Origin of the sequence: Pseudomonas medicaginis (genome assembly GCF_965119365.1) — a bacterium.
Taxonomy (GTDB): Bacteria; Pseudomonadota; Gammaproteobacteria; order Pseudomonadales; family Pseudomonadaceae; genus Aquipseudomonas.
This window is the reverse complement of the sequence record NZ_OZ221631.1, coordinates 3,202,822-3,260,492: the sequence shown is the minus strand read 5'-3', so window position 1 is coordinate 3,260,492 and position 57,671 is coordinate 3,202,822. Positions and strand designations below refer to the sequence as shown.

At 60.6% G+C, this 57,671-nt stretch carries 45 protein-coding genes and 1 pseudogene (2 of these 46 only partly in view); 17 read left to right on the top strand and 29 right to left on the bottom strand.

The annotated features are described in order from the left end of the window. The 17 genes from ACMTA2_RS14515 to ACMTA2_RS14435 all read right to left on the bottom strand — a co-directional run. Nucleotides 1–426, bottom strand: partial view of an ornithine cyclodeaminase family protein gene (locus ACMTA2_RS14515; RefSeq protein WP_413795372.1) — the 5' portion only. 585 nt of this gene lie to the left of the window's left edge; only the first 426 of its 1,011 coding nucleotides appear in the window; the start codon lies at nt 424–426; the stop codon falls past the left edge of the window. Between the two features lie 99 nt (nt 427–525). Continuing rightward, nucleotides 526–1,476 carry a LysR family transcriptional regulator gene (locus ACMTA2_RS14510; protein WP_413795371.1) on the bottom strand — a complete coding sequence of 317 codons (951 nt, stop codon included), beginning with the start codon at nt 1,474–1,476 and terminating at the stop codon, nt 526–528. Continuing rightward, entirely contained in the window at nt 1,473–2,204 is a 732-nt protein-coding gene (locus ACMTA2_RS14505; protein WP_413795370.1) for a FadR/GntR family transcriptional regulator, read from the bottom strand. The genes ACMTA2_RS14510 and ACMTA2_RS14505 overlap by 4 nt, the downstream gene beginning before the upstream one ends. After that, a complete protein-coding gene (locus ACMTA2_RS14500; RefSeq protein ID WP_413795369.1) occupies nt 2,201–2,986 on the bottom strand; it encodes a cyclase family protein in 786 nt (261 codons plus the stop codon). The genes ACMTA2_RS14505 and ACMTA2_RS14500 overlap by 4 nt, the downstream gene beginning before the upstream one ends. After that, complete coding sequence (locus ACMTA2_RS14495; protein ID WP_413795368.1) at nt 2,973–3,980, bottom strand: NAD-dependent epimerase/dehydratase family protein; 1,008 nt, start codon at nt 3,978–3,980, stop codon at nt 2,973–2,975. The genes ACMTA2_RS14500 and ACMTA2_RS14495 overlap by 14 nt, the downstream gene beginning before the upstream one ends. Further along, on the bottom strand, nt 3,971–4,963 hold the full coding sequence (locus tag ACMTA2_RS14490) for a fumarylacetoacetate hydrolase family protein (protein ID WP_413795367.1): 993 nt from the start codon (nt 4,961–4,963) through the stop codon (nt 3,971–3,973). Before ACMTA2_RS14490 ends, ACMTA2_RS14495 begins: the two co-directional genes overlap by 10 nt. Beyond that, nucleotides 4,960–5,532 carry a cupin domain-containing protein gene (locus ACMTA2_RS14485; protein ID WP_413795366.1) on the bottom strand — a complete coding sequence of 191 codons (573 nt, stop codon included), beginning with the start codon at nt 5,530–5,532 and terminating at the stop codon, nt 4,960–4,962. Before ACMTA2_RS14485 ends, ACMTA2_RS14490 begins: the two co-directional genes overlap by 4 nt. Before the next feature lie 64 nt (nt 5,533–5,596). Beyond that, the gene (locus ACMTA2_RS14480) at nt 5,597–6,547 is read right to left on the bottom strand and encodes a PDR/VanB family oxidoreductase (protein WP_413795365.1); all 951 of its coding nucleotides are present in this window, start codon (nt 6,545–6,547) and stop codon (nt 5,597–5,599) included. After that, nucleotides 6,547–7,584 carry a Rieske 2Fe-2S domain-containing protein gene (locus ACMTA2_RS14475; RefSeq protein WP_413795364.1) on the bottom strand — a complete coding sequence of 346 codons (1,038 nt, stop codon included), beginning with the start codon at nt 7,582–7,584 and terminating at the stop codon, nt 6,547–6,549. The genes ACMTA2_RS14480 and ACMTA2_RS14475 overlap by 1 nt, the downstream gene beginning before the upstream one ends. 48 nt (nt 7,585–7,632) lie before the next feature. Then, nucleotides 7,633–8,835: an MFS transporter gene (locus ACMTA2_RS14470; protein ID WP_413795363.1), complete on the bottom strand. Its 1,203-nt coding sequence runs from the start codon at nt 8,833–8,835 to the stop codon at nt 7,633–7,635. 126 nt (nt 8,836–8,961) lie between these two features. Beyond that, nucleotides 8,962–11,490 (bottom strand): efflux RND transporter permease subunit, encoded by a 2,529-nt coding sequence (locus ACMTA2_RS14465; protein ID WP_413795362.1) that lies wholly within the window; start codon nt 11,488–11,490, stop codon nt 8,962–8,964. Nucleotides 11,491–11,494: 4 nt separating this feature from the next. Then, nucleotides 11,495–12,598, bottom strand: coding sequence for a WD40/YVTN/BNR-like repeat-containing protein (locus ACMTA2_RS14460; protein WP_413795361.1), 1,104 nt, complete (start codon nt 12,596–12,598; stop codon nt 11,495–11,497). Nucleotides 12,599–12,670: 72 nt separating this feature from the next. Next, nucleotides 12,671–14,035, bottom strand: coding sequence for a DUF1329 domain-containing protein (locus ACMTA2_RS14455; protein WP_413795360.1), 1,365 nt, complete (start codon nt 14,033–14,035; stop codon nt 12,671–12,673). Between the two features lie 12 nt (nt 14,036–14,047). Beyond that, nucleotides 14,048–15,727: a DUF1302 domain-containing protein gene (locus tag ACMTA2_RS14450; RefSeq protein ID WP_413795359.1), complete on the bottom strand. Its 1,680-nt coding sequence runs from the start codon at nt 15,725–15,727 to the stop codon at nt 14,048–14,050. A gap of 127 nt (nt 15,728–15,854) precedes the next feature. Further along, nucleotides 15,855–16,979: an FAD-dependent oxidoreductase gene (locus ACMTA2_RS14445; protein WP_413795358.1), complete on the bottom strand. Its 1,125-nt coding sequence runs from the start codon at nt 16,977–16,979 to the stop codon at nt 15,855–15,857. A 178-nt stretch (nt 16,980–17,157) separates the two neighbouring features. Next, complete coding sequence (locus ACMTA2_RS14440; RefSeq protein WP_413795357.1) at nt 17,158–17,520, bottom strand: Rieske (2Fe-2S) protein; 363 nt, start codon at nt 17,518–17,520, stop codon at nt 17,158–17,160. Between the two features lie 15 nt (nt 17,521–17,535). Beyond that, the gene (locus ACMTA2_RS14435; protein ID WP_413795356.1) at nt 17,536–18,474 is read right to left on the bottom strand and encodes a VOC family protein; all 939 of its coding nucleotides are present in this window, start codon (nt 18,472–18,474) and stop codon (nt 17,536–17,538) included. 327 nt (nt 18,475–18,801) lie between these two features. On the opposite strand from ACMTA2_RS14435, the gene ACMTA2_RS14430 reads away from it, so the two are divergent. Next, the gene (locus ACMTA2_RS14430) at nt 18,802–19,713 is read left to right on the top strand and encodes a LysR family transcriptional regulator (protein WP_053178948.1); all 912 of its coding nucleotides are present in this window, start codon (nt 18,802–18,804) and stop codon (nt 19,711–19,713) included. A gap of 24 nt (nt 19,714–19,737) precedes the next feature. On the opposite strand, the gene ACMTA2_RS14425 is transcribed toward ACMTA2_RS14430, so the two are convergent. Both ACMTA2_RS14425 and ACMTA2_RS14420 read right to left on the bottom strand, forming a co-directional pair. Further along, nucleotides 19,738–20,538 (bottom strand): methyl-accepting chemotaxis protein, encoded by an 801-nt coding sequence (locus tag ACMTA2_RS14425; RefSeq protein ID WP_413795657.1) that lies wholly within the window; start codon nt 20,536–20,538, stop codon nt 19,738–19,740. 57 nt (nt 20,539–20,595) lie between these two features. After that, nucleotides 20,596–20,892 (bottom strand): annotated as a pseudogene (locus tag ACMTA2_RS14420) (HAMP domain-containing protein); the annotation flags it as partial. 1,194 nt (nt 20,893–22,086) lie between these two features. On the opposite strand from ACMTA2_RS14420, the gene ACMTA2_RS14415 reads away from it, so the two are divergent. Next, on the top strand, nt 22,087–23,244 hold the full coding sequence (locus ACMTA2_RS14415; RefSeq protein ID WP_413795355.1) for an alpha/beta hydrolase family protein: 1,158 nt from the start codon (nt 22,087–22,089) through the stop codon (nt 23,242–23,244). A 110-nt stretch (nt 23,245–23,354) separates the two neighbouring features. On the opposite strand, the gene ACMTA2_RS14410 is transcribed toward ACMTA2_RS14415, so the two are convergent. The 3 genes from ACMTA2_RS14410 to ACMTA2_RS14400 all read right to left on the bottom strand — a co-directional run bounded on the left by ACMTA2_RS14410 (nt 23,355) and on the right by ACMTA2_RS14400 (nt 27,001). Continuing rightward, entirely contained in the window at nt 23,355–25,097 is a 1,743-nt protein-coding gene (locus ACMTA2_RS14410; RefSeq protein ID WP_413795354.1) for an OPT family oligopeptide transporter, read from the bottom strand. A 311-nt stretch (nt 25,098–25,408) separates the two neighbouring features. Continuing rightward, the gene (locus ACMTA2_RS14405; protein ID WP_413795353.1) at nt 25,409–25,816 is read right to left on the bottom strand and encodes a VOC family protein; all 408 of its coding nucleotides are present in this window, start codon (nt 25,814–25,816) and stop codon (nt 25,409–25,411) included. A gap of 165 nt (nt 25,817–25,981) precedes the next feature. Next, nucleotides 25,982–27,001 carry a substrate-binding domain-containing protein gene (locus ACMTA2_RS14400; protein ID WP_413795656.1) on the bottom strand — a complete coding sequence of 340 codons (1,020 nt, stop codon included), beginning with the start codon at nt 26,999–27,001 and terminating at the stop codon, nt 25,982–25,984. 377 nt (nt 27,002–27,378) lie between these two features. On the opposite strand from ACMTA2_RS14400, the gene ACMTA2_RS14395 reads away from it, so the two are divergent. From ACMTA2_RS14395 to ACMTA2_RS14335, 13 genes are all read left to right on the top strand, one after another. Next, complete coding sequence (locus ACMTA2_RS14395) at nt 27,379–27,771, top strand: ester cyclase (protein ID WP_413795352.1); 393 nt, start codon at nt 27,379–27,381, stop codon at nt 27,769–27,771. A 194-nt stretch (nt 27,772–27,965) separates the two neighbouring features. Beyond that, nucleotides 27,966–29,465 carry a glycolate oxidase subunit GlcD gene (gene glcD, locus ACMTA2_RS14390; RefSeq protein WP_413795351.1) on the top strand — a complete coding sequence of 500 codons (1,500 nt, stop codon included), beginning with the start codon at nt 27,966–27,968 and terminating at the stop codon, nt 29,463–29,465. After that, a complete protein-coding gene (gene glcE / locus ACMTA2_RS14385) occupies nt 29,465–30,529 on the top strand; it encodes a glycolate oxidase subunit GlcE (protein WP_413795350.1) in 1,065 nt (354 codons plus the stop codon). The genes glcD and glcE overlap by 1 nt, the downstream gene beginning before the upstream one ends. Nucleotides 30,530–30,532: 3 nt before the next feature. Next, nucleotides 30,533–31,771, top strand: a complete 1,239-nt coding sequence (glcF, locus tag ACMTA2_RS14380; protein WP_413795349.1) for a glycolate oxidase subunit GlcF — start codon at nt 30,533–30,535, stop codon at nt 31,769–31,771. 103 nt (nt 31,772–31,874) lie between these two features. After that, nucleotides 31,875–33,155 (top strand): MFS transporter, encoded by a 1,281-nt coding sequence (locus tag ACMTA2_RS14375; protein ID WP_413795655.1) that lies wholly within the window; start codon nt 31,875–31,877, stop codon nt 33,153–33,155. A 218-nt stretch (nt 33,156–33,373) separates the two neighbouring features. After that, nucleotides 33,374–35,056: a sensor domain-containing diguanylate cyclase gene (locus ACMTA2_RS14370; RefSeq protein WP_413795348.1), complete on the top strand. Its 1,683-nt coding sequence runs from the start codon at nt 33,374–33,376 to the stop codon at nt 35,054–35,056. A gap of 248 nt (nt 35,057–35,304) precedes the next feature. After that, a complete protein-coding gene (locus ACMTA2_RS14365) occupies nt 35,305–36,378 on the top strand; it encodes an HlyD family secretion protein (RefSeq protein WP_413795347.1) in 1,074 nt (357 codons plus the stop codon). After that, nucleotides 36,375–39,119: a ribosome-associated ATPase/putative transporter RbbA gene (rbbA, locus tag ACMTA2_RS14360; protein ID WP_413795346.1), complete on the top strand. Its 2,745-nt coding sequence runs from the start codon at nt 36,375–36,377 to the stop codon at nt 39,117–39,119. Before ACMTA2_RS14365 ends, rbbA begins: the two co-directional genes overlap by 4 nt. Nucleotides 39,120–39,121: 2 nt before the next feature. Beyond that, nucleotides 39,122–40,246 (top strand): ABC transporter permease, encoded by a 1,125-nt coding sequence (locus ACMTA2_RS14355; protein WP_413795345.1) that lies wholly within the window; start codon nt 39,122–39,124, stop codon nt 40,244–40,246. Between the two features lie 357 nt (nt 40,247–40,603). Further along, nucleotides 40,604–42,763: a methyl-accepting chemotaxis protein gene (locus tag ACMTA2_RS14350; protein ID WP_413795344.1), complete on the top strand. Its 2,160-nt coding sequence runs from the start codon at nt 40,604–40,606 to the stop codon at nt 42,761–42,763. A 232-nt stretch (nt 42,764–42,995) separates the two neighbouring features. Continuing rightward, nucleotides 42,996–43,745: a fumarate/nitrate reduction transcriptional regulator Fnr gene (gene fnr, locus ACMTA2_RS14345; RefSeq protein WP_413795343.1), complete on the top strand. Its 750-nt coding sequence runs from the start codon at nt 42,996–42,998 to the stop codon at nt 43,743–43,745. Nucleotides 43,746–44,091: 346 nt separating this feature from the next. Continuing rightward, a complete protein-coding gene (locus ACMTA2_RS14340; RefSeq protein ID WP_413795342.1) occupies nt 44,092–44,655 on the top strand; it encodes a GNAT family N-acetyltransferase in 564 nt (187 codons plus the stop codon). Between the two features lie 639 nt (nt 44,656–45,294). Further along, nucleotides 45,295–46,218: a universal stress protein gene (locus tag ACMTA2_RS14335; RefSeq protein WP_413795341.1), complete on the top strand. Its 924-nt coding sequence runs from the start codon at nt 45,295–45,297 to the stop codon at nt 46,216–46,218. Nucleotides 46,219–46,356: 138 nt separating this feature from the next. Here ACMTA2_RS14335 and ACMTA2_RS14330 read toward each other — a convergent pair whose 3' ends face one another. Both ACMTA2_RS14330 and ACMTA2_RS14325 read right to left on the bottom strand, forming a co-directional pair. Next, entirely contained in the window at nt 46,357–47,427 is a 1,071-nt protein-coding gene (locus tag ACMTA2_RS14330) for an HD domain-containing phosphohydrolase (RefSeq protein WP_413795340.1), read from the bottom strand. Next, the gene (locus tag ACMTA2_RS14325; RefSeq protein WP_413795339.1) at nt 47,412–50,312 is read right to left on the bottom strand and encodes a sensor histidine kinase; all 2,901 of its coding nucleotides are present in this window, start codon (nt 50,310–50,312) and stop codon (nt 47,412–47,414) included. The genes ACMTA2_RS14330 and ACMTA2_RS14325 overlap by 16 nt, the downstream gene beginning before the upstream one ends. Before the next feature lie 157 nt (nt 50,313–50,469). Here ACMTA2_RS14325 and ACMTA2_RS14320 point away from each other — a divergent pair, with 157 nt between their 5' ends. Then, entirely contained in the window at nt 50,470–53,541 is a 3,072-nt protein-coding gene (locus ACMTA2_RS14320; protein ID WP_413795338.1) for a sensor histidine kinase, read from the top strand. Further along, a complete protein-coding gene (locus ACMTA2_RS14315; RefSeq protein ID WP_092168985.1) occupies nt 53,541–54,170 on the top strand; it encodes a response regulator in 630 nt (209 codons plus the stop codon). The genes ACMTA2_RS14320 and ACMTA2_RS14315 overlap by 1 nt, the downstream gene beginning before the upstream one ends. 12 nt (nt 54,171–54,182) lie before the next feature. On the opposite strand, the gene ACMTA2_RS14310 is transcribed toward ACMTA2_RS14315, so the two are convergent. The 5 genes from ACMTA2_RS14310 to ACMTA2_RS14290 form a co-directional block, all read right to left on the bottom strand. Further along, nucleotides 54,183–55,259, bottom strand: a complete 1,077-nt coding sequence (locus tag ACMTA2_RS14310) for a protein-glutamate methylesterase/protein-glutamine glutaminase (protein WP_413795337.1) — start codon at nt 55,257–55,259, stop codon at nt 54,183–54,185. Next, nucleotides 55,256–55,768 carry a chemotaxis protein CheD gene (locus ACMTA2_RS14305; RefSeq protein ID WP_413795336.1) on the bottom strand — a complete coding sequence of 171 codons (513 nt, stop codon included), beginning with the start codon at nt 55,766–55,768 and terminating at the stop codon, nt 55,256–55,258. Before ACMTA2_RS14305 ends, ACMTA2_RS14310 begins: the two co-directional genes overlap by 4 nt. 1 nt (nt 55,769) lies before the next feature. Then, nucleotides 55,770–56,573 (bottom strand): CheR family methyltransferase, encoded by an 804-nt coding sequence (locus tag ACMTA2_RS14300; protein ID WP_413795335.1) that lies wholly within the window; start codon nt 56,571–56,573, stop codon nt 55,770–55,772. Next, nucleotides 56,570–57,094: a chemotaxis protein CheW gene (locus ACMTA2_RS14295; RefSeq protein ID WP_413795334.1), complete on the bottom strand. Its 525-nt coding sequence runs from the start codon at nt 57,092–57,094 to the stop codon at nt 56,570–56,572. The genes ACMTA2_RS14300 and ACMTA2_RS14295 overlap by 4 nt, the downstream gene beginning before the upstream one ends. 74 nt (nt 57,095–57,168) lie before the next feature. Further along, nucleotides 57,169–57,671, bottom strand: partial view of a chemotaxis protein CheW gene (locus ACMTA2_RS14290; protein WP_413795333.1) — the 3' portion only. The gene runs 10 nt beyond the window's last position; the window shows 503 of its 513 coding nt (coding positions 11–513); its start codon lies off the right edge, out of view; it ends in the stop codon at nt 57,169–57,171.

Here is a 57,671-nt window from a genome sequence, read left to right as displayed (position 1 = left end):
CTCAAACCCCGCACCAATCACACCCACCCGCAGCGCTCGCCGGGGCGCCAGCAAGTCGACTGCCAGCGCAGCGGTTGCAGCAGTCCGCAAGCCTGTCACTCGATTGCCATCGATCAGGGCACTGAGAGCCATGGTTTGCTGGTCGAACAATGCGATCAGGTAGCTGGCGCAGCGCGCCCGCATGGAGGCCGCGATCAACTTGCAGCCCATATGACCGCCCGCCGGGGGTACCGCGGTCAAACTGCGCAGCCAGATGCCATCGCCCCGCGCCATGGAACGAGGCGGCACCATGGCATCCGATGTGGGGCAGGCATACGCCTGGGCGAGCGCGGCAACGGCGGTGTTCCAATCGGCGAGCGAAGCAACATCGGCGTCGCTGAGAAAAAGCGTCGGGGCAATGACGTGGGGTTCATGGGTGTGATGCATGTCGCTAACCTCGCAGTCGGGTATCAATCATTGATTGACTGACACCCTACGAAGCGCGCACCCCAGCGGATACTGCTGGGAATCGAAAGCAGCTATCGCTCAAATCGATGGCATGGCCAGACCGCAGATCAACCGTCGCACTTCACGGGAGGCACGGGTCAAGGGGCGACGGGGCGACTCGACCAGCACGACGAAGCGCTCGAGAACCGGCTCGACGATGCGCGCTGACATCAGCCTTCGATCCAGTGACCCCGGTAGCACAGAAGCGATTGCATAGCCGCCGCCGGCTGCCGCGACTTCGTACTGCAGTTGGACGGAGTCGGCTTCGACGGCCACGCACAACTCCACGCCATGCTCGGCCGCCAGATGATCGAGTCTGGCCCTCAGCAGATGCGGTCGCCCAGGCACGACCAAGGGCAATCCCGATAATCTTTTCAATGCAATATCTGGGTTGCCGAACAGAGGATCGACAGCGGGCCCCACCACGTGCAGCGCCAGCCTGGCCAGCAGGTGGGCTTGCCCGATGCCGGCTTCACTCTCGCGCAGCACCAACGCCATATCCAGGCGACCATCGTGCAACTGCTCTTCGAGTTGAGCGCTCGCGCCCTCGATCAGGTGCAATCTCACGCCAGGCATCTGCGCGCGCGCGGCAGAAAAAAGCGTCCCCGCGAACCGCCGCACCGCAGAGGGCAACATGCCTACGACCACCTCGCCCACCGGTTTTCCACGCAGGTTGCGAATGTCATCGGCAAGGCCTTCAGCGTCCGCGAGAAGGCCCGATATACACGGCAACAACTGCTCCCCGAACTCGGTCAAGACCACCCCGCGCCCCGTACGATGAAACAGGCGCTCGCCACATTGCGACTCGAGCAAGGCAATATTGCGACTCACCATGGACTGCGGCATATCCAGCAACACGGCCGCTTTGCTCAGACTGCCAGCGGCCACGACACGTACGAACAAGGTCCAGCGAGGATCGATAATGGTCAGCGCCGTGGCGCCATGCTGCGGGGCCGCGTCCGGCCCGTGGGCACTCTGATTATTCGTCATGTCATCAGCTCTTGGCGGGCCTGGTGCAGGTATTCGCGACTGTCCTGAAGGTGCAGGCGCATCGCAGCGCGCGCCCATTCAGCGTCCTGATTGAAGATGGCCTGGTAAATCTGTTCGTGCTCGCTTTGCATGCGCTGTTCGTAGTGCAAAGGCTCATCGTGCGACAAACGCGCCGAATCCAGTCGACTGCGCGGGATGATGACCACCCCAAGGTTGAGCAGTGTATTGGCGATGTAGTGATTACCTGTCGCCCGGGCAATGCTCAAATGGAACTGGAAATCCAACGCAGCTCGATCATTGACGCTGACGGCTGGCTGGCCGAGCTGATCGAGCAACACCCGCAACCCAGCCAACTGATCCGGGCTACGTCGCTGCGCGGCGAGCACGGCGGCTTCGACCTCAAGACCGATCCGAAACTCCATGATCGCCAGCGAATCAGTGATGATGCCGACGGTCGCCGGGTCGATGAAGGTCCCCAGCGACAGGGCGCTGCCGCACACAAACGTCCCGATACCGTGGCGTGTCTCAACCATTCCAGCAGCCTGTAGCCGTGACATGGCCTCGCGCACCACGGTTCTGCTGACCCCATGTTCCAGCATGAGGGCCGACTCGGTGGGCAACTGTTCACCGCCCCGTAGCCGCCCTTCAAGGATGTGCCCTGACAGCAGCACCTCAAGCCCCTGGGAGAGGCTGCCGCTTTTTTTTCCACTGACCGCCGGCACGCTCACTCCTCGAAAATCGCTACGGCGCGGACGAAGCCGGCCGAGGCATGCCTGATCTTGTAGGGGAAGCAGGACACTTGGAAACCATGGGCCGGCAGGCATTCCAGGTTGGCCAGTTTCTCCATCTGGCCGTAACCGATGTCACGTCCGGCCTTATGTCCCTCCCAGATGATCGAGGCGTCGCCCGTGGCGGCGAAGCGTTCACGTGTATACCTGAACGGCGCATCCCAGCTCCAGGCATCGGTACCGACCACTCGCACACCGCGCTCCAGCAAATACAAGGTGGCTTCGCGGCCGATCCCGACCCCGGCATCCAGATACCCTGGCTGGCCAAACAGCGCACCGGCGCGAGTGTTGACCAGGACAATGTCCAACGGCTGGAGCTCGTGGTCGATGCGCGCCAGCTCAGCTTGCACTTCGGCGGCGCTGACCACATGGCCATCCGGTAAATGACGAAAATCCAGCTTCACGCCAGGTTGCAGGCACCAGTCCAATGGCAACTCGTCGATGCCAAAAGCCGGCTTGCCACCGTCCGTGGTCGAGGCGTAATGCCAAGGAGCGTCCATATGCGTACCACTGTGCGTCGTGATCTGCAGGCGCTCGGCCGCCCAGGATTCGTCGCCCGGCAGTTGCGCCTTGGACAGGCCGGGAAACATCGCGGCCATCTCCGGCCAGCCTTGCTGATGGTCCATGTAGTCGATTTTCGGCAGCAGCGGCGGCGGATCGGTGTAGGGGTTGTTGTCCAGCGTGACGGACAGGTCCACCAGACGGCGTTTAGTTGATTGCATGTTCGCTCACTCCAAGTGCCACCCGTCCACGTGCACGACGCGTCGGGGTAGCAGCGCTCAAACTGTTACGGATCAAGGCGCCGGCAGAGCCGTCATGGCGAAAGCCAAGGGCGCGGGCCATAGGGGTTTTCATGGCGGGGAAATTGCCGAACAAGGCTTGCAGTCCAGCGTCTGGTGCAAAGCTGATCAAAGCACGGCGCTCCTGGCCATAGGCAGCCGCCAGGGCATCGATGACTCGGGCAATGGACAGGTGTAACAACGGTAATTGCCAGACACGTGACTCGCCGAGCTCGGCGGCCGGCAGTTCGGCGGCCCGTAACAGGTTATCCACACAACACCGCACGGACATCCACCATGCCTGCGCCTGCGGCGAAACGGGGCAGCAATACGGCTGGCCTTCGGCGAAGGCGTGCAGCAGGTCGCTCATGAATGCCGAGCGCAGCCCGTTGGGTTCACGTGGACGGGCGACAATGCCGGGCAGGCGTACGGCTCGACCGTCCACCTCGCCTCGACGGGCAAGGTCGTTGAGTGCCATTTCCACCATCGCCTTGTGTGTGCCGTAACTCAACTGCGGACGCGGCACGGCACGCTCATCGACTCGCGCCGGCCAGTCACCGCCGTACACCGCCACGCTGCTGGCATACACCAGCACCGGCGCGCCAGGCTGCTCGCGCAACTGGTCAAGCAACTCCAGGCTTGCCAGCAGGTTGACCTGATAGCCCAGTGAATAATGCTGCTCGGCCGCGCCACCCGGGATGCTGACCAGGTGAAAAACCACATCGATGCCATCGGCCAGCGCGCGGCGCAATAACGCGGCGTCGGTCACACTGCCGCAATGCCGGCGCAGGCGCTTATCGTCAGCAAACCCCAGTAACTCTTTATCCAGCAGAATCAACGCACTGATCGACCGGCCTTGCAACTCATTGGTTTGGAGTAATCGCTCCACCAGCGCCCGGCCGACAAAACCATTGGCCCCGGTAATCATCACGCGCATGGTAGGTCTCCCCGCACGACATTCTGGTCTATCGCCCCGAAAACCGACTGCCCGTACTGATCAAAGACTTCCATGCGCACGCGATCACCGAAGCGCATGAAGGGTGTCTGTGGCGCGCCCTGCTCGATCATCTCCACGGCACGACGTTCGGCGATGCAGGCAGCGCCAACCGTGGGGTCGGCATTGGAGACGGTGCCGGAACCGATCAGGCAGCCCGCCCTGAGGCGCCGGGTCAATGCCGCGTGGGCAATCAACTGATGAAAGCCGAAATGCATGGCGCCGCCATGGGCATGGCCAAACCACTTGCCATTCCATTCCACCTTCAGCGGCAAGTGCACACGTCCATCGCGCCAGGCCTCGCCCAACTCATCGGGGGTGACCGCCACCGGGGCAAAACTGGACGAGGATTTGGCTTGGATGAAACCGAAGCCGGTCTTCATTTCACGGGGGGCGAGCGCACGCAGGCTGACATCGTTGACTTGCAGGATGAGTCGAATATGACTTGCAGCCTCTTCTGCCGAACAGCCCATGGGCACGTCATCGACCAATACGGCGTACTCGCCCTCGAAGTCGATGCCATGGGCTTCACTGGGTAGCAGGATGTCGTCGTGGGGCCCCAGGAAATCGTCACCACAGCCCTGATACATCAGCGGCGTGTGCTCGACGCCTTCGATGGGATCAAGCGCAAAAGCCTTTTGCATCCGCTCCCCATGGCTGAGGAAAGATGACGCGTCCAACCACTGCCAGGCACGTGGCAAGGGCGCGGCGGCTTGGTGCGGATCAAAGGCGAAGGCAGCGGTCAGCGTGCCTTCGTTCAATGCGTCATACCGCATGCGCAAAGCCGTTTCGACGCTTGGCCAATGTTCGATGGCGTCCTGCAGCGTCGCGGCAATATCGCTGGCATCCACCGCCCAGGCCAAGTCGCGCGAGACCACCAGCAAGCGACCATCGCGACTGTGATTATTGAGGGTACTGAGCTTCATGCTGATTCTCCTTGCAGCTCAGGGATGAAGCGGCCATCGAGCAGAACGAACAGCATGCGGGCCATCTGCTCGGTGCGATTGCTCCAGGCGTGATTGGTGCCTCGCTGCACGACGATGTCACCGCGTTTGAGATGCACTTCCTCGCCATCGAGCACCAGCCAGACCTCGCCCTCGGTGACCACGCCGTAATCGAGGGTTTCGGTGCGGTGCATCAGCTTGTGCCTGGAATCAGCCTGCCCCGTGCCAGCATGGGCCTGGCCAATTTCGGCGAAAGCCGCCGCGGCATCCTCGGCGCTGACCTGGTTCTGCACGCTGTCAGGCGGAATGTCCACCACGCGGATGACACTGCCCAGCGGTGCCGGACTCAACTGAAGCGGCTTGTTGGTGGGGTCGTCGCCGTTATCCAGCACGGCCGGGCTGGCACCGCTGTTCCAGATCTCATGGAAGACCGTGCCGGGTACTGCCTTGAGCGGGAAGCTGTTGGGCGTCGGTCCGCTGAGCGCGACCACCGCCTGGCCCTGGGCATCGTGCCCGGTGACCACGCGTTTGAAACCAGGAAGTTGTTGCATGTTCGACTCCTCAATCAGTTGGCGAAGCGCGGCAGCAGGTAAAGATCGATTCATGGGAAAAACCTTAAAGATCGAGCACCAGTCGGGCGCTCCTGGCACGCGAGCAACACGGCGTGAACCGGTCGTTGCGGGCTCGCTCGGCATCGGTCAAGAACATGTCGCGATGGTCCGGCTCGCCTTCCAGTACGCGCGTGAGGCAGGTGCCACAGATGCCCTGCTCGCAGGACAACGGAATATCGATCCCCGCCTCCAGCAGCACCTGGGCCACGCTGAGCGCGGCCGGCACCTGGAAACACTGTCCTGTGCTGGCCAGTTGCACCTCGAAGCCGTCCGCCTCACCCGACGGGACAGCGGCGGCAAAGTACTCACGGTGCAGCTGCGCCTCGCCCCAGCCCTGCGCACGGGCAGTGCCGAGCACGTGTTCCATGAAACCGTTAGGGCCGCAGACATACAGGTGACGATCACGGGTGGGCGCGGACAAGACCCGGACGCTGTCCAGGCGCTGGGCATCCTCGCCATCGTCCAGATGGATGTGCACGCGATCGGCGAACGTCGAATGGCGCAGGTACTCGATAAAGGCCATGCGCCCGGCCGTGCGGCCGCAATAGTGCAGCTCGAAAGGCGCGCCGATCCGCGCCAGGCGCTCGGCCATGCAGAGGATCGGCGTAATGCCGATACCGCCTGCGAACAGCACGCTGTACCCGGCCGCATGCTCCAGCGGGAACAGGTTGCGTGGCTCGCTGATCCGCAGCCGGCTGCCTTCGTGCACCTGTTCGTGCATGGCCTGCGAGCCGCCGCGAGACGCCGGGTCGAGCAACACGCCCAGCAGGTAGCGATGGCGTTCTTCAGGGTGATTGCACAGCGAGTACTGGCGCACCAGACCATTGGGCAGGTGCACGTCGATATGCGAGCCGGCGCTGAAAGCCGGCAGGATGGAATGCTCGGCCGGGGCCAGTTCAAAGCTGTAGATGCCTTCGGCTTCGAGGCGCTTGCGGGTCACGATGACATCGATCATCACTGGCTACCCATCGGCTGTTCAGCGGCGATCAACCGACGCAGGACACGTCGGCAACGCACAGCCCCTGCATCGACTGGCAGCAGCACCGGGTTGAGGCCAAGTAGCTCAACCTCGCCGATCTGGCGCTGTTGAGCCTCGACCATGGGCTTGTCTTCACCGGCGAAAATACCGATCAACATCTTCTGGACGAAGGCATTCAGCTGGGCATTGTCCTGCTCGAAACTGCGCGTGTTGGCAAAGAAGTAATGGGTATTGGTCGCGTCCTGCGGTGTCATCAGATGCAGGTTCCACGTGACGGGCCCCTCTTCCCTGGGGCGCCCGGGCGCAGTGGCGCCGCTGCCCAGCAGCATCAGGCCAGGCGCATGCCAGATGACCTCGGCCCAGACGTCTGCCCGGCTCGGATCTTCCAAGTGAGCGCCAAATGCCGGTGGAGGCACATCATCAGGCGCCCACCAACTGATGCGCACGCGATCGTTGGGCAACTCCTCGATGGTGGCGCGCGTGCGGGACAACGCTCCACCACCGAGCGTATCGGGGTGCAGGAAGTCAACGTGGCTCAAGTCCATGATGTTGTCGGCCAGCAGTTCGTAGTGCGCACGCGTAGGCAAATACCCATGGCCCTTGGCATCGATTGGTGCCTGCTCGAAGAAGGAAAAATCAGGGATCAGCGCATCGTTGGCCAAGCTCGGATCGCCAGGCCAGACCCAGATCGCGCCATGACGCTCAGCGACCGCGAACGCGCGAACACAGGCGGCCTTGGGGATACTTCCATCGCCATGGGGATTGTGCGTACATTGGCCACTGCCATCGAAACGCAAGCCGTGGTACGGACACTGGACACTGTCGCCGACAACCTTGCCCATGTGCAGCGGGGCAAAACGGTGCGGGCAACGATCGGCAAGCGCCCGGATCGCACCCTGGCTATCGCGAAAGAACACGATGGGTTGCTCGACGATGGTTCTGCCAAGCATCCCACCTTGCGCCAGCTCATCCGCCCATCCAGCGATGTACCAGGTGTTGAGCAAATAACTCATGATGTTCTCCTCGTTTTTCTTATTTTGATGAAACGTCGAATGGGCAGATCAGCGATCAGCGTCTGCGGCCACCGCAGCGGGAAAAGCTGACCCGCGACCACGCAACCGAATGCAGGCCAGGGCCACCAAGAGTTGAACGCCCGCGACGATTCCCAGTGCGGTTGGCAAAGCGCTGATCATTCCCCCGGTCATCGCCAGCACCACCAGCGGGCTGGCGAACTCACCAGCAAAGAACATCGCCGTGAAGCCGCCAGCGGCGCGGCCGCGCTGCTGGAAGTCGACCTGGCTCATGATCCAGGTGAGCAGGGTCGGCATCATCAGACCGATGCCCAGGCCGTTGATCAGGACGGCGATCACCACCAGCCCATGACTGTCGGCCACCGCCAGCAGAGCGCCACCGATACCGGCCGCGACGAAGGCCAGGAGCATCTGCCGGTGCGCAGGGACACCCCGCAACACACGGAAACTCAGCGCGCCGACCAGGACGCCAAACTGACTCGCGCCCATGGTCATGCCGATCTGCTGCGAGCCTTCGACATGCAGCAGGTTGAGCAGGTAACCGACTTGTACCGGCACGATGAACAGGCTCACGCCCGCCAGGAATGCCAGGGCATACAACGGTGCCAGGGGGCGCCAGGGGAATGCCTTGCCCGCCGCGGTTGTCGCGGTGACGACCTGCGCCCGCGGCTCCCACAACAACCAGACCATCAGCGGCAGAAACACCAGCCCCAGCCCATACAGGGCAAACGGCGTGCGCCAGCCGTGTTCGCCGAGCACACCCCCGACGGCAATGAAAATCGCCGCCGACAACGAGGTCGCAACCATTTGCAGGGCGAACATGCGCTCACGCCGCGCGCCGCTGTAGTAGTCGCCCATCATCGTGGTGCAACAGGTCATGATCGCCGCTTCGGCCACACCGATGCCGGCGCGGCTGATGACGATGACCTCCAGCGACTCCAGCCAGAGCGGCAACACCCCACAGACGGTGTAGAGAAACATCGCACCGATCAGCAACGGCTTGCGCCCCAGTCGGTCGGCGATAATCCCGGCCACGGGTGCCAACAGTGCAATCATCAGCGCCGGTAGCGTCAGGGCAATGGGCACCAGCACGGCCACACCCGGCGTGTCGGCGAAGTGCTCCTGCATACGCGGCAGTATGGGAGCCAGCAGCACCGCACCGAGCACTGGCAGGCAACTGCCGAGTAGCAGCAACAACGACTGTGGCAAACCTGCCTGGCGTTCAACGCTCATCACGCACCTCCGGTGGTTGGGTCGCGCAGAACGCCATGCCAAAGGCACTCAGGCCATCGATAAGGTCAAGCCATAGAGACTGCTGGAACAGCGATACACGAGGCATGGAAAAGTCCTTTCTTGTTGTTATGACGCGACGGGATTGGCGGCGGTTGTCGTTTGATGGTGTCCCGAAGTCAGGCGCAGCGAGTGCTTCACGCAGGCCCCTTCCTCGGCTACGGCCGGCATCAGCGGCAGGCTCGTCGGGTGGTTGCGTCTGGCCTCAGCCTGCCCTGTGCTGACACGTTTGCTCGGCAACAGGAAGTGAGCCAGGGCCGGCAACAGAACCAGCGCACCGACCATGTTCCAGACGAACATGAAGGCCAGCAGCACGCCCATGTCAGCCTGGAACTTGATGGGCGAAAACATCCAGGTGGCCACGCCGATCGCCAGGGTCACCCCCGTCAGCATCACCACCTTGCCGGTGGACAGCAGTGCCCGGTAATACGCCTGCGACAGGCTGGTGCCCTGGCGCATATGACCGAGCAGGATGCTCATCACATACAGCGCGTAGTCGACGCCGATGCCCACACCGAGGGCGATCACCGGCAAGGTCGCGACCTTGACGCCGATGTTCAGCCAGACCATCAGCGCCTCACAGAGGATCGACGTGAGCATCAGCGGGATCACCGCGCAAATCGTGGCGCGCCAGGAGCGGAAGGTGATCAGGCAGAGCAGGATCACGGCACCGTAGACCCAGAACAGCATTTCGCGGTTGGCCTGCTTGACCACGATGTTGGTCGCCGCCTCGATCCCGGCATTGCCAGCGGCCAGGAGGAACTGGACGTCGTCGGTATTGTTCGCCGCGGCGAATTGTTCGACGTGTTCCACCAGGCGGGTCAGGGTTTGCGCCTTGTGGTCGGAGAGGTAGACGTACAACGTCAGCAGGCTGCAGTCTTCGTTGTACAGGCCGCGCGGGGCGCCGGCGGTGACCATGTTGAGCATCGCCTGGTTGTTCTGCAGCTCATACCACTTGGGGCTGCCTTCGCTCAGGCCGACCAGCATGCGGCGGTTAAGCAGCGCCAGGGAGTTGGTCGAGTCGACACCCGGCAAGGTACGCAATTGCCAGTCGAGGGCATCGACCTTGTTCAGGATGTCATAGCGCGAACAGGCGCTGGCCGGTGTCTTGACCATGACCGCGAATAGATCGCTGCTGGCGCCGTAATGATGGGTCAGGAATGCATCATCCTGGTTGTAGCGCGAATCGGCTCGCAGCTCGGGCGCGCCCGCATCCAGGTCACCGACTTTCAATTGCAGGCTGACCACGAAACCGAGCGTCGCCAGCGCCAGGCTCAGGGCAATGCACAACGCCGCCCAGCGACGCTGGGTGAACAGGTCGAGGAAGCGCCAGAACCCATGGCGATGCTGGCCCGCTTGTTCGGCGTGCTCGCTTTTCAGACTCAGTCGCGCCGCGCTACTGCTGACCCCAACGTAGGAAAGCAATATCGGCAGCAGGATCAGATTGGTGAAAATCAATACAGCCACGCCGATACTGGCGATCATCGCCAGGTCCTGGATCACCTGGATCTGGATGATCATCAGCACAGCGAAGCCAACCGCATCACAGAGCAGCGCGGTAAGGCCGGCGAGAAACAGGCGCCGGAAGGTGAAGCGTGCCGCGACCACACGGTGCATGCCGCGCCCGATGTCCTGCATGATGCCGTTCATCTTCTGTGCGCCATGGCTCATGCCGATGGCAAACACCAGGAACGGCACCAGCACCGAATAGGGATCCAGTTGATAGTCCAGCAACGGCAGCAGGCCGAGCTGCCAGACCACCGCCACCAGCGAGCAAAACACAACCAATAGCGTGCTGCGTATGCAGCGGGTGTACCAATAGAGCACGACAGTGGTAATGAGGATTGCCACGGCGAAGAAGATCAGGATCTGTTGCAGGCCGGCGATCAGGTCACCGACTTTCTTGGCGAAGCCGGTGATGCGAATGTCGATACTATCGCTCTGGTATTGGCTGCGCAGCGACTCCAGTTGTTGCGACAGCCGGGTGTAGTCCAACGGCTGGCCATCGGGGGTGCGCTGCAGCAACGGTACCTGGATGATGCTAGAGGCCTGGTCGAACGCCACCAACTGGCCGATTTCGTTGGACAGTTGCACATTGCGCCGCAGTGCCGCCAGGCTCGCGGCGCCGCCATCGTAGTTATCCGGGATGACCGGCCCACCATCCAGGCCCGCTTCGGTCACCGCCACCCAGCGCGTGGCCGGTGTCCAGAGCGACTTCATGTACGCGCGGTCGACACCGGGCAGCAGGTAGATCTTGTCGCTCAGCGCCTGCAGGGTCTTGAGGTAGGCGCTGTCGTAGATGTCGCCCCGCTTGTTGACCACCGCGATGCGCACCGAGTTGCCCAGCCCGCTCAGTTCCTTCTGATGCTCAAGGTAGTTGGCGATATAGGGCTGATGGGTGGGGATCATTTTTTCGAAACTGGCGTTGAGCTCGACACGACTGGACTGCCAACCCAGCACCAGCGTGGTCGCCAGGCACAGCAGCAACACCCACAGGCGATGGTTGAACAAGGCTCGCTCGAGCACCGAACCGGAACGCGGATCAAAGTCTTCGAACGCATTCGCAGGGAGCTGGGAAAAATTACCAGGGGACGTCATAACCTCACTCCGAAGCGGCAGTGGATGGCTGCGCAAGACGCTGCAGCCCGGTGAAACCGGCAACGATCAAGCTGCCATCGGCGGCCTCGATCACACTTGAAACAGGTTTGCCCAAGGGCTCGCCCAGTGGCTGCAAGACCGCCCCGCTCTGCTCACCATTGAGAAACAGCGCCCCCCCCTGGTTGACCAGCAGCACTTGGCCACCGGCCAGGCGAGTGGCGTCGTTGAAAGAAATCGGCATAGGGACAGACAGGTGCTGGAAGCTTGCACCACCGTCATTGGAGATAAAGGCGTTGCCCCTCAGGCCGCCAACCAACAGGGCCCCATCGGCGCGGCTCTGCAAGGTGAAGAAACTGCCTTCATAGGGGCTTTCCAACTGGCTGAACGAAACCGCATCGTCATCCGAGCGCGCCAGGTAACCCTGCTCGCCAGCCAGGAACCAGCGCGTACCCTGATGACTGATGGCGTACAAGTGCATCCCGTTCGGGTTGGCGATGTGCCCCATCAGCGACTGCCACGTGGCGCCGCCGTCCGCGGTCCACAGCGCCAGGCCGTAGGCACCGACGATCAGCCCGTGTTGTGCGTCGATGAATTCGAGTGCCAGGAAGGGTTTGTCAGCGCCATCGGCAACAAGACGCTCGGCATTTTGTACACGTACCAATGCGTCATCCGGGTTGGCAGCGGTGGCCTGGTCAGCCTTGGCTGCGTCCAGCTCGAGCTGAGCCGCACGCGCACCATCGAGTTGCAACGTCCAGTGCTCACCGCCATCACGCGTGGCCAAGACCACGCCAGCGTGACCCACTGCCCAGCCATTGCGCGCATCGACAAACTGCACCGCCGTCAGGCTGACCGAAACCGGTACCTGGGCCTGACGCCAGCTTTGCCCGTTGTCATCGGAGAGCAGCACCAGGCCGCGCTCGCCCACGGCCACCAGGCGTGTGCCGGCCCGCGCCAGATCGATCAATACGCTCTTCTGCGCCGCCGGCACCGGCATGGCCGGGGTGCTCAACGGTGCGCCCACGGCAGTCGGCCCGGCCAGGCAATCGCTGGTGGCGAAGGGCAAATACAGGGCCAAGAGCACAGCGCCCGCCTGACTGATTCTGTTCATAACCTAACCTCGGAAAAACACTCGCACCCCAAGGGCAGACCGACAGGCCTGCCCTTCACGCTCAGCTCAGACTCAACGCACGCCGCGACCGGCCATCGCCGCTGGCGAGAACTCCGAGGCCTTGTAGCGATCGACCGCGCGATACTGATCCGGCAATCCGGCGTAGACGTTCTGGATAAACCACGCCCCCGAAGTCAGGTCGTAAAAACCGGCAGACAGTTGCACCAGGCCTGGCAGGTCGGGCAGTACGGAAGGCAGGGACCAGAGGGTCTTGGCCAGTTGACCGCTGGCGTCCCAACGGTCGCCGAGCAGGGCTTGCCAGGTGTCCTCGTCGAGGTAGTAACGACCTTTGGGCAACTGGTGACGCTTACCGGCGGCCAACGTCGACTCCACTACCCAGACGCGGTGCAACTCCCAACGCACGTAGTCAGGATTCAGATGGTGCTTGGCGAACAGGTCTTGCGGCTGGGCAGCGGTCTGCACCTTGTTGGTGTTGTAGGGAACATACATTTCCTGCTTGCCCACCAGTTTCCAGTCGAACCGGTCCGTACGCCCGCCCCACACGAACAATTCGTCGAAGGACATGACCCCGGCGGTGGACGGCGTCGGTGTATCGCAGCAGGCGTTGGGCAGCGTGCGCACGCGGCGCTGACCGGCCAGATAGACATGAGCCTGGGATTTTTCGCCGTTGATGTTCTCACGCCCCAGGATCTGCTCGCCGGCACGAATCGCCGGGCCGGTATTGACAAAGTGCACCTGCCAGTAGTCGCCCGAGTAGTTTTCAGGACCGCCCTCCTCGAAGTAGTAAGGCATCTCCTGGGTCAACAGGCCGTCGCTGGTCATCACCTGGTTGCCGTCGGCCGTCATCAGATAGTGGCGAAAATGCCCCGCCACCGAGGTGCCACGCCAGTTCAGCAGGTGGTTCCAGATGGCTTCGGTACCGTTCTGTGGAATCGGAAACGGGATCCCGCCATAGGCCCCGTCGGGGATCAGGCCGGCGCTGCTGTCGACCAGTTTGGCGCGGGTCGCATTCTTGAACGTGTTGTCATAGACCCACTGCGGCGCGGCTGCCGTGCGCCGGGTCGGATAGACATCGATGCGATAGGTATCCGGGAAACGCTTGAACAGCTCCTTGGTGCCGTCGCTGAGCTTGTCGGCGTACTTGGCCAGGTTCTGGGCGGTGATGCTGTACAAGGGTTTGTCCGCAGCAAACGGATCGCTGCGCTTGCCGCCCGGTTTATAGGCCGGATCGACCTTGGTGTAGCCGCCGTCCCAGGCTGGGATGCTGCCATCGGCATTGCCGGCTTTCTCGGCACCGAAGGGCGTCAGGGTCTTGCCCAGCTCAGCCGCTTGTTCAGCGCTGGCGGCCAGGGCCATCGGCGCGGCAGCGGCCAGCAAGGTCAAGCACAAGGCCTTTAGAGTGAACTGAATGGTCATGCGCAAATCCTCTTAGAACGTGGTCTTGACGGAGAAAGCCAGGTAATCCCGATCCTTCAGCGACTGCTTGTAGTTGAACTGGTTGGCGGCGTTGAGGTTGGTGTCCTCGGGACCATAGAAGTGGGTGTAGGTCAGTCCCACCGTCACTTGGTCCAGGTAGGTGGCGGAGACGCCGATGTTCATGTCCCCGCCTCTGTCGGGACCAAACCCGTTGATCACCGCCGACTTGCCCATGGGGAAGTAGCTGATGCCCAGCGGCACGCTGATATCGACGCCTGGGAAAAACTGGCGATAGGTGGGCGTGTACACCAACTTCAAGCCCAGGCCGTCATCGGTGGCGTTAGGATCGAGGGCGGCGCGGTTCCTGGTCACGGCCAGAAGGCGGTTCCAGGCGATCTCTCCTACCAGGCTGGCCTCCTTGGAGACGAAGGAAGGGCCCAGCGATGCCAGGACATTGAGGTTGACGTGGGCCGTCCGGCCGACGGCGTACAAGGCGTCATCGTTGTTGTCCGCCTCGACGCCCGGCAAAACGGTCTGGGCGTTGGACATCAGCGGCATGTTCCAGCGCATCGATGCCTCGCCGGCAAAACTGTACTCATCCACGGAGGTCGCGAAACTGGCGCCCAGGACACGGATGTCTTCCGGGTAAACCCAAGAGTATTCGCCGACTTGCCCGGTACTGAAGTTCGGCCCGGTGGCATTCGGCTTCAAGTACAGCGTTGGGGTTTTCTCGTGATATTGGAGTGCGTACAGGCCGTAATCCGTCGTCCCGGTGTTGTACTTGAGCTGCAGGCCGCCCTGGCCGGAGCTCCTGGCTTTCTTGTCCTTGCCATGGAAAAACGCTGCCGGGCTGTTGGCATTGCCGCCAAGGAAATCCGGGAACGGCCCGCCAGTGATCAGCCGTTCATTGCCGTCGCCGATGGTATCGCTGATGGAGAAATAGCTGCCGGCGCCCGGCAAGCGGGTGGCCTCCCACTCCAGTTGGTAGAAGGCGCCCAATGACACATCGTCGGTCAGTTGATACGCGGTCGAGAGCTGATTGACCGGTCGGGTGATTTCCTTGAACTGGGTATTGGGTACCGATTGCGCCTTGACCACGTCCACCGGCGCCATGGCACCGGCAATGCCGTTGCCGCCGAAGAACAGGCTTTCACCCCAGATCAGCCCGTGACGCCCTGCGCGAACCGATAAGGAGCGGTCGGCCAGCTCACCGTTCCAGTAGACGAAGGCATCGAGCAGTTCGCCGTCACCGCCATGCAGGTGACGGGTGTCGCTGGTGAATTCATCGAAGCCCACCGAACGCTGGTTGGCACTGGCTGCGTCGTTATTGTCGTTGCGGTCCTGGTAGACGGTGTCATACCAGGCGGCACCGCTCAGTCGGGCACCGAAGTTTTGATAACCGATGTCCAGTTCGGAAAGAATATCCAGGCGATTGGAGATCAGCCCCTTGCCGAAATTGTGATCGCCGTCATTCTGGTTCAACGCCGTCTGCCCTTGGCTGAGCTTGCTGCTGGGATCCTTCAGGCGCCAGGCCGCGCTGTACTTCAGCGTGTTGTCCCAGCGCAAGCTGAGATCGGGGTTGCCGGTATCGATCTGAAAGGCCTGGGCAGCCGAGGCGCCAAGCCCCAGGCTGGCCGCAAGGGTCAGGGTGAAGGGGACGCGCCGTGACGCAGCGATCTTGCGAGTAGCCATCGAAGTAACCCTCTTTATTGTTGTTGTATGTCAGCTCTTCTGGTGAAACGTCGCCCGCAGTCGAACCGGGCCAAGCCTGCACAGGCATGAAGCATCCATGGGAAAGCGAATTCGTCTTGACGGCGCGTCAGATGGGCTCTGCCGTGACTTCGAGCATCCGCCTGACCAGGCCGATCCGGTCGAAGCTGCTGTCGTGGGCCATTTCCTTGTCACCGGCCAGCACCGAGCTTTCGCTGATGAATTTGCAGCGCTCATAACGGCGCGCCATAAAGCGTTCGAGCTGCTGTTCGACGCTGCCGCCGGCGACCAGCTCTTCGCCAAGCACGACGGCATCTTCAATGGCCATGCCGGCGCCCTGACCCAGGTGTGGCGTCGTGGCGTGTACCGCGTCGCCAATCAACACGACACGGCCGCGGTACCAAGGCTCACTGACGAACACCACCTCCAGCGGCTTGTAGACCACCTGTTCGCTGTTGATTATTTGCTCGCGCAGTTCGCCGATCAGCCCGGTGAAGCCGCTCAGGCGCCGGCGCATCTGGGTCGCCAGCGCGGCGGCCTCCATCCTCGGGTTGGCGGGCTCGTGGGAGGTCATGAACAGGTACATCTGGTCGTGACCCAGCGGCACCAGCCCGGCATTACCGGCAGGTCCCTGGAAGGTGGCCAGATGATCGATCCCGGCGGCGCGCGGGAAGTTGTAGCGCCACACCGCTTGGCCGGTGAAGCGCGGCAGGTACTGGTCGCCGAACAGCAAGCCGCGCATTTTTGAGTACAGGCCATCGGCGCCCACGACCAGATCGTAACGACCGCGACTGCCATCGGTGAACAACACATCAACGCCCTCGCCCACCTGCTCCAGCGTCTCGACGCTCAGGCCCAGGCGAATCGAGGCGCCCAGGGCAATGGTGGTTTCGCTGAGGACTTGATGCAGGGCCAGGCGCGAGATGCCAACGTTGGCCGGATACTCGGGGCCCGCCAGGCGCTGACCGGGAATTCGCGCCAGCTGCTCACCGGCCGTGGTATTGATGGTCAAATCCTCGAACGCACAGGCAGCGTCCAGGTAGCCGTCCAACACACCCAGCTTGGCCATTTCACGCACGACGTTACTCTGCTGGATGATGCCAACGCCGTAGACGGTCCACTGAGTCTTGAGCTCGACAAGGTCGACGACGATGCCTTTGCGACGCAAAGCGATTGCGGCACACAGGCCACCGATACCACCACCGACGATAAGCACCTTTTTCACTGCGTTCATGCTCGTCCCACTCTTATTCTTGTTATTCACGCAAGCGTTCTGCCGGAGCGTTCCCAGGCTTCACGACCGGCTGTTTCTGCACGCATTCGCTACCGCGTTGTGTTCACTTTCTCGGCAAAGCAGACGTTTGACTAATCGCATGTAGGGATACGATGTATCAGCAACCGCGATACGTTGACTAAGGTCCACACGCCTCCAACTGACCCGCTTCGAGCACCAGAAAATCGGCCTCTGCATGCCATTGCAGAGCACTCAAGCGCTCCCCCAGGCAAGGCCCGTAGACGCACAGGCCACTGTCCGGAAGGAACCGGGCACCATGGGCGTAACAGACGATCTGGCGGCCATCGACACTGAGAAAACGGTCCTTGCGGTACTCCAGCCGCACCTCCAGGTGCGGGCAACTGTTGCGATAGACCCGCACCTCGCCGTCATGGCGCAGGGCGAACACGCTGTCCTTCCCCGTGCCCAGGGGATCGAACCCGCGGGCCTGCCCTTCGGCCACATCATCCAGGCGACAGAGAACAATGGCGTCGTGACTCATGGACGACATCCGCACTCAGGCCTGCTTGGGCGGCGGGCCGCTGGGGAACCATTTTTCCCGGGAAGTGAACAGGAACAGTTGCGAGTTATCCGCCGACAACGGCGCCTGACGTGCTTGCCAGGCGTCATCATGCTTGTCCATGTCTGCGTCGTATTCGATGTGGCAGCCCAGCGGGCTGTTGAAGTACCAGAACCAGTTGGAGCCAAAGAGGTGACGGCCCGGTCCCCAGAAGCTGGTCCAGCCTTGCTGCTCGAAGCGGCGGCCGGCCAGCAGTACTTCCGTGCCGCTGCCCAGGTGAAAGGTAAAGTGCTCGCACCCCTTCATATGCGGTGGCGTCTGGATCATGAACAAACAGTGATGGTCATCGGAACCGGCGGGACGCATGAACGGACCCGCGCCAACAAAGGTGTCGGTGGTCACGAAGCCCAGGCGTTTGTAAAAGGCCTCGGCCTTGGCCGCATCCGGCACGAAATACACCACGTGGGACAGGGTGCGCGGCAGGGCCTGCATATCGGGGCTGATGCCCGGTTGGTTGACCGGGCGCTGGGGGGCATGACCCGGTGCATTGGTCAGGTCCGCTGGCGCGCTGTAAGCACGCCGCACACTGATCTGGAAACCAATGGCAAAGCCCATGTCGTCCACACTGTGCACGGAACCATCGGCACCGCGGGTCACCAGGCGATCGCGCCCCAGCTCATCGGCGATGGCCTCAAGATCGGCCGCGCTGGTCACGCCATAAACGGTTTCACGAATCGAAGGCGCAGGCCCGATGGCCGCCGGCAGACTGGCATCGTCCGCACGACGGATAATCACGGCAGTGCCGTCGAGGGCTTCAAAACGACCGCCCTCGCTGTCGACATCGACAGGCAGCAGGCCGTAGTCACGCAGGCAATGTGTACAGGCTTGAATGTCGTCGACGCCAAAAATCAAGGCATCAAGGCCAATGATGTTCATTGAGTTACCACTCCATTGTAATTATTCAGCGCAGGCCAGCACCCCGATTGCGGGAGCCGTGCCAGGCGGAGCGCTGCCGAGGCTGGTCTTGGAGTCGATAAAGCCACACGGCCAACCGACTGTGGGCCGATACTGAAGGGGCAGAAACGCACTGACTAATCGCTTGTCGGGATGCGACCTATCGGCAAATGCGATACCTGGCTGCACAGCGCCAAGTGCCGTGAAAAATCGAACAGGTGTCGCTCGATTCGCCCACTCATGGGACTTGACGCCGCGATAGGAAGGTCGGAAGGTATTTACAAAATAAATACAAGAATCGAGACCGCCATGCGTTTCAACCACCTGGATCTCAATCTCCTGGTGGCGCTTGATGTGTTACTGGAAGAGCAGAACATCACCCGCGCCGCCGAACGCCTGCACATGACCCAATCCGCCACCAGCGGCGTACTGGGCAGGCTGCGCCTCTACTTCGAAGATGAACTGCTGGCGCAGGTCGGGCGCAAGATGCAGCCCACGCCCTATGCCCGTGAACTGGCGGCACCCGTGCGCCAAGTGCTGCTGACGATCCAGTCCTCGATCACCGCCAAACCGGTGTTCGACCCAGCCACCAGCAAGCGCCATTTCCGCTTGATCACTTCGGACTACCTGATCAGCGTCCTGTTTGCCCGGGTGATCCAGAAGATCTCCCTGGAAGCCCCACACATCACGTTCGAACTGCTGGGCCCCGGCGACACGTCCACCGAGATGCTGATGCGCGGCGAGGCCGACATGATGATCGTGCCTGAGCGCTACCTCATCGAAGGCCATCCGTCGCAGCTGCTGTTCGAAGAAGAACATGTTTGCGTGGTGTGGGACGGGAACACCCAAGTGGGCGACAGCATCACCCTCGATCAGTACATCGAGATGGGCCATGTTTCCGTGATCTTCGGTCGCAACCGGCAACTGAGCGTCGAAGAATGGTTGATGAGCCAGTACGGCTTCACCCGTCGCATGGAAGTGGTGACCCACGACTTCAACACCCTGCCGCAGTTGATCGTCGGCACCCAACGCGTCGCCACCATGCTCCAGCGCATGGCCAGGCTCTATGCCAACTACCTGCCGCTGCGCATCCTGCAACCGCCGGTGAAAATCCCGGTGATGCGTGAGTTCATGCTCTGGCATCGCACCATGGAGGGGGATCCGATGCACCGTTGGTTGCGGGCGAAAATCAGTCAGATCATCAACGAACTGGAACAGTAGTGGCGGCCATTACTCGGGGCCGGGTCAGGTGCGGAAGTGCCCGACGGCCGCTTTGAGCTCGCCGCCAACCTGTTGCAAATCGACCGTTGAGGCTTGCATTTGCAGGCTTTCCCTCGCGCTGCCCTCAGCCACTTCGCGCACCCGGGCCATGCTCTGGCTGACTTGCTCGGCCACCACGCTCTGCTGCTCGGCGGCCGCGGCAATCTGCTGGTTCATCTGCTCGATGTGGGACACCGCCTGGGTGATCCGCTCCAAGGCCCGCGAGGCTTGCGCGGCAAGCACCACCGTTTCATCACTCAGTACATGGCTGCTTTGCAAGCGCTCGGCGGCTTGTTGGGCCACACCGCTCAGGCGAACGATCAACCCTTCGATTTCCGTGGTCGAACGGTGGGTGCGCCGTGCCAGGCCACGCACCTCATCGGCGACCACGGCGAAACCACGACCCTGCTCCCCCGCCCGCGCAGCCTCGATGGCGGCGTTGAGCGCCAGCAGGTTGGTCTGCTCGGCCACCGCCTTGATGACATCGAGCACACCACCAATGGCGGCGCTCTCCACCAGCAAAGACCGCATGACCTCGGCGCAACCACTCATCTCCAAGGCCAGGTGGTCGATCTTGCCACCCGCCTGGCGCACCAGTTCATCGCCCTCACGCGCTTGTTGGTCGGCATGCGCCACCGCTTCGCTGGCCTCACCCGCGTTGCGGGCGACCTCCTGCGCCGTGGCGGCCATCTGTTGCATGGCGGTGGCGGCCCGTTCGGTTTCCTGGCGTTGATGTTCGACACCACGGCTGTTACTCAAGGTCACTTCGGCCAAGCTGCCGGCCATGCCGTTAAGCGAGCCGACACCTCGGTCGATGCGCCCGACCAATCCCCGCAGACTGACCAGCATGTTGCCCACGGTGCCCAACAATTGGCCCAATTCATCACGACGACCACTGTCTGACGGCGGATCACTCAGGTCCCCCGCCGCCACGCGTTGGACCAGCTGCACCGCCTGGCGCAACGGTTGCACAATCAACTGGCGGATCAGCAGGCTGGCGCCAATGCCCAAGGCGAGCGCCAGAACAGTGATCAAACCCAATTGGCGATCGACATCGCGATTATCGTCCAGGACCGCCTGCCTTTGCTGTTCATCGGCCTGAGCCAGCAGCTTGCTGACCTGCTCGGTCTGCGCGTTCATCGCCGCACTGCTGTGCGCGCTTTGCTTACGGCTGTCGACGAACTCGACGAAAGCCTTGCGATAATCACCCAAGGCCGTGCTCGCCTCCCGCAGCGACTCGCCTTGCTGCTCGCCAAGATCCAGCACCTGCATGGCGGCCAGCAGGTCACTCATGCTCATTTCCCAGTCGCTGCGGTAACGCTCCTCGCCATCGAGCGAGTAATACAGCTCGCTGTCACGCAGCTTGACGAGCTTGTCCCGCAACGCGGCCGTCTGCTCAAGCCGCACCATCTGATCGCTGTCCGGCGGTGTCCCCTGCCCCAACCGGGTGTTGAGCGCATCCAGTTGATCGAGAAACAGCAGGGTAAAACTGTCGCCAGCCGTCTGCGCCAGTGCCTGCATGCGCAGGCGCGCCTCCCGAGCCCGACGCAACGAATCGGCATAGCCGAGAAACTGCTCCAGATACGTGCTAGCGGCCGTGCGTACTGCGCTATTGGCGGGCTCATCACCGAGTTGCCGGTTCAGTGTGCCGATCGCCTCGCGGACCTGGTCCAGGCGCTGTGGAGCAAGGTCCAGGGCGAATGCTTTCTCGGCGATACGCGCACGCAGGATCAGTGCTTGGATCGACGACTCCTGACGCGATTGTTCACCGCGCTGCTGCAACACACCCAGAGAACGAAAAGCCGTGACTGCCACCGCCAACGTCACCAGCAGCACCAGGCCGAAACCCAGTGACAGCTTGGCCCCCACCGATAGATTGCCAAACACACGGCTCAGTACGGGCATGTCCAACTCCTCGCACGGTCGTGGAAAAACAGCCTGCCCTTGGTGCCCGGGCTGATCGTCGTGCCGGGTTTGGACTCACTCATTTGCCGATACCTTATTCTTGTTGTTGTGCGCGCCCGGGACTGCGCCCATAGCGCGGTGTAGCAGCAACTCTAATGAGTCGTACCTCGACGACACCAATCGCATCCTGCGTTATGAGCAATCGCAAAGTACGATGATAGGTATCCGGATTTGCGGCTTGAGCGGTCAGAAGAAAACCCTTAGGCCATGACGCACATACGCTCTATCAGCGTTCGCAATACCTCCCATCCCGACTCGCGATTGGCCAAACCATTGGCCTCCCCTTAGCCTGCTTCGAACCGTCAGGCCTGGCCATCCCCACGCCGGAGCTGGCCGCCTGCCTTTGCTTGCACAAGGACAATAACAATCATGTTCCGCTACTTCCCGACCAACTACGTGTGGAATCTTTCCGTCGACCTGGCCATTGAAATGGGCGCCCGCATCGGCGAAATCGAAGAGATGTGCGCCCCACTGCAAGAGGCCGCCAAACAACCGGACGCCGCCGGCAGCAAGGCCTTCCGTGAGACCTGGGCGAACATGGCCGACAAGCTGTGCGGCCTGGCTGAAGAAGACGAAGGCAAGGGCCGACTATTGTCTGCCGGTGAAAAATACAACCGCGCCGCCACCTACTACCTGAGCTGCGAACGCCTGCAAGCCCATGGTGCTCCTGGCCGCACGGAGCTGTACCAGCGCTTTCTGCACACCTTCCAACGCGGTATCGAACTGGCACGAGAAAACTGCGAGCGCGTTGAAATCCCTTACGAAGGCAAACACATTTCCGGCTTGTTGGTCCGTGCCGAAGGCGTCAGCGGCCCGGCGCCGATTCTGGTGCAGGTCAATGGACTGGATTCAACCAAAGAAATGAAATACCGCGTCGGCCTGCCCGCCTGGCTGGCCAAACGTGGCGTGTCGTCGTTGATCATCGACCAGCCCGGGACGGGCGAGGCCCTGCGCCTGCAGCACCTGACTGCACGTTTCGACAGCGAGCACTGGGCCAGCCGAGTGGTGGATTGGCTGGAGACCCGCGACGATGTCGATGCCAAACGCATTGGCCTGGAAGGTGTCTCGCTCGGCGGCTACTACTGCCCGCGCGCAGTAGCCTTCGAGCCGCGCTTCGCTTGCGGCGTAGTGTGGGGTGCCAACCATGACTGGCGTGATGTACAGAAGCGTCGCCTGGAAAAGGAAGGCAGTTTTCCGGTGCCGCATTACTGGTCGCACGTGGCCTGGGTATGGGGCGCCAAAGACACCGATGAATTCATGGCCATCGCCGAGAATGTTCATCTGGACGGCATCCTGGATCGCATCAAGGTACCTTTCCTGGTCACCCACGGCGAAAAGGATTCGCAGATTCCGCTGAAGTGGGCACACCGCACCTACGAGCAGTTGGTCAACAGCCCGAAGCGCGAGCTGAAAGTCTTCACCGAACGTGAGGGCGGCGTGCAGCATTCGAGTTTCGATAACAGTATCAATGCCGGTCAGTACATTGCCGATTGGGTGGCTGAAGTGCTCGGTGGTCGTACCTCATGAAGTGGGTGTGAAATTCGTGCGCTGGTACGCTGCGAGGGTTTGAACGTTCCACGCCAACGGCTTAAGTGAACAGCCTTACGCTACGACCGTTCTTCGATGGTTGCTCCATCTCACCCATTCCCAAGCATCTGCCACAACGACGCCCCCACGCCGGTAATGCTTTCCCCGGCAATCAACCCCGCCGCTGCGGTGATGGCGAAGCGTTCCGTGAGGCTCGGCCAGCGACAGCTCACCAGCCACGTCAGCACCGCACCGAGGGCCATCATCAGCGACACCGAGGCCGGCAAGACAAAGGCCAGGCCCAGGGCCGCCGTACTTGGCAAGTAGCGGGCCCGATGCGCCGGCAGCAGGCTGTCGAGGATCCCCAACAACAAGCCGGCCAGGCCGCCGATGAAAATCGCCCAGCGAATGCTCGCAGACAATGAATCCAGGCCCAGGGTCAGAGTTTGCGCCACGGCCTTCCAGGTCGCGACCGCCGGGGCCGGCCATTCTTCGGTCAGCAGCATGGTTTGCGGGTCGGGGATCAAGGCCAGGTAGGCCAGGACGCCGACGATGCTGCCGATGAAAATCCCCAGGGTCTGGGCGATCAACTGCTTGCGCGGGGTGGCGCCAATCGCCCGGCCGACCTTGAAATCGTTCATCAAGTCGGTGCACTGCCCGGCCGAACCGCCGGCGGTGTTGGCGCTCATCAGGTTGATTGGCACCTGGCCCGGGGCGACGATGCCGAAGCTCAACTGGGACAACTGCCCAATGGCACCGATCGGCGGAATACCCGTGGCGCCGACCACCCGGGCAGCCACCGCCGCCAGGCAGATCGCCAAGGGAATGGTCAACAACGCCATCCACGGGTTGATGCCGAACAACAGCACTTGCAGGCTGACCACCAAGAGGATCGACAGTGCAAAACCGGCCGCGGGCCCAGGTTTGGGTATCGTCCAGATCGCCCCGCCGCCCGCCTTGGTGGACCGGTGCAATGCCCACAAGCGAATCGCCAGCGAGGCCAGGGTCGAGCAGACCATCAGGCTCACGCCCGGCCAGAGCAACCACTCCACCAGTGCAGCGAACTGCGGGCCGCTGCTGCCGTGCGGCAACTGCACCAAGCCCTGTTGCAGCAGCCACGGTGCCAACCCGCCCCACGCCAGCAAGGCGCCGAGCAGCAGCGTCAGGCCCACGCGGATACCGATGATCCCGCCGAAGCCCACTAGCAGCAGCGATGGGTCAGCGGTAAAGGTCAGGCGCTCCAGTTGAGCGGTCGGCGCCCCCCGCGGAATGGCCCACATGAAGGTATCGACCGCCTTGACCAGCCCGGACAACAGCGCGGCACTGAGCAACACCTTCAAGCGCGTCGCGGCTTCGCGGCCGTGGTTGTAGATGTGCAACAGGGTTTCCAGGGTCGCCATGCCTTCGGGAAATTTCAGCGCCTTGTCATTGAGCAGTGAAGGTCGCAGGTACCAGGCGATCCAGATCCCCAGGAAACTCACCGAAAAGACCCAGGCCACCATGGGAATCGCATCCAACCGCTGGCCGGTGAGCAAGGTGTAGGCCGGGATGGGCGCCACCAGCCCACCGGAAATGATCGACGCGGCGGCAGAGGCGACGGTCTGGTTGATGTTGCTTTCGTGCAACGTCCAGGGCAGCCGGTCCACCGATCGACTGACCAAGCCTTGCCAGATGCCATAGCCGATCAACAAGGCAATGATCGACATGTTGAACGACCAACCGATCTTCAACCCGGCGTAGACATTGGAAGGTGTCAGCAGGATCCCAAGAACGATGCCCGTGCAGACCGCACGCGGGCTGAGTTCGCGTTCGACGGTGGCGATCAAGGGAATTGTGGACGAAGTCGAGGGCATGCGAAGTCCTTATCGGCACGGGGGCAGCCGCCAGATTCGGACCGGCCCCTGGTGGGAGAGCTTGCTCGCGATCGCGCAGGATCAGTGACCTGGGTAGAGACTGGCATTGAGCCATGGCGCGCAAACCCGCACACAGGATCACTTGAAGCGGCAACTTAATAAGTGAACGCAGTATTGGCCCAAGGTTCACATGGCGCGGGGAAACCCTGGCGCACGTGCTCGCCAGGATGATCAATCCCCGGACAGGAAGTGAGGGATGTCGCGAGCGCTGCCAACGGCCGCGACGCATCGCGACCCAGGCAGCATTCGACTTATTGCTTGCCCTCGCAATTGACCATCCAGGCAATCCCGAAACGGTCTTCGAACATGGCAAAGCGTTCCGCCCAGAAGGTCTTCGCCAAGGGCATCTGCACGCTGCCGCCCGCACTCAAGCCTTTGAACAGCCGCTCGGCCTCCTCCACGCTGTCGACATTGAGGGACACCGACACCCCTTGCGGTTTGCTGAACGGCTGGCCCGGCGGGCAATCGGACGCCATCAGACTGAAATGGCCCACGGTCAGGCAGGCGTGCATGATCAGGTCCGCGTCCTTGGGCATGCCCACATCCTCGGGCGCCTCGGCAAAGGACATGGAAAACAGCTCACCGCCAAGCACCTCCTTGTACAACGCAAAAGCTTCCTTGCAGCGACCGTTGAAGGTCAGGTAGGGAATGATTTTCATGCTGGGATCTCCTGAGAGTGGATGGACAAAGCCGTCCGTGTGGCGGCTCTACGGACTCATCGAATGGCGAGGGTCGAAATCGACAGGTCGACGCCGTTATTTTTCGATAGGCCGTTGGTGGCCTGGGAAGCACAGGCTTCCCTGCCGTGAAGTCACGTCCAAACCTCAGGGATGCCATTGGAATCGATAGATGTCTCGATAACCATTGCTGGGGTCATACAGGAGCTTCTTGCCGCCATCCAGGGCAATATTGTCGGCATTGACCAAGTGAACCGGGGCCACGAAGCCACTCACCGGCTGGCCTGCCATCAGGCGGTTCAATTCATCGATCACCTGCCAGCCATGCACGTTGAGCGGTTCGGCCACGGTGACGGTCTGGTAGTTCTTTTCCTGTATGCGCAAGAACGCCGACGCGCTACCGTCCCCGGCAGACATCAGGCTGATGCTGTCGCGGGGTACTGCGGCGCTGGCCAAGGTGGTCACCGCATAGTCGAAATAGATATCGTTGATGGCCAGGGCGTGGGTCCAGCGCTTGCCGTGGCGCTGAAGCAGCTCCGTGGTGACGGCAGGCATCTTCTCGCGACTGTCGGAGATCGCGACATCGCGCACCTCCAGCAACGAACAGTCCCGACAGGCCCGAATGACGCTTTCCATCGCCCTGGCTTTGGCCATGGCGATGCTGTACCTGGAGTCGGTCAGGATCACCACGCCGGCTTTTCCGTTCGACTGCGCCACGGCCGCCATGGCCGTGATGCGAGCCACTTCGAGCGGGTCGGTCGTGACGTTCATGGCCATCGGCGTCCCGTCAATCGGCCCGGGGCGCTCCCCGGCGTGCCAGCCCACCACCGGCACGCCCTTGTCGGCGAAGACCGCCAGCGCCGCCTTGTTTTCAAGGGCATCGGCACCGCACAGAATGAGCCCATCGGGGTTCGCCGCCAGGGCATCGGCGAAGGCCTTTGCACGCCCGTCCGGGGATCCAGCGCCATCGAATACCCTCAGCGTCCAGCCCATCGCCTTGGCAGCCTCGCGAGCGCCCTGGGCAACGCCGACAATGCCGCCATTGCGCATATCCTCTGCGACGATGGCGACGCTCTTGCCGCGCTGGGCACGCGGGCCGGATTCAGGACCGCTCCAGGGAATGGCGCCAAGGGTGGCCTTGGCAACCCTCTCCTGTGCTTGGGCCACCGTCACCGTGGCGTCTGTCGCGGCGGGCAGATCCTGGCTGTATCCGGGCGTTGCCGTGAAAAGGCAGAGCATCGTCATTGAAACCGTCCGGAACAACCGGGACCTGATCGAACAGGTTCGATCACCGCATGCGTTGCCGGGCCTGGAGCCGATGGCGCGATCATAATGGGTCATGGCGTCTCTTTATTTTTAGGAATGCACGTTTACGTTCAGTGCCCGCAAGGATAGTCGGTTCTGTTGTCATCGACCCGAAAGGGACTCGTCAGTTTGTAACATCCTTTCAGCCCCTGTCCTCACGAGCGCGCAGGTGACACGTGCTCCACCGCACATCATGACTATGCTCCTGGAACAGACGTAGAGCGGAGGATCAGTCCCCCATGACCTCGAACCTTGCAGATCTTTATAACGATTACATTGCCTGCCTGAATGCACAGGACTGGGAAAACCTGGGCCTTTTTGTGCACAAGGAGGTGGTTCACAACGCGAGACGATTAGGCTTGCAGGGTTATCGAAGCCTGCTGCAAGCGAACTATCGGGACATTCCCGACTTGCGCTTTGAGATCGAATTCCTGGTGATCGACCCACCCAAGTTGGCGGCCCGCCTGGCATTCAATTGCACACCGACCGGGGAGTTCCTGGACCTTGCGGTCAATGGAACACGGATCGCCTTCGCGGAAAACGTCTTCTACGGGTTCGAGGACAGCAGGATTCGCGAGGTGTGGTCCGTGATCGACAAGGACGCCATCGAAGCTCAGCTCCGGTCCACGTAACGGACGCCCAAGCCCCTGCGCCCCACCTTCGAACCGCAACGTGGCACGCACCAGGCGCTGCGCTTCGTTTTCGATTTACGTGAGGTCGAACAGTCCAACCACGCATAGACAGTAGAACGTCTCCGGCCAATGATGCAAGGTAGCCGTATCGGCAGGGGCCTCGAATAAAAACAACGGAGGGTCGCCCACGAACCATGAACATTCTCTACGATGAACGCGTCGACGGCACCCTGCCTGACGTCGACAAAAACGCGCTGCTACAGGCCCTGCAAGCTCATCTGCCGGACCTGGAAATCCTGCATCAGCGCGAAGAGCTCAAGCCGTACGAATGCGACGGGCTCTCCGCCTACCGCACCACGCCCCTGCTGGTGGTGCTGCCGCGCCATATCGACGAGGTCCGGGGCGTGCTGCGACTCTGCCATGAGCGCCAGGTGCCCGTCGTCGCCCGTGGCGCGGGCACCGGTTTGTCCGGCGGTGCGCTGCCGTTGGAAAAAGGCGTGTTGCTGGTGATGGCACGCTTCAACCACATTCTGCACATTGACCCCGCCGCCCGGACCGCACGGGTTCAGCCAGGGGTACGTAACCTGGCGATTTCCCAGGCTGCCGCGCCGTTCGGTCTGTACTACGCACCGGACCCTTCCTCCCAGATCGCCTGTTCGATCGGCGGTAATGTGGCGGAAAACGCCGGTGGCGTGCATTGCCTCAAGTACGGGTTGACTGTGCACAACCTGCTCAAGGTCGACATCCTCACCGTTGACGGCGAGGACCTGGTCTTGGGTTCGCAGGCCCTCGACGCCCCCGGGTTCGATCTGCTGGCACTGTTTACCGGTTCCGAAGGCATGCTCGGGGTCATCACCGAGGTCACGGTCAAACTGCTGCCCAAACCGCAAACGGCCAAGGTACTGCTGGCGGCTTTCGATTGCGTCGAGAAGGCTGGCCGCGCGGTGGGTGACATCATTGCCGCCGGCATCATCCCGGGCGGCCTGGAGATGATGGACAACCTGGCCATTCGCGCCGCCGAAGACTTCATCCACGCGGGCTACCCGGTAGACGCCGAAGCCATTCTGTTGTGTGAACTCGATGGCGTGGAAGCAGACGTCCACGACGACTGCGACCGCGTACGCCAGGTACTGGAACAGGCCGGCGCCACCGAAGTGCGCCAGGCGCGCGACGAGGCCGAACGCGTGCGTTTCTGGGCCGGACGCAAGAACGCGTTTCCTGCGGTAGGCCGCCTCTCGCCGGATTATTACTGCATGGACGGCACGATCCCGCGCCGGGAACTGCCAGGTGTGCTGCAAGCTATCGCGGCGCTGTCGGCCGAGTACGGCCTGCGCGTGGCCAACGTTTTCCACGCCGGCGACGGCAACATGCATCCGCTGATCCTGTTCGATGCCAATCAACCGGGTGAGCTCGATCGCGCCGAGGCCCTGGGCGGCAAGATTCTCGAATTATGTGTGAAGGTCGGCGGTAGCATCACCGGTGAGCACGGCGTTGGCCGCGAGAAAATCAATCAGATGTGCGCACAGTTCAATAGCGATGAGCTGACCGTGTTCCATGCCATCAAAGCCGCATTCGATCCGAGCGGACTGCTCAACCCTGGCAAGAACATTCCGACGTTGCATCGCTGCGCCGAGTTTGGCGCCATGCACGTTCATCGGGGTCAGTTGCCCTTCCCCGATCTGGAGCGTTTCTGATGCGCAGCGAACACGATGTCGATCACAGCGCAGCACTGCTGGAGCAGGTCAACCAGGCGCTGGAAAATGCCACGCCACTGCGTATCCAGGGCTCCGACAGCAAGGCGTTCCTTGGCCGCAGCGTGACGGGTGAAGTCCTCGACACTCGCGCCCACCGGGGCATCGTCCGCTACGACCCGACCGAGCTGGTAATCACCGCTCGCTGCGGTACGCCATTGGCCCACTTGTCCGAAGTGCTGGACGCGTCGCAGCAGATGCTGCCTTGCGAGCCGCCCTCCTTCGGCATACACGCCACCGTGGGCGGCATGATTGCCTGCGGCCTCTCAGGGCCGCGGCGCCCCTGGTCAGGCTCGGTCCGTGACTTCATTCTCGGCACGCGGGTGATCACCGGCCAGGGCAAGCATCTGCGCTTTGGCGGCGAGGTCATGAAGAACGTCGCCGGCTACGATCTGTCGCGCTTGATGGCCGGCAGCTACGGCGCGCTGGGCGTGATAACCGAAGTGTCCCTCAAGGTCCTGCCAAAACCACGGCAAGCGTTAAGTATCAGCCTGGAGATGGACAGCGATAGCGCCTTGCTGCGCCTGGCGCAATGGGGGCAGCAACCGCTGCCGATCAGCGCCGCCTGTCACGACGGCCAGCGCCTGCACCTCAGGCTCGAAGGGGGTGAAGGCTCGGTGGCCGCGGCCCATGACCGTCTGGGCGGCGAATGGCTGGACGCTTCGTACTGGCAAGCGCTGAACGAACATCGATTGAGTTTCTTCGATGAGGATCAAGCGCTCTGGCGCCTTTCCTTGCCGCAGAACACGCCCCGGCTGCTCCTGCCAGGCACTCAATTGATCGATTGGGGCGGCGCCCAGCGCTGGCTCAAGTCCGACGCCGAAGCGAGCTTCATTCGCTCAGTCGTCGAAAAGGCCGGCGGGCATGCGACCTGCTACACCCCTGGGCGAGCCGAGAGTCCCTTCCAACCGCTGCCCGACGCCTTGATGCGCTATCACCGGAACTTGAAACAGCAACTCGATCCACGGGGCCTCTTCAACCCCGGTCGCCTGTACGCGGAGCTTTGAACCATGCAGACCACCTTGAGCGACGACGCCCGCCAGCTACCCCGCGCCGAAGAAGCCGAGCGCATTCTGCGCAGTTGCGTGCACTGCGGGTTCTGCAATGCCACCTGCCCGACCTACCAATTGCTGGGGGATGAACTGGATGGCCCGAGGGGGCGCATCTACCTGATCAAGCAGGTACTCGAAGGCAACGAAGTGTCCCGCAAGACCCAGGAACATCTGGATCGCTGCCTGTCTTGCCGCAACTGCGAAACCACTTGCCCTTCCGGTGTTGACTACCACAATCTGCTGGACATCGGCCGGGCGGTGGTGGATGCGGCCGTCCCTCGCCCCCTCGGCCAACGCCTGTTGCGCGAGGGGCTGCGCGGCGTCCTGCCCAATCCCGGGCTGTTCAAAGGGCTGGTGAGCAGTGGCCAGGTGTTCCGCGCATGGCTGCCCAATACCCTGCAAGCCAAATTACCACGCACCGTGTATCCGGCCCAGCCACGTCCGACGGCCCGCCATACCCGACAAGTGCTCATGCTCGAAGGCTGCGTGCAACCGAGCCTGTCGCCCAATACCAATGCGGCGGCCGCACGGGTACTCGATCGGCTGGGGATCAGCGTCACCTCGGTTCCCGAAGCCGGCTGCTGCGGTGCACTGGACTATCACTTGGACGCCCAGGCCACCGGCCTCGATCGTGCCCGCCGCAACATCGATGCGTGGTGGCCGGGTATTGAAAGCGGTGCCGAGGCCATTGTGCAAACCGCCAGCGGCTGCGGCGCCTTCATCAAGGATTATGGCCACCTGCTCAGTACCGATGCGGCGTACGCCGACAAGGCCGCAAGGGTCAGCGCCCTGGCCAAGGATCTGGTTGAGGTGCTGCGCGACGAGCCCTTGGATAAGCTTGGCGTACACAGCGACCAGTGCCTGGCCTTTCACTGCCCCTGCACGTTGCAGCATGCGCAAGGACTCGGAGGTGCGGTCGAGGCGATCCTGACCAGGCTTGGATTCAACCTGGCGCCGGTTCCCGACAGTCACCTGTGCTGCGGTTCGGCGGGCACCTATTCGCTGACCCAACCCGAACTGGCCCGGCAACTGCGCGATAACAAGCTCAATGCCCTGGAAAGCGGACGCCCTGACGTCATCGTCACCGCCAATATCGGCTGCCAATCCCACCTCAACGGTGCCGGTCGAACCCCTGTCAGGCACTGGATCGAATTGGTCGAAGCCGCGTTGCCTCAACCAAGCTCAAGAGACGCCTGAGGGTCACGGCCAGGGCATGGTCAGGACATCCATAGTTCGATGCACCTCGAAGTGAGGAGCCTGTCGAATGCATAGTCTGTGCGCCACCCTGGAGGAGATGGCGATGACACACACCCGTTTTTTTGGAAAAACCGTACTGGCCTGCACTTTCATCCTGGCGATGATCGGTTGGGGAATCGGCTTCTATGGGCCGCCGATCTACATGCAGGCGGTCATGGAACGCACGGGCTGGCCCATCGTCCAGGTCTCGACCGCCGTGACCGTGCACTTTCTCAGCGGCACGATTGTCATCGCCAACCTGCCACGCCTTTATGCACGCGTGGGGATACCCGCCATCACCTTGCTGGGTTGCATCGTCCTGGGCATCGGCGTGAACCTCTGGGCTCAAGCCAGCCAGCCTTGGGTGCTGTATGCCGGTGCCATCTGCTCGGGTATCGGCTGGGTGACATTGGGGGCGGCGGCCGTTAACACCCTCATCGCTGCGTGGTACGTCAAGGAGCGACCCAAGGCCTTGGGCAAGGCCTATAACGGCGCCAGCCTGGGAGGCGTGATCTTTTCGCCATTGTGGGTGTGGCTGATCGAGCGTTTCGGCTTTGCCACGGCGGCGCTGGCAATCAGCATCGTCGCCGTGCTGCTCATTGGCGCCTTCGCCTTCCTGGTCTTCAACAAAAGCCCGCAAAGCCTGGGACAGTATCCCGACCATGCGGACCGGCCGGAACCCGCGCCGGCCAACGCCAGCGCCGCGCCGTGGACCGCGATGCAGACGCTCAGGTCAGCCAGTTTCCGCAGCCTGGTAGCCGGCATGTCCTTGGGGCTGTTCGCCCAGATCGGCTTGATTGCACACCTGTACTCGATCCTGGTGGGACACATGGGCGCACATGAGGCCTCATTCGCCATGGGCCTGGCCACCGCCAGTGCAATGGGCGGGCGATACGTCGCTGCACGCCTGATGACCCAAGGCAGGAATCGCCGACACCTGGCCTGCCTCGGGTACGCCCTCCAGATACTGGGCACGCTGATGCTGCTGGGCCTGGACCTTCACCCGACGGTGGCCTGGATAGCCGTGGTGCTGATCGGCTCGGGCATTGGCAACGCCACTTCTTTGCCGCCGCTGATCGCACAGACCGAATTCAGCCGTGAACACATTGCCAAGGTGATCGCCCTGCTGGTCGCGATCAGTCAGGCCACCTACGCCTTCGCCCCGGCATTTTTTGGCTGGGTGCGCTCCGCTTTCGCTGATCCGAATCACGCCATTGTCGCCGTCGTGACAGCAGCGGTCGTCGTTCAGGTGCTCGCCATTTTGTCGTTCTATAGGGGCGTATCCGCCCGTCCCTTCAAGAACACCGGCGGGACTTCAAATCACCCTGGCATGCCCGTCAGTTGAGTCACAAACAGCCGGGACAACTGGACAAGAGATTTCAGTACATACTGGACAGCCTTCCCAAGGTGCCCTTTGATACAGCACCCGTGCAACTTGCTCTGCCAGCGATCGTCCACCTATTCGGACCTGCAATCCTCTGACCATCCAGCGCTTTTATCGTGATTCACCTATACCGTTAACTTAACCCGCCGATAACGATGAGAATCACATTGGAGCTGACGATGCCCCACCGCACACCCAAACTTCTCCTCGCAGCAGCTACAGCCACATTGGTCATGTCCGTCACCGCCGCCGTAGGTCCGTTTACGCTTTTTTGGACAAACGAGACGCGTAATGAGCGCAATCTGGTAGAACAGCAGCTGGATAGCATTCGCACGGTGCAAGGCTTGCTCGTGGATGCGGAGACAGGCGAACGCGGGTATGCGTTGACAGGGATGGAGACATTTCTTCGACCTTATTACGTCGCCACCTCGCAGCTTCCGAGCGCTATCAAGGCTCTTCGTGAACACTATGAAAGCGATCCGCCCAGTGAAATTACCCAGGTTGAGGCGTTCATCGAGCAAACCAGGCTAAAGCTGGACCACCTGGAGGGGGTAATAAAGCTGCGCAGTACCCAAGGTGCGACGGCGGCGATGGACGAAATCGCTACGGGTAATGGCAAACACCTCATGGACCAGGTCCGCGATCTGGGGAGCAAGCTGATTCAAGCCGAAGTCGAGGAAGTGGCGATCCTGGACAACCAGCTCAACGCCAACTTGCGTTGGGCCGTCGCCATTTCAATCGCAAGCTTCTTGCTTACCCTTATGCTGGGCCGCTTCATTTACGTGTCCATGCGCCAGACCATAAAGCGCCAAGCTGACTCTACGGCTAGCGCACTTTCTTCAAGCATCCAACTCAGCGACAGCCTGAAAGACCTTGAACGGCGCAATACCGAAATAGGCTTGCTCGCAGAGATGGCTCGTCTACTCCAGACCGAGATGAGCCAAGAGGAAACGCTTCAACTGGTCAGCACTTATTGCCAACAGTTGCTGGAGGGCAGTAGCGGAACGCTGTACCTGTACCGCAACTCGACCGATGCACTCAAACCCGCCGCAAGCTGGGGCCACGCCGAGGCTCAACCGGACGTCCTCATGGGTCCCAAAGACTGTTGGGCGATACGTCGAGGCCATCCCCATGTGGTTGAACGTCGTCATGAGCTGCGGTGCGCCCACTACTCAACTCAATCAACGTTTGAAGATGGCGACATTCACTGGTGCCTACCGTTGATAGCCTACGGAGAAACGCTTGGGCTCCTGCATATCCAACATTCAGGCGCAAACGGCGAACGGGAGGTCAGCCGCCAGTTTGCGGAAGCGGCCGCGGAGCAAACCGCGCTAGCGCTGGCGAACGGCAGGATGCGCCAAGTCCTGCAAGTCCAATCGATCAAAGACCCACTGACTGGCCTGTACAACCGTCGTTTCATGGAGGAAACGCTCAAGCGCGAGCTCTCCAAAGCCACCCGAGACGCAGTCGACCTGAGCGTCATCATGCTCGACCTGGACAACTTCAAGAAATTGAACGACATCCATGGCCATTCCGCGGGTGACGCGGTACTGCGAAGCACTGCAGCCTTGCTCATGAAGTCCATCAGAGCCACCGATGTCGCCTGTCGGTTTGGTGGAGAAGAGCTGATCGTCATATTGCCGGACTGCTCGATGGAAGACGCTCTTCTGCGAGCCGAATCCATCAGGGCTTCGCTGGAGAGCATGAGCCCTACGGATGGAGTACAGACGTTCAGCGTGACCGCATCCTTTGGCGTGGCCTCGACCACGCGTAACGGGACCGATCAAGCCCTATTGATCCAGGCAGCGGACGCCGCACTCTACAAGGCCAAGCGTGCGGGCAAAAACCGGGTTGCCTCGTAGGCCGGACAGGTTCAATTGACGTAAGCGCCTGCGCGCCGCGGAAGGGTTCAACCCCCATTCGCGTCATCGCCAGCCTACAGCCGCCAAGGGGAGTTGCGAGCCCCCTTGCGAAGACCTTCCCGTCAAACGACGAAACGGCCTCCGCGCCAATTTAAAAGGCGGATCTTTAACGCAGATCAACAAAGCGCCTCTTACTCCAGCCCTATCATCTCCCAGCGCCAACCTTCGCTGGCACCTGAGAGGCAGGGATGAACGACGTAACCGGCAAGTGGCTTAAGCGGGGGGCTCTGGGGAGCTTGGTTTTCCTGGGCATACTGGGTGCCTGGTATATATTCAAACCCGCCCCTGTAAACCCCGATTTCGCCAGCGGTAACGGGCGGATTGAAGCCACCGAAGTGGATGTGGCGAGCAAACTGGCCGGACGCATCGATACCATTCTGGTCGCTGAAGGTGATCAGGTCCGCGCAGGCCAAGTGCTGGCGCGCATGGATACCCAGGCGTTGCGAGCCGAAATACTCCAGGCCCAGGCCCAGTTGCAGCGGGCCCGCACCGCCAAACTCACGGCGACGGCGCTAGTCGCTCAACGGGAAAGCGAAAAGATCACCGCGCGGGCAGTGGTTGCCCAGCGCCAGGCCGAACTGACCGCCACACAGAAACGCTTTGCCCGCACCGAGATTCTGGTGAACCGCAACGCCCTGGCCAGGCAGCAACTGGACGACGATCGCGCGCTGCTGGACAGCGGCCATGCTGCGCTGGCGGCTGCCAACTCGCAGGTATTGACTGCCCAGGCCGGTATTGAAGCAGCCAAGTCGCAAGTGGAGGAGGCCCAGGCCAGCATCGAGGCGGCAGCGGCGACCGAGCAACGCTTGCAGGCGGACTTGGCCGACACGGAGCTCAAGGCGCCTCGGGATGGACGTGTGCAGTACCGCATCGCCGAAGCAGGCGAGGTAATTCCCGCCGCAGGCAAGGTCCTCAATCTTGTAGACCTGAGCGATGTGTACCTGACGTTCTTTCTGCCCACTGACCAGGCCGGCCGCGTGGCCATCGGCGGCGAGGCGCGTGTGATCATCGATGCCGCCCCGCACTATGTGATTCCTGCAAAAGTCAGCTACGTGTCCAGCGTCGCACAGTTCACGCCTAAAACGGTAGAAACGGCCAATGAGCGGGAAAAGCTGATGTTCCGTATCAAGGCTCGGATCGACCCTGAGCTGCTGCGCAAGCATCTCAGCCAGGTAAAGACCGGCGTGCCAGGCGTGGCCCATGTCCGACTGAACCCTCAAGCCCAATGGCCAGCTGCACTCGAACTCAGGGTGCCGCAATGAGGGGCCAGCACCCTTGGGTCGCACGCCTGCAGGACATCAGGCTGCGGTACGGCAAGACCATCGCCCTGGACAGCATCACCCTGGATATTCCTGCCACCGGCATCGTCGGCCTGATCGGTCCGGACGGCGTCGGCAAGTCCAGCCTATTGGCACTGATCGCGGGCGCACGGGCGATACAGCAAGGCCGTCTGACCGTACTTGGCGGTGATATGGCCGACGCCCGTCATCGTGAAACCCTCTGTCCACGCATTGCCTATATGCCCCAAGGCCTGGGCAAGAACCTTTATCCGACACTGTCCGTATTCGAGAACCTGGATTTTTTCGCCCGCCTGTTCGGGCAAGGCCGGCCTGAGCGTGAACAACGCATCGATGCCTTATTGGCGAGTACCGGGCTGACGCCCTTTGCGGGACGGCCCGCCGGTAAACTGTCAGGTGGAATGAAGCAGAAACTGGGGCTGTGCTGTGCGCTGATCCACGATCCCGACCTGCTGATCCTTGACGAACCTACCACGGGTGTCGACCCCCTGGCCCGAAACCAGTTCTGGGCGCTGATCGCCGAACTGCGGGCCCGCCGGCCCCACATGAGTGTCTTGGTGGCCACGGCCTATATGGAAGAGGCTGAACGCTTCGACCATTTGCTGATGATGGACGCGGGCAAGGTCCTGGCGACGGGTTCACCTGCACAGATCCGCCAACGAACCGAATGTGAGGACCTGGAAGCGGCCTTTATCGCCCTGTTGCCGCAAAGCCGTCGGCGTGGCCACGAACCGCTGGTGATCACACCTCGTGTGCCATCCGCGGGAGATTCGGTGATTGCCATCGAGGCCAGGGAATTGACCTGTCGCTTCGGTGCTTTCACAGCCGTGGACAATGCCAGTTTCCGCATTGAGCGCGGGGAGATCTTTGGCTTCCTTGGCTCCAACGGCTGTGGCAAGTCCACCACCATGAAAATGCTGACCGGTTTGCTTGCGGCCACGTCGGGGCAGGCGTGGCTGTTTGGCAAGCAGGTCGACCCGAGAGATCTCAAGACTCGGCAGCGTGTCGGCTACATGTCCCAGGGCTTTTCCCTTTATACCGAGTTGACGGTTCGGCAGAACCTGGTGCTGCATGCGCAGTTATTTCATGTGCCTGCCGACGAAGTTGACAGTCGCGTCGCCGAGGCGGCCGAGCGTTTTGACCTGAAGCAGAACCTTGATGCCCTGCCCGACCGCCTTCCGCTGGGGATCCGTCAACGCCTGTCGCTGGCCGTGGCGCTGATCCATAGGCCCGATGTGCTGATTCTCGACGAACCCACCTCTGGCGTAGACCCCATTGCGCGGGACACTTTCTGGGCACACTTGCTCGACCTGTCGCGCAATGACGGCGTGACCATTTTCATTTCCACGCATTTTATGAACGAAGCGCAGCGCTGCGACCGGATTTCCTTTATGCATGCCGGCCGGGTGCTGGTCAGCGGCGCGCCCGAGCAGTTGGTCATTGATCGCGGGTTGAACAGCTTGGAGCAAACCTTTGTTGCTTACTTGGAAGAAGCCGCCAGCAGCACTGTGGCCCCACCGCAGCCAGACGAGCCGAGCACCAAGCCGCCCAGCGCCGAGGCGCTACCGGGAGGTCCCCGCAAGCCCCACCGCAGCAGGTTCAGCAGCTTGCGGATATTCAGTTACGCTCGACGCGAGACCATGGAGATTCGCCGTGACCCGATCCGCCTGACACTGGCGGCGCTGGGCACGGTATTGCTGATGTTCATCATGGGCTACGGCATCAGCCTGGACGTCGAAGACCTGTCATTCGCCGTGCTGGATCGCGACCAGACCACCACCAGCCAGGCCTATGTCCGCAGTTTTTCCGGCTCGCGCTACTTTATCGAACAGCCCGAGCTGCTTGATTACGCCGACCTGCAGACTCGCTTGCAAAGCGGGGCCATTGCCCTGGCACTTGAGATTCCTCCCAGCTTCGGGCGTGACCTCAAACGCGGCGCCCGGCCCACAGTAGCCGCTTGGGTGGACGGCGCGATGCCCATGCGCGCACGCACCGTAGAGGGTTATGTGAACGGTTTGCACAGCGGCTACCTGGCAGAGCTGGGGTATAGCGGCGCGGCGCTGGCCAGCGTCGAGGTGCGTTACCGCTACAACCCGGATGTGGAAAGCTTGCAGGCCATGGTTCCAGCGATCATCCCGCTGCTATTGATGATGATTCCGGCGATGCTCACCGCATTGGGCGTCGTGCGGGAAAAAGAGATGGGCTCGATCATCAACTTGTATGTCACCCCGGTGACACGCCTGGAATTCCTGCTGGGTAAACAGTTGCCCTATGTTGCCATGGGCATGTTCAACTTTTTGCTGATGTGTGCCTTGGCAGTCTGGGTGTTCGCCGTGCCACTCAAGGGGAGTCTGTTGGTGTTGAGCCTGGGCGCTTTGCTGTACATCGGCACCTCCACGGGATTGGGCCTGTGGATGTCGACTTTCATGAACAGCCAGATTGCGGCCGTGTTCGGCACCGCCATTGCGACGCTGCTTCCGGCCATTCAGTTTTCCGGATTGATCAACCCAGTGTCTTCGCTGGAAGGCTTCGGCGCTATGGTCGGCAAGGTCTACCCCACCGCACAATTTCTCACGATCAGCCGAGGGATCTTTTCCAAGGCCCTGGATCTGCAGCCGCTGACACCCTATTTCCTGCAACTGCTGGTGACGGTGCCGATCCTGATTGGCCTGAGCGTGTTCTGCCTCCGCAAACAGGAGCGTTAGCCATGCACAGTCTCATGAACATCCTGCGCCTGGGCATCAAGGAGTTTCGCAGCCTGTACCATGACCGGGCGATGCTGATCCTGATCGTCTGGGCGTTCTCGTTCGGCATCTACACGGCAGCCTCGGGCATCCCCGAGGCGCTGCACCATGCGCCGCTGGCCATCGTCGATGAGGATCACTCGCAACTGTCCGAACGACTGAACGCGGCGTTCCAACCGCCCTACTTCTTGCCGGCGGCGAAAATCAGCAGCCAACAAGTCGATGCCGGCATGGACAGCGGTCGCTATACCTTCGCCCTCGATATCGCGCCTGACTTTCAGCGCGACGTCCTCGCTGGACGACGTCCCAGCCTGCAGCTCAACGTCGACGCCACCCAGATCGGCCAGGCGTTTACCGGCGCAGGTTATATCCAGACCATCGTTACCACCGAAGTGGCCGAATTTGTCCGTGGCGTGCGCGATACGCCGAGCGCCCCCGTGGCCTTGGCCATGCGCATGCAGTTCAATCCCAACCTGACCCAGGCCTGGTTTACCTCAGTGATGCAATTGATTGATTACGTCACCATGGTGTCCATCATCCTCACTGGCGCCGCACTGATACGAGAACGGGAGCACGGCACCATTGAACACCTGCTGGTGATGCCGCTGCGCGCGTTTGAAATCATGACGGCCAAGGTATGGTCCATGGGCCTGGTGGTTCTGCTGGCCACCGCCTTCGCCGTGTGGGTGGTCGTCCGAGGCTGGCTGGAGGTGCCCATCAATGGCTCGATCGGGTTGTTCCTGCTGGGGACTGCATTGCACCTGTTCGCCACCACCTCCATCGGCATCTATTTGGGCACGGTAGCGCGTTCCATGCCGCAACTTGGGCTGCTGAGCATTCTGATCCTGATTCCCCTGCAGTTGCTTTCCGGTGGGGCTACACCCCGTGAAAGCATGCCGGAACTGGTGCAAAACCTGATGCTCGCCGCCCCCACCACGCACTTTGTCAGCTTTGCCCAGGGCATTCTGTATCGCGGGGCGGGCCTGTCGATTGTCTGGCCACAATTTCTGGCGATTGCGTCTATCGGCGCTCTGTTCTTCGTCGCTGCGTTATTGCGCTTTCGTCGGGCAATAACGCAAATGGCCTGAGCTCTGACAGCGCCATTCCTCCAGGCACGCCCCACAAAAACCTATACAAAATACCTACCAAAGTACAATTTTATTGATGCCTTTATGCCACCAATAATCCGCCTCAACACCCCTCATCCACCCGCTCATGAAATGCTCCGACATTCACTGGGCCGTTCCTGCAAGTTCGAATCAACACAAAAAATGTGGAAAGGACCTCCCGCCAGGGCCAAGCAATAACGTCGCAACTCTCCAGCAGAGCCATTTGCCTGGACAAGCCGGGGCATATCAACCCCAAACGCTATTGGCCGAACCGTGCAAAACATGAAGGTGGTTGTCGTGATTTCGGCACCCCTAAAGATTGGGCTGGGAGGCTTTATGAAACTCAAATCGCTGCAAATAAGAATCTGCATAACAGCGGGCATCTGCCTGTTTGTTTCATCGCTCAGCCTGGTGCTCTACGGGCTCTTCTCCGCCAGGTCCAACGAGCAATACGTCACGGCCGAGGTCTCGGCCTTGGTTGAGCGCTCGACGATCCGAGAGATTCAGAACCTGGCGGAGTCCCGGGCCAACGCCATCCAGGCCAAATTGCAGAACGCCCTGGATGCGGCGCGTACCATGGCCAACGCTTTCGCCGCAAGCAAAGCTTCGCAAAGCCCTCTGGTGATGGGACGCGAGCAGATCAACACGGTATTGCTCGGGGTCCTCAAGGACAACCCTGACTTCAACGGTACTTATTCCTGCTGGGAACCGGATGCGCTGGATGGGCAAGACCGTGCATTTCGCGCGGCCCAGGACGGGAGCAATCCGTCCACGGGTCGCTTTACGCCCTATTGGACCCGCAGCGCGGGTGGCCACATAGCGGTACAACCGCTGGTCGAGTATGACTCCCCGGATCGCCATCCCAATGGCGTGCCTAAAGGCGGTTGGTACACCGGTCCCCGCGACACCCTGAAAGAAAGCGTGCTCGATCCCATCCCCTACGTGGTCCAGGGAAAAAACGTCTGGCTGACGACCCTGTCGGTACCGATCGTCTCCGACGGCAAATTTTACGGTGTGGTCGGAGCCGACTTCGATATCGCCTTTATCCAGAAACTCAGTGAGCAAATGTCGGCCCAGCTTTACGGCGGCAAAGGCTCGGTGTCGATTCTCAGCAACCAGGGTCTGGTGGTGGCGGACAGTCAGCGCATCGACTTGATTGGCCAACCCATCAAGGCATTGTTGCCTGAGTCCTGGGAAACAGTGCTGAGCGCCATCCAGAGCGGTCGCGGCAATGGCCTGCTCAACGCGCAGACCCAACAAATCGAAGTACTGATGCCCATTGAACTGGGCCGCACCGGTAAACCGTGGGCGGTACTGATTCGTCTGCCCAAGGCGGTGGTCATGAGCCAGGCCATTGCCCTGGAGCAAGAGCTGCAGGCGCGCAGTATCAACAACAGCATCTGGCAGGTCTCTGTCGGTTTGGGTATCTCGCTGCTGGCCTTGGTCGCCTTGTGGTTCGCCGCCGCGAAAATCGTCGTGCCTATCCGCGAAGCGGCTGCCTTGGCCGCCAACATCAGCCTGGGGGACTTCTCTCGGCGCCTGGTGCAGAAAACCGAAGATGAAGTGGGACAGTTGTCCGTGGCGTTGAACGACATGTCCGAAAGCCTGCAAAGACAGGTGCGGGTCGCAGAGCGTATCTCCGAAGGCGACCTGGACCTGGAGGTTCGTTTGTCCTCGCCGCACGACACCTTGGGCAAGTCACTGGAAAAGATGGTCAGCAACCTCAACCAACTGATCTCACAAGTCCAGTCCAGCGCAACCCAGATCACCGGCAGCTCAGGACAGGTCACCGATCTCAGTCAGTCGCTGTCTGAAGGCGCGGCGAACTCCGCATCGTCCATTACCGAAATCAGCGCGGTCATGACCCAAATGGCCGCCCAGACGCGGGACAATGCCGCAAACGCCAAGAAAGCGGATGAGCAATCCCAGGCCTCACGGGCCGATGCGGGAGAAAGCGATCAATTGATGGGCGAATTGATTGCCGCCATGGCCGAGATTGACGATTCGGGCAAAGACATCACAGCGATCATCACGACCATCGACAACATCGCCGCGCAAACCAATCTGCTAGCGCTGAACGCCGCCATCGAGGCCGCCAGGGCGGGTGAACTGGGACGCGGCTTTGCCGTCGTGGCGGATGAAGTCCGCAGCCTGGCTGCCCGCAGCGCCGAGGCAGCCCAGCAAACGGCCGCGTTGATTGCCGACTCCTCAAGCAAGACGCAACGCGGCATGGTCATCGCAAGCCGAACCGCAGAATCGTTGAAGAACATCGTCAATGGGACCGGCGCGGTTTCCAGCCTGGTCTCGCTGATTTACCAGGCCTCCAGCGAACAGGCCTCCGGATTGCAACAAGCCAGCATCGGGCTTGAACAAATCGATGAAGTCACTCAGAAAAACCAGTCCAACTCGCTGGAGTGTGCGGTGGCGGCCAAGGATCTTTCGGAACGGGCCGCGCTCATGCAGCGGGAATTGGGTAGGTTCAAGGTAAAACGGTAAAACACCGCGCAATACCTCAAGTTCAATAGCCGTGGAAACGGAATTCGAATCGCCAATCAGGCGACCTTGTTTTGTCCAAAATTCAGACACTAACCGTCCCCCCTCTATCAAACCTGCCCTGACGATCACTCAGGGCATGCGTCCATCGGAAGCTGACATACCACTCAGCGACAAAAATAAAGCGCGGCGGTTTAGATCTCCTATGCTGTTACCAACTAAAGGAATCCTCCCAATGGCCGCTGACATTCGACCGTTCCCCGTGCACGCTCTCAAAGCCGCCTGCGCCAATTGCAGCGTACTTGAGTTGTGTTTGCCCATAGGGCTGACGGGGGGCGAAGTCGAACGGCTCGATACGTTGATCGCTCAACGAGTGAAAGTCAAAAAGGGAGTGGCTCTTTACCGGATCGGCGATCCGCTTCGTTCGCTATATGCCGTGCGGCTGGGCTTCTTCAAGACGACGATCTTGTCGATGGACGGTCGCGAACAGATCACAGGATTCCAAATGCAAGGTGAAATGCTCGGCCTGGATGCAATCAGCACTAATCAGTACACCTGCAACGCGGTGGCTCTGGAAGACAGCGAAGTCTGCCCGCTGCATTTCAACCTTCTGGAAAAACTTGCTCACGATTTACCGTCGTTGCAACACAACCTCAACAAACTCCTGAGCCAGGAAATCGTGCGCGATCACAGCATGCTGTTGATGCTCGGCAACATGAATGCCGACGAGCGTCTGGCGGCGTTCCTGTTGAACCTGTCACAACGGCTCAACATGCGCGGCTATTCCTCCCGGGATTTTGTCCTGCGCATGAGCCGTGAGGCCATCGGCTCCTACCTGGGCCTGCGCCTGGAAACAATCTGCCGAGGCATCGCCCACCTGCGCCAGGAAGGCCTGGTGGACATGCATGGGCGCAATGTCACGATCCTGGACCTGTCCGGTCTCAAGCAGAAGGTCGCCGGTTGCCATCGTCATACCGAGCTGTAATGCCCTGCGCTGCATGACCTCTGATCTACATCGATACCCCCAACGCCTACAGCTGCCACCTCGGGCAAGCCCTGCCCGTGTTCGATGACGTAGAGCTGATGCCTTTGCGTCGTGTCCCAATATCAATCATGGGCGTTGTTTTACGACGCGCACAGGACATGCTCACCAGCGTGCGCCCACCAATGCCCCATGCGGTTTGATCTGAATCAAGCTCAACGCATTCGCAGGTTCGGTGCGCCGGGACTGATCCAGATCAGAATCGATCGCTGCCACGGGCGTAGAACTGCATCGAAATACAAAGCTTTTTTGTCGCACAGCAGGCTTATATCCGATGGAGGAACACCCCATGCTCACCGTCAAAGACCACAACGAACGCGCCGCCGCCTTGTATGCCAGCATCAGTGGCAAACATTGGATCCAGCCCCTTAAAGATGGCCGGCACGTGCTGATCCGGCCGCTGCGGGATGAAGATCGCCAGCGCGAATATGACTTCATCAAGCGCCTGTCTCCGGAGTCACGACACATGCGCTTTCTGTCGCAAATCAATGAACCCGGAGCGGCGATGCTCGATCAGTTGATGGATGTCGACTGCAAGACGCGCCTGGCCTATATCGCGCTGGTTCACGACAACGGCCAACTGATCGAAGTCGGTGTCAGTCGCTACTGCGCCACGTCCGAACACGAATGCGAGTGCGCCGTGACCGTCGCCGATCATTGGCAACACCTGGGCCTGGGAACGTTGCTGATGGAGCATCTGATCGTCGCGGCACGTAAAAACGGCTATCGGCAAATGTACTCCGTCGATGCCGCCAGCAACGCCGCCATGCGGGACCTGGCCCATAGCCTGGGATTCGAGACACGCACCGACCCCGAGGACACTCGGCAAGTCATTCACCGCCTCTATCTCTAGCCACGATACGGTGCGGGTGCCGCGTTTCACGGCCCCGCGCAGAGGGTTCCCGTCATGCCTGCGGCTTTATCGCCCAGACGCTGCAAGATGCCCGTTGCAACAAGAGTTCGGCGGTCTCGCACGCGTTGACGAAGCCCAGGGCTTGGGTCGTGGCCTTGGCGCTACGGCGAGACTTGAGCGTGGGTTCGCGCGGATGCCGCGTGCACTTTTCGCGACGCTCGGGTGCGCGCCATCAGGTCTTGCGGCCACACATGGGGAGCGTCGATTCGAGCCTGCAACGTCCGGGTAAAGGCCCGCGCTTGATCAACGCTCCTGAAGCCTATGCACAAGGCATCCAGATGCACCACCCAACGCATTTCTGCCTGTCGCTCTTCGAGCCGAATAATCATGACCAACCTCTCATGGCGGGTGAGCCTGGACTTCAGAATCAAGCAACAGCCTGCGCCCGATTGCGCCGGGCGGATTGATCATGATCAAACATTGCGCGCTTGCGCTTTCGTCGTCAGTGCCGGTCCGACGCATTCAAGTGTGTTTGATGCAAATCAAGTCTCCAAGGCTCACCACGCTCATGATCGATACCAGGCACAGCCCGCGCGACAGTCGCACGGCGCCAACAGGTCCTTGCCCAGGAGGTTTGTCATGTCTACGCAATCACGCTTGATGCTGGTCGCTTCGCCATTGATGGAGCACAACCCGGCGTTCGACCGGGCCGCCGCACTGGCCAAGGCCGAAGGCACGGCACTGCACATTGTCGCCTTTGACTACCTCGAGGGCCTCGCCACGGCCAGCCTGGTCAATGAGCAGGCGTTGGAACAAATGCGCCTGGGCTACATTGAACGCCACCGCAACTGGCTGGAAGAGAAAGCCAGGCCCCTGCGCAAGCTCGGCATCGAGGTCACGACAGAGGTGGCATGGGTGGAGCGCCCCCTGCAGGAGATTCTGGTCCATCTCAAAGAGGCGTCGATGGACGCGCTGATCAAGACGGTGGATCCTGAATCCTGGATCTCGCGCCTGATGTTCACGCCCCTGGACGTACACCTGCTGCGCGAATGCGAAGTGCCACTGCACTTCGTCAACAAAGTGGCCCATGCGCGCCCGCGCAAGATCCTGGCCGCTATAGACCCCTTCCACCGCGACGGTCGTTATAAAGGCCTCAACGACCGGATCCTGGCCGAAGCCAACAAGCTGGCTGCCAGCTGCGACGCGGAATTGGAAGTCATCTACGCCTACGACCTTTCCTCCATCACCGCCGCCGAATACGGCTTTGGCAACGGCTCGACATTCTTCTCCTCGACCCTGGCGCGACAGCTTTACGAATCCCAGGGTGCAGCATTCGACGCCTTGGCCGAACGCAACGGCATTGCCCCGCAACAACGACGCATGATCATGGGCGATCCGGCCAAGGTGCTCGCCAGCTACGCCGGGGCCCATGACATCGATGTCATTGTCATGGGCCGCGTGCGCTATGGCGGCCTGGACAAGCTGATCGGCAGCACCGTTGAAAGCCTGCTGTACAAAATGCCGTGCAGCTTGTGGGTGATTGCACCGCAACAGATCGACTGAACGCACAGTGGCCGTCAACCGCTTGGACGTTGGTCAATAGGGGCGACAGGCCATGCGGCGCCTGGCGCCACGGATGCAATTCCCTGCGGTCGCCCTGGCGGCCGGAGGGGCGCATCAAATCTTCTGGGACACATACACCTAAACAACATCAGCCTCTCGGGCATCGGGCAAGCGCAAGCGATCTATTTCGTCAAAGAGATTACAAAAGATGTCCACGAGAAAAGGATCGAATTGGGTACCCGCTTGATCAATGATGAAACGCCTCGAGCGTTCGACATCCCAAGCCGGTTTATAGGCTCGAGGCATTCTTATGGCGTCGTACACATCGCATATCGACACAATCCTTGCCGATAACGGGATCTCCTTACCCCGCAATCCCTTGGGATAGCCGGTGCCATCCCAACGCTCGTGATGCGCCACGGCAATTTCCGCAGCCAGATCCGTCAAAGGAGAACCGTTCGGGTCATGCAGGATTTCATAGCCAATTCCGGCATGCCCCTGCATGACCTCTCGTTCCTGCGGTGTCAACGCACCGGGCTTTTGCAGGATGGCATCTGCAATGCCGATTTTTCCAATATCGTGCATCGGGGCCGCCATCCTCATAAGGTCGCACCATTGAGAGGGCATGCCGATCGCCTTGGCCAATAAAGCAGCGGACTCGCCAATACGGACAATATGATATCCCGTGTCATCATCCCGATAACTGGCTGCTCGACTCAAGCTGCTGCTGATCGCCTTGTAGCTGGAGGCCAGCTGGGCCGTGCGCAGCTCGACTTTGCGCTCCAGCTCGGCATTGACGTCGCGCAGCAGCTTCGCCGCCTGCGCCAGCTCCAGGCAATTGCGTACTCTGAGCAGCACCTCAGGCAGGTCAATGGGTTTTGAGATGAAGTCGTTAGCGCCCATCTCCAGTCCTTTTCGCCTGTTCTGCTGGTCATTCAAGGCCGTTACGATGATAACCGGTGACTCGGTGCGGTCCCGTTTATTGAGGCGTTCAAGAATCTCGAAGCCGTCAGGCGCGGGCATATCCAGGTCCAGCAACACCAGGTCCCAGGCGTTCGAAAGCAGCCAGTCCAGTCCTTGGCGTGAGTCGCTGAATGTCGTGATGTTGTGCATGCCCACGGCTCGCAAGCATGAATCCAGAAGCCTGAGATTGGTGGCCACATCGTCGATAATGACGATCCTGCTTTCAGCATTTACTTTAGCGAACATGCATCTGCCCTCTTCGCAATGAGCGTCAATATCAGATGACGAATACTCTGCCTCTCCAACGGAGAGGACACGATGGCCTGACACCCTAGTTGGCCAACCGAAACGTGATCAACGGCCGCACGAACCACGACGATCGACATGGCGCTCTCTGCGAACCTCGTGCGTAAACCGCGGAAAAAAGTGTCCAGCACAAGTACAGGGTCGGCGGTGGCGACGATCAATACGCTGACTGTCGTGGCGTCAAGCACGAGGCTGGCATCGGGCAACGTATCGACGCGCTGCAGCTCGAAATCACCGGCTAACGCCTCCCCAACCACTTGACCATCCTTGGGGTCGTTACTCACCAGCAGGATATGTGGCAAGGCTATCGTCGACACTCTGGAATCGCTCCCTGGCGCTGGAAAAGCCGACGAGCACATGTCTATCCAGAAGGTCGTTCCCACGTTGACATGGCTTTCAAATCCCATGGTGCCATGCATCAGGAGCGCCAGGTCTCGGCACAGCGCCAAGCCAATACCAGTGCCCTGGATGGAAGAGTTTTCTTTACCCAAACGCTGGAAAGGCCTGAAAAGCTCCTCCTGCAAATCCGGCGAAATGCCTATCCCGGTATCCGTCACGTAAAGACGCAGCCGGGTTCCACCCTCGACAACCTTGGCCCCCAGCGTGATATCACCACCGGGCCGGTTGTACTTGATTGCATTGGATAACAGATTGATCAGGACCTGCTTGAGACGACGCTTGTCGGCCCATACATGCCATGTATCCAGCGGAGCATGGGTGTGCAAGGTCTGGCCGTGCGCACAGACCTGCTGCTGAACCATGTCAGCGCAATTGGACAGCAGGCTTGCCACATGCATCGGCTTGAGATCCAGCAGTGGCTTCTCAACCTGCAAGCTGGAGAGATCAAGCAGATCGTCAACCAACTGCATGAGGTGCTCACTGGCCTCGATGATTTCCTGCAGGTTGGCTGTCTGTTGCGACGCGTCGTCAAGCGGCTGCATGAGTCCCAACTGGGCAAACCCGTATATGGCATTCAAGGGCGTTCGCAACTCATGACTCATGCTAGAGACGAACTTTGATTTGGCCGTGCTGGCGGCCTCTGCCTCCAGGGTTTTCTCCCGGAGATCCAACTGGGTCTGCTTGAGCGCCGTGATGTCGACACACGCCACGACCACGACACTGGAATCGTCGAGTCGCGAGGGCTCCAGTGTGCGGCCCCGGCAAAGGATCCAGATCAACTTGCCGTGCACGTCCCTGATCCGGAACTCCGCCTCCGGCGCTACACTGCCCCTGCCGCTGGCCTCTTCCAGAAACTGCGTGAAGGTTTGCCGATCTTCAACGGGAATGTTCTCCAGCAGTGTCGCCATCGGCACTTCGTTGGCGGTAAAGCCGAAGCGCTGGCACAGGGCACCCTTGAGAATAAAACGATGCCTTTGGGGGTAATACTCCCAGAGCCCTTCGGCAAAACTCTCCATGACCAACTCGAGACGCTGCTGTGTGGACCTGCGAACAAACTCGGCCTGGGCCAACTGCCTGCCCATGCCCAGGGCCTGGTTGGACATTGACCACAGTTCGATGATATCGGAAGGGCTTGCCGCCGGCTGCCAGTGACCCCGGCCGATCTCTCGCATCATTTGTGAGACCCCTTGTACCGGCGCGCTCAACTGGCGACTGAGATCACGCGCCCGCCACCACATGAAGGCAAAGAACAAGGCGTAGAACAGCACGAGCCCCGCGACCAACAAATAACCCACGTCGCGATAGTGACTGGAGAGCAGATTGGTTTCGTGCATGACTGCTGCTTCGTCCACCACCGCCAGCAAGAACCAGCCGGTAGCAGGGATCTTCTCCCAGGCGACCAAGTGAGGCCGTCCATTCAACATCAGCGCAACGACACCTCCTGAATGATCAGGTAAGTTCTCATTAAGACTGGCGAGGTCCGGATAACGGGCCAGGTTCAAATCCGGCGATTGCAGGCGCTCGCGTTCGACAGGCTCTCCAACGGGCTGGCTCTCGACGACTCGCAGGGAAAAATCACGCTGGCCCGCCTTGGGTACCGCCATGACGTCGAGCTTGTCGTTGACCAGCATCAGGTAGCCATCCCACGGCATCTGCAACTGTTCGATTCGCTTCAAGATACCGTCAACCGTTACATCAACCCCGGCTACGCCCTCAAGGAAGTTTCCTTTGTAGACCGGCGCGATGGCAGACATCATCCACCCCTGGCCGGCGGGATCCAGGTAGACATCCGTCCAGACTACTTTCTTATCAGGATTATGCTGGGCATCGGCCAGGTAGTAGAAGTTGTATTGGGTGATGTCCATATCATGGGGGTACTGTTCGAGCGTATTGAACCAGGGATAAATCCGGTTATAGCTGTCCCAACTGTTGAAATAGATGCTGGCAATCAGAGGATCCCCATCCTTCAGCTGTTTCATCATGAAATCTTGACTCGCCAGAAGAGAGACCTTGTAGAGATCCTGCTTTTCCGGCGCCGTTATATTCGAATAAAACGAGGCGGACGCTCCGTCGTCCGCTGCGCTGTAGCGAACACCGTCGGTGCTTACTGAAAGCGATGCCGCCATGAGGGGCTGGTTTTCGGAGAGTTCATGCTCAGTGGACTTGGCATAAAGGCCTATCGCCTTGTGGATTTGATCCAGCTGTCCTTGCACCAACAATGCATTCTGCTGAACCGATACCTGAATATCTCGAGTCGCACTTTGATGCAGATATTCGATCTGGGAATTTCGAATGGACTGGTTCGTGATGAAATAAGTGGTAATCAGCACCCCCTCCACCAAGACGAGTGGCAACAGGCTGGTACTGGCAAACGCGCGCCAGATCCATCTGCGCAGACTGACCCTCTTTTTTGAAGCTGCTTGCATAGGCACGCTCGTTGCTGGGCAGCACACAATGATGTCACAGTGACATTATTGTGGTCGCATCCCTGGTTTCTGTCCAACAGGCCCCCTTCCTTTGGTCCGTTGCCTCAACCATCCTGAAGGTACACCCAGCATCGATCAAAAGCCCGTGTGCGGCCTTATGACCATAGTCGAACACTCGATTTTGGTCTCAAGACTTAAGCTATGCTCAAAAACGGATGACCAGAGGATGGGGCGAATGGATTCAGCCATGGCGATAGCAACACCCTCCACGCAGGAAGCGGACGATGTGGGCGTCCTGTTGCTGGATGCCCAGGGGGCGCTGCTCATCATGGATGACTGCGCCAGCGGACTGCTGGGTCTAAGCGAGAGCGTCGCCGCCCTTGTGCCCTCACCTGCGTTGTTTTCTATCAAGCCGCTGACTTTTGAACAGCACCTGACCCATGCGCGACTCAAGGGGAACTGGTATTTCCAAGGTACGTCGGCCAGCGGAGACACGCTGAGGGTGACGCTCGACTACAAAGCACAACAATCCACCTACCTGGTGAAAGTCCGCCGCGCCGAACACGTCCGCCTTGCCGAACAGGACTATCGCCTGGCGTTCGACTCCGCCGGCACGGGCTTGGCCTTATTGCGAATGAGCGGTGAATGGATCGCGGCCAATCGAACGCTGTGTCAGATGCTCGGTTACACCGAAGAAGAACTTCGCGCCACATCTTTCCAGCGTTTGACGCATCCGAACGACGTCGATATCAGTAAGGATGAATTGCACAGGCTCATCCAGGGCCAACGTACGAGTCTGACCCTGGAAAAACGCTACATCCGTAAAGACGGCAGCACGCTGTGGGCACGCCTGACCCTGGGTATTGCCCGTAACGCTGATGCACAAGCACTTTACTTCGTGTCGCAGCTGGAAGACATCAGTGAGCATCTCGCCTTGCGCCAGGCATTGTTCAATAACGAACAGAAATACCTTTCACTGGCCAAAAGCTCACCAAACATCATTCTTCGCTACAACCGGCTTGGACAACAGATCTATGCCAATCCCGAGCTTGAACGCGTCCGAGGCTTTCCCAACACTCACATCACCGAACGTTCCTCGACGCCCAATCAACTCGACGAGTATTTTCGAACACAAGTAGAGCTCACGTTATCGACCGGCGTAGCAAATACATTTCTGCTGGAAAACAAGGACTCGCACTCTCGTCGTTCCATGGATTTCCTGTGCAACCTGACCCCGGAGCATGATGAAACAGGCGAGCGGTGTGGGGTGCTAGTTACAGCCCAGGATATCAGTGCATTGCGACGGCAGGAGCGCGCCGAGAATGCGCGCTCTGCCATTTTTCAAAAGATGCTCACTCATGACAGACTCCTTGAAGTGCTGCCACTGCTTGGCGCCTACCTGGATATTCTGACGCCCGAGTTTCACAACGCTATGGCCTTCAAGGCTGCGCCTGGCGACGACACGCCTTGTGCTCCGCCTACGGACACTTCCTCGATTGCAACCTGCCTGGCCGAAGACCTTGATCGACATCCCGAGCTGTTCGAACACCGTCATTTCATAGCCGATTTGAAAAGCGATGCCCCAGACCTCGCTTTCAGCCAGCCCGCGTTGCAGGCAGGTTATCGAGGTTGTTGGGTTGAGCCGGTGATCAATAAGACCGGTGTCACGATGGGCGCAATTGTGTTGTTCGTCGGTGGCGACGCTCAACTGAGCGAGCAGGACCGCAAACATGCACAAATGGCCAGTCATATCGGTGCCATCGCATGGGAGCGCAGCTCGGCCCACAGCCACCTGGCGCAAAGCGAGCGCCGCTACCGCGAAGTCTTCGACCATTCGCAGGACATGCTTTGCCTGCTCGCCGTAGATGCCGACCAGCAACTCAGTTGCCTGGAGGCCAATCCAAAGCTGTGCGAAATGCTCGCCAGAAGTCATTCGGACATGATCGGCCAATCGTTGGGCCAGTGCCTGGCAAAAGAAACCGCAAATATCGTCGAAGCGATCTGTCTGCACTGTATTGCCGTGGGAACCCCCATCGAGCTGGATGCACATCTGCCTTGCGGTCAGCGCTCACTCGTTGTCCATTTCAACCTGGTGCCCGTAGCCGATTCAAATGGGCGCTTGCATCGCCTGGTGTGCATCGCTCGCAACATTACCAACATCCTAGAGGCCCAGCGCAACGAACTGGCCCGACAGCAGGAAATCGGCACGCTGGTTGAAAACTCTCCGGATGGTATTGCACGACTGAGTCGAACAGGAGAACTGCTGTTCGTCAATCCAGCCCTGGAAACCTGGTTGGATCGTCCGCAAATCGCCTTGCTGCACAAGGATCTGCTCGAAATTCTGCCAAAAAACCTGCAAAGCCAATTATTCCGTGCAGCCGTCATCGAAGCCGTGGAAAAGGGCCAGCCCCTGGAGCATGAATTTGTGCTCACCGAGCAGCATCGACTGCAACGCGTCTATCACATCAGCCTCGTTCCCGAGCAGGACATCCAAGGAAAAATCGCCACCGTACTGGCCGTCGTTCGCGATATATCGCAGTTGCGCCTGGCCGAACTGCGCCTGGCCTCGCTCAATAAGCAACTGCGTCAGTTGATGTCCAGCCGGGAAAGTGCACGGGAAGAGGAGCGCAAGCTCATTGCGCAGGAGATCCACGATGAGCTCGGACAACACCTGACTGCAATACGCATGGGTACTTCGCTGCTGCGCTTCCAGTACGGCGAGCAATTGCCTCAGCTCAGCGAACAAGTGGCACGCCTGCTGCAATTGATCGACCAAACGGTGCAGGTGGTCAGGAATATTTCCACCAGCCTGCGCCCCTCGATCCTCAACATGGGTATCGCCGCGTCACTGGAATGGCTGGCCGATACCTTCAAGCAACAACGAGGCATCGACTGCAACCTGCAGATTCGCCCGCAGAAAATCCATTTGGACGATGCCAGCGCAACCGCTGCATTCCGGATCGCCCAAGAGTCGCTGACCAACATCGCTCGACACGCCGAAGCCACTCGGGTCGATATCGCGTTTGAGCAAGGCGAGAACGGCTGGTCGTTGGAAATCATCGACAACGGCAAAGGCTTCGAGCAGCGCGAACAATCGTCCAGGACCCTCGGTTTGCTGGGGATGCGTGAACGAGGCCTGACCTTGGGGGGAACCACCACCATATCCAGCAGCCCAGGCAACGGTACTACTGTCCAACTGCGCGTACCTGCTTCAAGGAGTCACGACTGATGATCCGTTTAATGGTGGCCGACGATCACACAATCATGCGCGAAGGCCTCAAGCAATTGTTCGCGCTGGTAAAGGATATTTCCGTGGTGGCAGAAGCGGAGAACGGAGCCCAGGTCTTGGAGTTGTTACGCCATACCGATATCGATGTGCTCCTGCTCGACATGACCATGCCTGGTTCAAGTGGCGAGGATCTGATCGGCCGCATCCACGCCCATTACCCCAAGCTACCGATGCTCATCCTGAGCATGCACAATGAAGCGCACATTGCCCAACGTGCCCTGCGTGCCGGCGCCTCAGGCTACATGACCAAGGACCGCGACCCGGAAGCTCTGCTGGCAGCCATCCGCAAGGTGAGCACCGGCGCACGCTACCTCGACCCACAGTTGGCCGAACAAATCGCACTGCAAAGCAGCGGTGTTACGCCCGAGAACGCCTCGCAGAGCCTGACCTCGCGTGAGTTCCAGATCCTGCGCATGCTGGCACAAGGGCTGAGCGTCAACCAGATCGCCGAACAACTCGTGATCAGCAACAAGACCGTCAGCACGCACAAGACTCGACTGATGGAAAAGATGTGCTTTGCCACCAGCACAGACCTGGTGCGCTACGCCTTGAATGAAGGGCTGGTCTGAAGACGCCGCGGTTCAGGGGTGATGCCCGCGAACGCCAAGAATGGCGCAAGCAATCTGCTCCAGGGGCAGCTCACGCTCGACCGCGCCCAGCTTGAGCGCCTCGCGCGGCATTCCATACACCACACAAGACTCTTCGTCCTGGCCCAGGGTCCTGGCACCGGCATCGCGCATTTCCTTGAGGCCACGCGCGCCATCATCCCCCATGCCCGTCATGATGATGCCTAACGCATTGCTGCCTGCGCTGCGTGCGACCGAACGGAACAGTACATCCACCGAGGGTCGATGCCGGCTGACGGGAGGCCCCTGCACAATATCCACCTGGTATTGGGCACCACTGCGCTTGACCAGCATGTGAGTTCCACCCGGTGCGATCAGCGCACGCCCGGGAAGGATGCGATCGCCCTGTACCGCCTCGCGGACTTCGATCTCGCAAACATGATTGAGGCGCTCGGCGAAGGCGGCGGTAAACTTCTCCGGCATGTGCTGCACCACGACAATGCCTGGACATACCGGCGACAACCCTCGAAGAACCTGTTCAAGAGCCTGGGTGCCCCCGGTAGAAGTGCCTATGGCAACGATGCTTTCAGTCGTGCGGGCCATGGCCACGGACGCATGGGGCAGAATCGAGTCGGCACTGAGCCGGGGCGGTATATCGACAGGCGCCTGGGCGCTCACCACGCGCCGCAGGTTGGCCTTCGCTGCGCCCCTGACCGCCTGGACCAGGTCGTCCGCGTGCTCAGTCAGAAACTGCCGCAAGTTGGACTGTGGCTTGGTGACGATACTGACCGCACCGGCCGCCAATGCTTGCAAGGTGGTCTTGGCCCCCTTCTCTGTCAGCGTCGAACAGATCACCACCGGTGTAGGCTTTTGCGCCATCAGTTTCTTCAGGAAGGTAATACCGTCCATTCGTGGCATCTCGACGTCCAACACGATGACATCAGGCCATTGCCTGCTCATCTTCTCCATGGCGTACACCGGATCGACGGCAACGTCGATAACCTGGATTCCACTGGCCTGGTTCAGGGCTGCACTCAGCACCTGGCGCACCACGGCAGAATCATCAACGATCAACACCTTGATATCCGTCATAGGGCATTACTCTTGGGCGATTCGAATACCTTGCGGACCGAGTCGGCATGATGGAGTTGGAGGCGTCCGCTACCCACATCGAACACAAGGTGGCGATACCCTCGGCCACCTACGTGATAGGCCCGGCACTGCAACCCATGGTCCTTGATCAAGCGCCTGGCGACATTGACGTTCTGTTGACCGATCCCGGTAGCGTCACCGCGTTCCACCCCGGGAAACATGTCAGCCCCGCCAAAAATACTCACTTCAAATTGCTCGGGCCGAGCGCCCGCCCGATGAATGCACTCGAACAGCAGCACCAACGCATCCGTCGCGTAACGACCGTTCAGGTGCCCCGCGCCGCGACTACCTCGACGAGGCAACATGAAATGACACATGCCGCCCAACAAGCGTTGCGGATGCCAAAACACCAGGGCAACACAGGACCCCAGCACGGTGCACAAGCGCATTTGGCGCCCGCCGAACGCCACATCACCGGGCTGCAGGAAATATTCGACCACCTGAGCCATCTCAAGCGCCCGGTTTGCGATAGATGGAGGGTTTGACCAACTGCAATTCATCGCTGATGCCATTCAGGCTTTCCGAATGGCTCACGATGAAATAGCCGCCTGGCCTGAGGTGTTTACTCAAACGTTTCACTACCTCTGTCTTGGTCTGGTTGTCGAAATAGATCATCACGTTGCGCAGGAAGATCACGTCGAACTGCCCCACCGAAGGCAGTGCGTTGTTCAAGTTGATCGACGTGAAGGTAATTCGTGACGCCAACGCGCGGTCGACCATGAAAATGCCATTGTTGCAGCCCACGCCCCTCAAGCAGTACTTGTTCAACAGCGCTTCGGGAATACCGCGGATACCATCCAGTGGGTAGCGTCCGCCTTGGGCTTTTTCCAGTACCCGGCTGCTGATATCGGAAGCGAGGATCTCCCATGGCCGGGTGCCCAGACTGTCGGCCAGCACCATGGCCAGGGTGTAGGGTTCCTCCCCCGTGGAGCAGGCACCACTCCAGATGCGTACCGGGCCATTGCCACGAAGCCCGGCGAGCACCACGTTGCGAAGAAAATCGAAATGCTTGGGTTCGCGAAAAAAGTAGGTTTCGTTGGTGGTTAGCAAGTCCACCGCCATTTGCAACTCGGCCCGGTCCTTCATCAGCAAACCGTAGTAGCTGCCGTAGGTGGTCAAGTTGAAAAACTGCAAGCGCTTGGCCAAGCGGCCGCTGACCAGTTGCTTCTTGGCAACGGATAGACTGATTCCGGCAATTTCATGAATCATCGCCCGAAACTGCTGGAATTCGTTGTCGGAGAGAACGGCATTCATGCTTTCAACCCACCTTCGTCGATGCTCGAAGCAAGGAGTGCCGACCAGTCATTGCGACTGAGCAGGTGCTCGATGTCCAGCAACAGGACAAAACGATCACTGAGCTTGCCGACCCCCACTACGAATTCGGGACTAAGGCGCCCCTGGAGCGCCGGCGCCGGTTCGATCTGTTCGGTCGGGATCTCCAGCACTTCGCTGACGGCGTCCACGATAATGCCCACCAGGCCTACGCCGCTGCTGCCGTGGATCTCCAGCATGACGATGCAGGTGCGTGGGTTTTCCAAGGTCTGGGCACCGCCAAAACACAGCCCCAGATCCAGCACTGGAATGGCCGCCCCGCGCAGATTGGTGATGCCGCGAACCTTCGGCGGCGCCATCGGCAACGGGGTTATCGGACCGTATTCGACAATCTCCCGGACGCACGGAGTACCTACCGCAAACATCTCCTGGCCGACGCTGAAGGTCAGGTACTGCAGGGCTGCCGTCCCTTGGGCCGGTGGGCGCGACGCAGATATGGACATGGTTCACTCCTCGGGGCCCACCGCAGGCGGCAGCCCCCTCTCAAGACAACGTAGGCACGCCTGAGCACGACGGCTCAGTGCAATTGGCTGGCGATCTCACTGACACACAGCACCTGGTCGATCTGAAGCACAGTCAGGAACGCCCCTCGTACCTTGAACATCCCTCGAATGAAGTCCTCACGGATCCGGTTTCCGATCGCCGGAGCGGCCTTGATGTCCGCCAGCTCGATTTCGATCACCTCGCTCACCGAGTCGACGACAATGCCCAGCACGTGGAGCTCGCCTTCCTGGATCAGTTCCAGGATAACGATGCAGGTCCTGTTGCCTTGCTGCGTGGTGCCCTTGCCAAAGCGCGCCTGCAGATCGATCACCGGGACCACCGAACCGCGGAGGTTGATCACCCCTCGGATGAAATCGGGCATCATCGGTACGCTTGTCACCTGGCCGTATTCGATGATCTCGCGCACGCACAAGGTATCGATTGCGTAGACCTCCCCAACGGACACGAACGTCAGCAATTGCAGGCGTTCGCTGTCGCACGGACTCTGCGGCGCGAACTCGAAATGGCTCAAGGCTG

Bases quoted from the DNA above. Each gene is read 5' to 3' on its own strand.
- ACMTA2_RS14510 (WP_413795371.1), bottom strand. From the start codon at position 1,476: ATGACGAATAATCAGAGTGCCCACGGGCCGGACGCGGCCCCGCAGCAT.
- ACMTA2_RS14500 (WP_413795369.1), bottom strand. From the start codon at position 2,986: ATGCAATCAACTAAACGCCGTCTGGTGGACCTGTCCGTCACGCTGGAC.
- ACMTA2_RS14495 (WP_413795368.1), bottom strand. From the start codon at position 3,980: ATGCGCGTGATGATTACCGGGGCCAATGGTTTTGTCGGCCGGGCGCTG.
- ACMTA2_RS14490 (WP_413795367.1), bottom strand. From the start codon at position 4,963: ATGAAGCTCAGTACCCTCAATAATCACAGTCGCGATGGTCGCTTGCTG.
- ACMTA2_RS14485 (WP_413795366.1), bottom strand. From the start codon at position 5,532: ATGCAACAACTTCCTGGTTTCAAACGCGTGGTCACCGGGCACGATGCC.
- ACMTA2_RS14480 (WP_413795365.1), bottom strand. From the start codon at position 6,547: ATGATCGATGTCATCGTGACCCGCAAGCGCCTCGAAGCCGAAGGCATC.
- ACMTA2_RS14475 (WP_413795364.1), bottom strand. From the start codon at position 7,584: ATGAGTTATTTGCTCAACACCTGGTACATCGCTGGATGGGCGGATGAG.
- ACMTA2_RS14470 (WP_413795363.1), bottom strand. From the start codon at position 8,835: ATGAGCGTTGAACGCCAGGCAGGTTTGCCACAGTCGTTGTTGCTGCTA.
- ACMTA2_RS14465 (WP_413795362.1), bottom strand. From the start codon at position 11,490: ATGACGTCCCCTGGTAATTTTTCCCAGCTCCCTGCGAATGCGTTCGAA.
- ACMTA2_RS14460 (WP_413795361.1), bottom strand. From the start codon at position 12,598: ATGAACAGAATCAGTCAGGCGGGCGCTGTGCTCTTGGCCCTGTATTTG.
- ACMTA2_RS14455 (WP_413795360.1), bottom strand. From the start codon at position 14,035: ATGACCATTCAGTTCACTCTAAAGGCCTTGTGCTTGACCTTGCTGGCC.
- ACMTA2_RS14450 (WP_413795359.1), bottom strand. From the start codon at position 15,727: ATGGCTACTCGCAAGATCGCTGCGTCACGGCGCGTCCCCTTCACCCTG.
- ACMTA2_RS14445 (WP_413795358.1), bottom strand. From the start codon at position 16,979: ATGAACGCAGTGAAAAAGGTGCTTATCGTCGGTGGTGGTATCGGTGGC.
- ACMTA2_RS14440 (WP_413795357.1), bottom strand. From the start codon at position 17,520: ATGAGTCACGACGCCATTGTTCTCTGTCGCCTGGATGATGTGGCCGAA.
- ACMTA2_RS14435 (WP_413795356.1), bottom strand. From the start codon at position 18,474: ATGAACATCATTGGCCTTGATGCCTTGATTTTTGGCGTCGACGACATT.
- ACMTA2_RS14430 (WP_053178948.1), top strand. From the start codon at position 18,802: ATGCGTTTCAACCACCTGGATCTCAATCTCCTGGTGGCGCTTGATGTG.
- ACMTA2_RS14425 (WP_413795657.1), bottom strand. From the start codon at position 20,538: ATGGCCGGCAGCTTGGCCGAAGTGACCTTGAGTAACAGCCGTGGTGTC.
- ACMTA2_RS14415 (WP_413795355.1), top strand. From the start codon at position 22,087: ATGTTCCGCTACTTCCCGACCAACTACGTGTGGAATCTTTCCGTCGAC.
- ACMTA2_RS14410 (WP_413795354.1), bottom strand. From the start codon at position 25,097: ATGCCCTCGACTTCGTCCACAATTCCCTTGATCGCCACCGTCGAACGC.
- ACMTA2_RS14405 (WP_413795353.1), bottom strand. From the start codon at position 25,816: ATGAAAATCATTCCCTACCTGACCTTCAACGGTCGCTGCAAGGAAGCT.
- ACMTA2_RS14395 (WP_413795352.1), top strand. From the start codon at position 27,379: ATGACCTCGAACCTTGCAGATCTTTATAACGATTACATTGCCTGCCTG.
- glcD (WP_413795351.1), top strand. From the start codon at position 27,966: ATGAACATTCTCTACGATGAACGCGTCGACGGCACCCTGCCTGACGTC.
- glcE (WP_413795350.1), top strand. From the start codon at position 29,465: ATGCGCAGCGAACACGATGTCGATCACAGCGCAGCACTGCTGGAGCAG.
- glcF (WP_413795349.1), top strand. From the start codon at position 30,533: ATGCAGACCACCTTGAGCGACGACGCCCGCCAGCTACCCCGCGCCGAA.
- ACMTA2_RS14375 (WP_413795655.1), top strand. From the start codon at position 31,875: ATGACACACACCCGTTTTTTTGGAAAAACCGTACTGGCCTGCACTTTC.
- ACMTA2_RS14370 (WP_413795348.1), top strand. From the start codon at position 33,374: ATGCCCCACCGCACACCCAAACTTCTCCTCGCAGCAGCTACAGCCACA.
- ACMTA2_RS14365 (WP_413795347.1), top strand. From the start codon at position 35,305: ATGAACGACGTAACCGGCAAGTGGCTTAAGCGGGGGGCTCTGGGGAGC.
- rbbA (WP_413795346.1), top strand. From the start codon at position 36,375: ATGAGGGGCCAGCACCCTTGGGTCGCACGCCTGCAGGACATCAGGCTG.
- ACMTA2_RS14355 (WP_413795345.1), top strand. From the start codon at position 39,122: ATGCACAGTCTCATGAACATCCTGCGCCTGGGCATCAAGGAGTTTCGC.
- ACMTA2_RS14350 (WP_413795344.1), top strand. From the start codon at position 40,604: ATGAAACTCAAATCGCTGCAAATAAGAATCTGCATAACAGCGGGCATC.
- fnr (WP_413795343.1), top strand. From the start codon at position 42,996: ATGGCCGCTGACATTCGACCGTTCCCCGTGCACGCTCTCAAAGCCGCC.
- ACMTA2_RS14340 (WP_413795342.1), top strand. From the start codon at position 44,092: ATGCTCACCGTCAAAGACCACAACGAACGCGCCGCCGCCTTGTATGCC.
- ACMTA2_RS14335 (WP_413795341.1), top strand. From the start codon at position 45,295: ATGTCTACGCAATCACGCTTGATGCTGGTCGCTTCGCCATTGATGGAG.
- ACMTA2_RS14330 (WP_413795340.1), bottom strand. From the start codon at position 47,427: ATGTTCGCTAAAGTAAATGCTGAAAGCAGGATCGTCATTATCGACGAT.
- ACMTA2_RS14325 (WP_413795339.1), bottom strand. From the start codon at position 50,312: ATGCAAGCAGCTTCAAAAAAGAGGGTCAGTCTGCGCAGATGGATCTGG.
- ACMTA2_RS14320 (WP_413795338.1), top strand. From the start codon at position 50,470: ATGACCATAGTCGAACACTCGATTTTGGTCTCAAGACTTAAGCTATGC.
- ACMTA2_RS14315 (WP_092168985.1), top strand. From the start codon at position 53,541: ATGATCCGTTTAATGGTGGCCGACGATCACACAATCATGCGCGAAGGC.
- ACMTA2_RS14310 (WP_413795337.1), bottom strand. From the start codon at position 55,259: ATGACGGATATCAAGGTGTTGATCGTTGATGATTCTGCCGTGGTGCGC.
- ACMTA2_RS14305 (WP_413795336.1), bottom strand. From the start codon at position 55,768: ATGGCTCAGGTGGTCGAATATTTCCTGCAGCCCGGTGATGTGGCGTTC.
- ACMTA2_RS14300 (WP_413795335.1), bottom strand. From the start codon at position 56,573: ATGAATGCCGTTCTCTCCGACAACGAATTCCAGCAGTTTCGGGCGATG.
- ACMTA2_RS14295 (WP_413795334.1), bottom strand. From the start codon at position 57,094: ATGTCCATATCTGCGTCGCGCCCACCGGCCCAAGGGACGGCAGCCCTG.